Source organism: Streptomyces sp. NPDC048644 (assembly GCF_043199105.1).
GTDB lineage: Bacteria > Actinomycetota > Actinomycetes > Streptomycetales > Streptomycetaceae > Streptomyces.
This window is the reverse complement of record NZ_JBICVO010000028.1, coordinates 1-45,337: the sequence shown is the minus strand read 5'-3', so window position 1 is coordinate 45,337 and position 45,337 is coordinate 1. Positions and strand designations below refer to the sequence as shown.

General features: G+C 69.9%; 36 protein-coding genes, 2 tRNA genes and 1 pseudogene. 24 read left to right on the top strand and 15 right to left on the bottom strand.

Going from position 1 to position 45,337, the window contains the following annotated elements; translation table 11 throughout:
- Positions 1-93: 93 nt before the first annotated feature.
- A pseudogene (locus ACGFNI_RS34795) lies at positions 94-202 on the top strand (GNAT family N-acetyltransferase); the annotation flags it as partial.
- Positions 203-268: 66 nt separating this feature from the next.
- Here ACGFNI_RS34795 and ACGFNI_RS34790 read toward each other — a convergent pair.
- Together ACGFNI_RS34790 and pepN are read right to left on the bottom strand one after the other, a co-directional pair.
- Complete coding sequence (locus ACGFNI_RS34790) at positions 269-1,282, bottom strand: hypothetical protein (protein ID WP_393689587.1); 1,014 nt, start codon at positions 1,280-1,282, stop codon at positions 269-271.
- A gap of 123 nt (positions 1,283-1,405) precedes the next feature.
- Complete coding sequence (gene pepN / locus ACGFNI_RS34785) at positions 1,406-3,985, bottom strand: aminopeptidase N (protein ID WP_393689585.1); 2,580 nt, start codon at positions 3,983-3,985, stop codon at positions 1,406-1,408.
- A gap of 119 nt (positions 3,986-4,104) precedes the next feature.
- Between pepN and ACGFNI_RS34780 the strand changes: the two genes are divergently transcribed.
- Positions 4,105-4,749 carry a DsbA family protein gene (locus ACGFNI_RS34780; RefSeq protein ID WP_393689583.1) on the top strand — a complete coding sequence of 215 codons (645 nt, stop codon included), beginning with the start codon at positions 4,105-4,107 and terminating at the stop codon, positions 4,747-4,749.
- A gap of 122 nt (positions 4,750-4,871) precedes the next feature.
- Here the strand turns inward: ACGFNI_RS34780 and ACGFNI_RS34775 are convergent, their stop codons facing one another.
- The 3 genes from ACGFNI_RS34775 to ACGFNI_RS34765 form a co-directional block, all read right to left on the bottom strand.
- The gene (locus ACGFNI_RS34775; protein ID WP_393689581.1) at positions 4,872-5,513 is read right to left on the bottom strand and encodes a superoxide dismutase; all 642 of its coding nucleotides are present in this window, start codon (positions 5,511-5,513) and stop codon (positions 4,872-4,874) included.
- Between the two features lie 205 nt (positions 5,514-5,718).
- Positions 5,719-7,167, bottom strand: a complete 1,449-nt coding sequence (locus ACGFNI_RS34770) for an amino acid permease (protein WP_393689579.1) — start codon at positions 7,165-7,167, stop codon at positions 5,719-5,721.
- Between the two features lie 286 nt (positions 7,168-7,453).
- A complete protein-coding gene (locus tag ACGFNI_RS34765; RefSeq protein WP_393689578.1) occupies positions 7,454-8,863 on the bottom strand; it encodes an amino acid permease in 1,410 nt (469 codons plus the stop codon).
- 328 nt (positions 8,864-9,191) lie between these two features.
- On the opposite strand from ACGFNI_RS34765, the gene ACGFNI_RS34760 reads away from it, so the two are divergent.
- On the top strand, positions 9,192-9,788 hold the full coding sequence (locus ACGFNI_RS34760; RefSeq protein WP_393689576.1) for a biotin transporter BioY: 597 nt from the start codon (positions 9,192-9,194) through the stop codon (positions 9,786-9,788).
- 124 nt (positions 9,789-9,912) lie between these two features.
- Here ACGFNI_RS34760 and ACGFNI_RS34755 read toward each other — a convergent pair whose 3' ends face one another.
- The gene (locus ACGFNI_RS34755) at positions 9,913-11,391 is read right to left on the bottom strand and encodes an amino acid permease (protein WP_393689575.1); all 1,479 of its coding nucleotides are present in this window, start codon (positions 11,389-11,391) and stop codon (positions 9,913-9,915) included.
- 190 nt (positions 11,392-11,581) lie between these two features.
- Between ACGFNI_RS34755 and ACGFNI_RS34750 the strand changes: the two genes are divergently transcribed.
- Positions 11,582-12,067, top strand: coding sequence for a ribose-5-phosphate isomerase (locus ACGFNI_RS34750; protein WP_393689573.1), 486 nt, complete (start codon positions 11,582-11,584; stop codon positions 12,065-12,067).
- 74 nt (positions 12,068-12,141) lie between these two features.
- The gene (locus ACGFNI_RS34745; protein ID WP_393689571.1) at positions 12,142-12,966 is read left to right on the top strand and encodes an Fpg/Nei family DNA glycosylase; all 825 of its coding nucleotides are present in this window, start codon (positions 12,142-12,144) and stop codon (positions 12,964-12,966) included.
- A gap of 70 nt (positions 12,967-13,036) precedes the next feature.
- Here ACGFNI_RS34745 and ACGFNI_RS34740 read toward each other — a convergent pair whose 3' ends face one another.
- Positions 13,037-14,266 carry a GNAT family N-acetyltransferase gene (locus ACGFNI_RS34740; RefSeq protein WP_393689570.1) on the bottom strand — a complete coding sequence of 410 codons (1,230 nt, stop codon included), beginning with the start codon at positions 14,264-14,266 and terminating at the stop codon, positions 13,037-13,039.
- A 127-nt stretch (positions 14,267-14,393) separates the two neighbouring features.
- On the opposite strand from ACGFNI_RS34740, the gene ACGFNI_RS34735 reads away from it, so the two are divergent.
- A complete protein-coding gene (locus ACGFNI_RS34735) occupies positions 14,394-15,539 on the top strand; it encodes a PP2C family protein-serine/threonine phosphatase (protein ID WP_393689568.1) in 1,146 nt (381 codons plus the stop codon).
- Positions 15,540-15,566: 27 nt separating this feature from the next.
- Here ACGFNI_RS34735 and ACGFNI_RS34730 read toward each other — a convergent pair whose 3' ends face one another.
- From ACGFNI_RS34730 to ACGFNI_RS34720, 3 genes are all read right to left on the bottom strand, one after another.
- Positions 15,567-16,751, bottom strand: a complete 1,185-nt coding sequence (locus ACGFNI_RS34730) for a cation:proton antiporter (protein ID WP_393689566.1) — start codon at positions 16,749-16,751, stop codon at positions 15,567-15,569.
- Between the two features lie 178 nt (positions 16,752-16,929).
- Complete coding sequence (locus ACGFNI_RS34725) at positions 16,930-17,553, bottom strand: AAA family ATPase (RefSeq protein ID WP_393689564.1); 624 nt, start codon at positions 17,551-17,553, stop codon at positions 16,930-16,932.
- Positions 17,554-17,608: 55 nt separating this feature from the next.
- Positions 17,609-18,766, bottom strand: a complete 1,158-nt coding sequence (locus tag ACGFNI_RS34720) for an acyltransferase family protein (RefSeq protein ID WP_393689562.1) — start codon at positions 18,764-18,766, stop codon at positions 17,609-17,611.
- Between the two features lie 699 nt (positions 18,767-19,465).
- Here ACGFNI_RS34720 and ACGFNI_RS34715 point away from each other — a divergent pair.
- Entirely contained in the window at positions 19,466-19,660 is a 195-nt protein-coding gene (locus ACGFNI_RS34715) for a hypothetical protein (RefSeq protein WP_030283919.1), read from the top strand.
- Between the two features lie 70 nt (positions 19,661-19,730).
- Here the strand turns inward: ACGFNI_RS34715 and ACGFNI_RS34710 are convergent, their stop codons facing one another.
- Together ACGFNI_RS34710 and ACGFNI_RS34705 are read right to left on the bottom strand one after the other, a co-directional pair.
- Positions 19,731-20,117, bottom strand: a complete 387-nt coding sequence (locus ACGFNI_RS34710; RefSeq protein ID WP_393689559.1) for an arsenate reductase family protein — start codon at positions 20,115-20,117, stop codon at positions 19,731-19,733.
- A 155-nt stretch (positions 20,118-20,272) separates the two neighbouring features.
- Positions 20,273-20,343 (bottom strand) — tRNA-Gly (locus ACGFNI_RS34705).
- 137 nt (positions 20,344-20,480) lie between these two features.
- Here ACGFNI_RS34705 and ACGFNI_RS34700 point away from each other — a divergent pair.
- From ACGFNI_RS34700 to clpX, 5 genes are all read left to right on the top strand, one after another.
- Positions 20,481-20,557 (top strand) — tRNA-Pro (locus ACGFNI_RS34700).
- 218 nt (positions 20,558-20,775) lie between these two features.
- Complete coding sequence (gene tig / locus ACGFNI_RS34695) at positions 20,776-22,164, top strand: trigger factor (RefSeq protein ID WP_393689557.1); 1,389 nt, start codon at positions 20,776-20,778, stop codon at positions 22,162-22,164.
- A gap of 283 nt (positions 22,165-22,447) precedes the next feature.
- Positions 22,448-23,050, top strand: coding sequence for an ATP-dependent Clp protease proteolytic subunit (locus ACGFNI_RS34690; RefSeq protein ID WP_227045204.1), 603 nt, complete (start codon positions 22,448-22,450; stop codon positions 23,048-23,050).
- 64 nt (positions 23,051-23,114) lie between these two features.
- The gene (locus ACGFNI_RS34685) at positions 23,115-23,792 is read left to right on the top strand and encodes an ATP-dependent Clp protease proteolytic subunit (RefSeq protein ID WP_227045206.1); all 678 of its coding nucleotides are present in this window, start codon (positions 23,115-23,117) and stop codon (positions 23,790-23,792) included.
- 160 nt (positions 23,793-23,952) lie between these two features.
- The gene (gene clpX, locus ACGFNI_RS34680) at positions 23,953-25,236 is read left to right on the top strand and encodes an ATP-dependent Clp protease ATP-binding subunit ClpX (RefSeq protein WP_227044897.1); all 1,284 of its coding nucleotides are present in this window, start codon (positions 23,953-23,955) and stop codon (positions 25,234-25,236) included.
- Positions 25,237-25,312: 76 nt separating this feature from the next.
- Here the strand turns inward: clpX and ACGFNI_RS34675 are convergent, their stop codons facing one another.
- Positions 25,313-26,281 (bottom strand): hypothetical protein, encoded by a 969-nt coding sequence (locus ACGFNI_RS34675; RefSeq protein WP_393689555.1) that lies wholly within the window; start codon positions 26,279-26,281, stop codon positions 25,313-25,315.
- 139 nt (positions 26,282-26,420) lie between these two features.
- Between ACGFNI_RS34675 and ACGFNI_RS34670 the strand changes: the two genes are divergently transcribed.
- Positions 26,421-29,039 carry a valine--tRNA ligase gene (locus ACGFNI_RS34670; protein WP_393689553.1) on the top strand — a complete coding sequence of 873 codons (2,619 nt, stop codon included), beginning with the start codon at positions 26,421-26,423 and terminating at the stop codon, positions 29,037-29,039.
- On the opposite strand, the gene ACGFNI_RS34665 is transcribed toward ACGFNI_RS34670, so the two are convergent.
- Positions 29,005-30,207: a hypothetical protein gene (locus ACGFNI_RS34665; RefSeq protein ID WP_393689590.1), complete on the bottom strand. Its 1,203-nt coding sequence runs from the start codon at positions 30,205-30,207 to the stop codon at positions 29,005-29,007. The genes ACGFNI_RS34670 and ACGFNI_RS34665 overlap by 35 nt on opposite strands.
- A gap of 226 nt (positions 30,208-30,433) precedes the next feature.
- On the opposite strand from ACGFNI_RS34665, the gene ACGFNI_RS34660 reads away from it, so the two are divergent.
- The 9 genes from ACGFNI_RS34660 (at position 30,434) to rodA (ending at position 41,004) form a co-directional block, all read left to right on the top strand.
- Positions 30,434-31,882, top strand: coding sequence for a peptidoglycan D,D-transpeptidase FtsI family protein (locus ACGFNI_RS34660; protein ID WP_393689551.1), 1,449 nt, complete (start codon positions 30,434-30,436; stop codon positions 31,880-31,882).
- A 124-nt stretch (positions 31,883-32,006) separates the two neighbouring features.
- Positions 32,007-33,521: a bifunctional folylpolyglutamate synthase/dihydrofolate synthase gene (locus ACGFNI_RS34655; protein WP_393689549.1), complete on the top strand. Its 1,515-nt coding sequence runs from the start codon at positions 32,007-32,009 to the stop codon at positions 33,519-33,521.
- A 2-nt stretch (positions 33,522-33,523) separates the two neighbouring features.
- The gene (locus tag ACGFNI_RS34650; protein ID WP_393689547.1) at positions 33,524-33,871 is read left to right on the top strand and encodes a DUF4233 domain-containing protein; all 348 of its coding nucleotides are present in this window, start codon (positions 33,524-33,526) and stop codon (positions 33,869-33,871) included.
- A gap of 115 nt (positions 33,872-33,986) precedes the next feature.
- A complete protein-coding gene (gene ndk, locus ACGFNI_RS34645) occupies positions 33,987-34,400 on the top strand; it encodes a nucleoside-diphosphate kinase (RefSeq protein WP_393689545.1) in 414 nt (137 codons plus the stop codon).
- A 293-nt stretch (positions 34,401-34,693) separates the two neighbouring features.
- The gene (locus ACGFNI_RS34640) at positions 34,694-35,713 is read left to right on the top strand and encodes a rod shape-determining protein (protein WP_227045210.1); all 1,020 of its coding nucleotides are present in this window, start codon (positions 34,694-34,696) and stop codon (positions 35,711-35,713) included.
- Between the two features lie 239 nt (positions 35,714-35,952).
- Positions 35,953-36,885, top strand: a complete 933-nt coding sequence (gene mreC, locus ACGFNI_RS34635) for a rod shape-determining protein MreC (RefSeq protein WP_393689543.1) — start codon at positions 35,953-35,955, stop codon at positions 36,883-36,885.
- A gap of 3 nt (positions 36,886-36,888) precedes the next feature.
- Positions 36,889-37,611 carry a rod shape-determining protein MreD gene (gene mreD / locus ACGFNI_RS34630; RefSeq protein ID WP_393689541.1) on the top strand — a complete coding sequence of 241 codons (723 nt, stop codon included), beginning with the start codon at positions 36,889-36,891 and terminating at the stop codon, positions 37,609-37,611.
- A 40-nt stretch (positions 37,612-37,651) separates the two neighbouring features.
- Positions 37,652-39,793: a penicillin-binding protein 2 gene (gene mrdA / locus ACGFNI_RS34625; protein WP_393689539.1), complete on the top strand. Its 2,142-nt coding sequence runs from the start codon at positions 37,652-37,654 to the stop codon at positions 39,791-39,793.
- 20 nt (positions 39,794-39,813) lie between these two features.
- On the top strand, positions 39,814-41,004 hold the full coding sequence (gene rodA, locus ACGFNI_RS34620) for a rod shape-determining protein RodA (RefSeq protein WP_393689588.1): 1,191 nt from the start codon (positions 39,814-39,816) through the stop codon (positions 41,002-41,004).
- Between the two features lie 53 nt (positions 41,005-41,057).
- Here rodA and ACGFNI_RS34615 read toward each other — a convergent pair whose 3' ends face one another.
- Complete coding sequence (locus ACGFNI_RS34615; protein ID WP_393689537.1) at positions 41,058-41,522, bottom strand: ATP-binding protein; 465 nt, start codon at positions 41,520-41,522, stop codon at positions 41,058-41,060.
- Between the two features lie 199 nt (positions 41,523-41,721).
- Here ACGFNI_RS34615 and ACGFNI_RS34610 point away from each other — a divergent pair, with 199 nt between their 5' ends.
- Together ACGFNI_RS34610 and ACGFNI_RS34605 are read left to right on the top strand one after the other, a co-directional pair.
- Positions 41,722-43,269, top strand: coding sequence for a CHAD domain-containing protein (locus ACGFNI_RS34610; protein ID WP_393689536.1), 1,548 nt, complete (start codon positions 41,722-41,724; stop codon positions 43,267-43,269).
- A 119-nt stretch (positions 43,270-43,388) separates the two neighbouring features.
- Positions 43,389-45,320 (top strand): TIGR03960 family B12-binding radical SAM protein, encoded by a 1,932-nt coding sequence (locus ACGFNI_RS34605; RefSeq protein ID WP_393689534.1) that lies wholly within the window; start codon positions 43,389-43,391, stop codon positions 45,318-45,320.
- The last annotated feature ends 17 nt before the right edge of the window (positions 45,321-45,337 follow it).

Below are 45,337 nucleotides of genomic sequence, written 5' to 3'. Positions count from 1 at the left end.
CGGCTGGACGAACTCCCACTCTGTATCGGTCAGTTCATGACGACGTATCACTCGACCATGATCCACCACCCAAGATCAATTGAAGACACTGCCTACGGGTGGTGGGCCGTCGAAGTGTGCCACCGGAGAGTTCATCGGCTTCGCCGGCCTCGACCGGGTGGACGACGGGCTGCCGTTCACCGGAGTGGAAGCCGGCCGGCGGCACCCCGAAGCCCCCGCAGGACCGCTGCGCCGGAACGTGGTCTACCGCATCCAGACCTGACACGGTCTAGCGCGGCAGCACCACCACATACGCACCCGGCTCCCGGTCGGCCGCCGCCATCAGCGCCGTCCGCACCACCACGGCCTGGTCCCGCGGGGTCTCGTGCAGCGTGTGCGGTGCGCAGCGGACGACCGTGATGCCCAGCCGCTCCAGGTGCGCGCGGGTGCGGTCCGGGGCCGGGTCCGGCAGGTCGTCGTCCCGGTGCGGTGCCACGCTCTCGATCTCCAGGGCCACCGAGTGCTCGGGCCAGTACGCGTCCACGCTTCCCAGGTGCGGGCCGCCGGGCATCCGCAGGTCGACGTTCCACACCGGATCCGGCAGACCGTGGTCCGCCACCATCGCGTAGAGCTGCCGCTCGGCCACCGCCCTGCCCTCGGCGAGCAGCACGTCCACCGCGTCCGCCACCTGCGGCTCGGCCGTAAGACCTGCCCGCTCCAGCTCGGCGAGCACCGCGCCCGCCGCACCGTGCCCTTCGCGCACCGCGCAGGTCAGCAGCCGCCGGACCGACGCCGCGTCGGACAGCTGCGCCACGGCGTCCGCCAGCGCCCGTGGGAGCGGCGCCACCGGCAGTCCGGTGATCTCCTCGGGGACCGGCAGTCCGGCGGACCGTACGACCCGGGCGAAGCCGGCCGAGCGCAGCCGCCGGGTGGCGGCCACCAGTACATCGATGCGTTCCAGGGCCGACAGCGGGGGAGCGGCCGTCAGACCGTGCAGGGCGAGCGCCGCGAAACCGGTGACCATCACCTCGGGCGCGGGGCGCTCCCCGCCGCCCTGGCAGGGCACCGATGGCCCGCGCTGCGCCGCGTACAGCAGCACAGCGAGCAGCCGTTCCTCGGAGGTCGGCGGCCCGGGGTGCAGCAGGTGGACGCCGGGCAGGACCTGCTGCCAGGGGCCGCCAGGCCGGCAGTGCTCGTCGGCGTCGGCGGCCGATACGCCCCGCTCACGCAGCTGGCGCGTGGTCAGCACTCGGCACGGGGTGTCGGCGAGGGGGAGCGGGGAGAGCGGGCTGTCGTGGTTCATGTCCCGCACTTTCCCGCCCCCGCCCCGCCCGCTAACCGTTGTTACACACCCGTGGCAGGACCAGGACATCCCTGTACTTGAGTACGGGTGTTCGGTTGCCGAAAGGGACCGGTACGGCCCAGGTCACCGCCGCTCGCCGGCCGCCGCGTCACAGGTCCGTGCGCGCAGCGCCCGCGCCAGGTCGTCCCGCTGTTCCGACACGATCCGGCGCAGCGCGGGCGCGGCACCGGCGTGCCCGGTCAGCCAGCCGTCCGCCGCGTCCAGCGTCTCCTGCGTCACCTGCCAGGACGGGAAGAGGCCGCGCACCACGTCCATCCCGATCTCGATCGAGCGCTCCTGCCACACCCGCTCGATCGCCTCGAAGTACCGCGCCCCGTAAGACGCCAGCAGCTCCCGCTGGCCCGGCTGCGCGAACCCGCTGATCGTCGCCTCCACCAGCGCGTTGGACAGCGCGTCGGATTCCACCACGTCCGCCCAGGCCCGTGCCTTGACGTCGGCCGACGGGCGGGAGGCCAGGCAGCGGACCTGGTGCCGCTTGCCGGACGCGGTGTCGTCGCGCGCCAGCTCGGCGTCGACGACGCCCGTGTCGTCGGCGTCGTGCGCGACCAGCGGCTGGAGGAACGTCCAGCGCAGCTCCTGGTCCACGTCGAGGCCGTCGATCTTCGCGGTGCCGTCCAGCAGGCCCTGGAGCAGCTGGAGGTCGGCGGCGGTCGAGGCGACGGCGGCGAAGTGGCGTGCCCAGGCCAGCTGGTGGCCGCTGCCGGGTTCGGCCTGCCGCAGCTCGCTGAGCGCGCCCTCGGCCAGGGCGCGGGCCGCGGTGTCCCGGTGCTCCGGTGCCGTGTACAGGTCCAGCGCGTGCTGTGCCTGGGTGTGCAGCGACTGGAGGACGCCGATGTCGGTCTCCTGGCCGGCGAACCGCAGCACCAGGTCCAGGTAGTCACGGGCCGGCATCAGCCCGTCCCGGGTCAGGCCCCACAGCGCCGCCCAGCACAGCGCGCGGGCCAGCGGATCGGTGAGTTCGCCGAGCCGGGCGCGCAGCGTGGCCAGCGATCCCTCGTCGAAGCGGGTCTTGCAGTACGTCAGGTCGTCGTCGTTGACGAGGATCAGCTCGGGCCGCTCGGTGCCTGCCAGTTCCGGCACCTTCGTCCGCGGCCCGGTCACGTCCACCTCGGCCCGCGCGTAGCGCACCAGCGTGCCGTCGGCGTCCTGCCGCCGGTAGAGACCCACCGCGACCCGGTGCGGGCGCAGCTCCGGGTGCGAGGCGGGCGCCTCCTGGAGGATGCTCAGCTCGGTGATCCGGTCCTGCGCGTCGTAGGTGGCCTGCGGGGTCAGCGCGTTGACACCCGCGGTCTCCAGCCAGGCGCGCGACCAGGCGGCCATGTCACGCCCGGAGGTCTCCTCCAGCACCGACAGCAGGTCGGACAGCCGGGTGTTGCCGTAGGCGTGCCGCTTGAAGTACCGGCGTGCGCCCTCCAGGAAGGCGTCCCGCCCGGCGTACGCCACGAGCTGCTTGAGCACCGACGCGCCCTTGGCGTAGGTGATGCCGTCGAAGTTGAGCTTGGCGTCCTCCAGGTCACGGATGTCCGCCGTCACCGGGTGCGTCGACGGCAGCTGGTCGGCGCGGTAGGCCCAGGACTTGCGGCGGTTGGCGAAGGTGATCCAGCCGTCGCGGAAGCGGGTCGCCTCCACCATCGAGAGCGAGCCCATGAAGTCCGCGAACGACTCCTTGAGCCACAGGTCGTCCCACCACTGCATGGTGACCAGGTCGCCGAACCACATGTGCGCCATCTCGTGCAGGATGACGTTGGCCCGGTGCTCGTACGCCGCCTCGGTCACCTTCCCCCGGAAGATGAACTCCTCCCGGAACGTCACGCAGCCCGGGTTCTCCATCGCGCCGAGGTTGTACTCCGGCACGAACGCCTGGTCGTACTTCCCGAACGGGTACGGGTAGTCGAAGTGGTCGTGGAAGAAGTCCAGGCCCTGCTTGGTGACGGTGAAGACGTCGTCCGCGTCGAAGTGCCGGGCGAGGCCCTTGCGGCACAGCGCGCCCAGCGGAATCTCCAGCTCGCTGCCGTCGTCGAACGTCCGCCGGTAGGTGTCGGCGACGTAGTGGTAGGGCCCGGCCACCACCGCGGTGATGTACGTCGAGATCGGCTGCGTCGTCGCGAACCGGTGCAGCCCCGCCGTGGGTTCCCCCTCCTCCGCGCCGTTGCTGAGCACCACCCAGCTCTCCGGCGCCGTCACGTCGAAGGTGAACGGGGCTTTCAGGTCCGGCTGTTCGAAGGTGGTGAAGACCCGCCGCGCGTCGGCCGGCTCGTACTGGGTGTAGAGGTAGACCTCGCCGTCCTCCGGGTCGATGAACCGGTGCAGGCCCTCTCCGGTACGGCTGTAGGCGCACTGTGCGTCGACGACCAGGGTGTTGTCGGCGGCCAGCCCGTCCAGCGCGATCCGCGTCCCGTCGAACACCGCCGACGGGTCGAGGACCCGGCCGTTGAGCGTCACGGACGTCACCGAAGGCGCCAGCAGGTCGGCGAAGCTGCTCGCGCCCGGCTCGCTGCACCGGAACCTGATGGTCGTCAGGGACCGGAACGTGTCCTCGGCCCGCACCGCGGACCTGACGTCCAGCGACACGTCGTAGCCGTCGACGCTCAGCATCCGGCCCCGTTCGCGCGCCTCGTCCCGGGACAGATTCTCACCTGGCACGACGTGACTCCTTCGCCCTCGTCTCGAATATCGAACACGGGAATCATGGCACGGCGGCCCTGTGTTGAAGCGTTCGCCGATCTGTTGAAGCCGTTATGCATCTTCACCGAGGAGATCACGTGTCCGAATCCGCGAAGACCCCCGCCGACTTCTGGTTCGACCCGGTGTGCCCCTGGGCCTGGATGACCTCCCGCTGGATGCTGGAGGTGGAGAAGGTCCGCCCGGTCGAGGTCCGTTGGCACGTCATGAGCCTGGCGGTGCTCAACGAGAACCGGATCGACGAGATGCCGGAGAGCTACCGCGAGCGGATCCGCCCCGGCGGCAGCTCCTGGGCCCCGGTCCGGGTGTGCATCGCGGCGGAGCAGCAGTACGGCAGTGAGGTGCTCGGCCCGCTGTACACCGCGCTCGGCACCCGCATGCACAACCAGGGCCTCGGCCAGAGCCGCGAGGCGATCCAGGCGGCCCTTCAGGACGCGGGACTGCCCGCATCCCTCGCCGAGGCCGCGGACACCGACGCGTACGACAAGCAGCTGCGCGCCTCCCACAAGGAGGGCATCGACCTGGTCGGCCAGGAGGTCGGCACCCCGGTCATCGCGGTACCCGGCGCCGACGGCGAGCAGATCGCCTTCTTCGGCCCCGTCGTCACCCCGGCCCCCAAGGGCGAGGAAGCCGCGAAGCTCTGGGACGGCACCCTGATGGTCGCGTCCATCCCCGGCTTCTACGAGATCAAGCGGACCCGGACGGCCGGCCCGGTCTTCGACTGACGCCGCGGTCCCCGCACATGGGCAAGGCCCCACGAGTCACGTCCTCGTGGGGCCTTGCCGTTATTCCGCCTGCCGCATGAAGGTTGAGAAGACGATCACGAGGCAGGACGCGCGGTGCGCTGTTACGGCGCCAGCAGCAGGTTGTTCGCCCGCTCCTTGGCGGACGCGTACCGCTTGGCCACGTCCTGCCAGTTGACGACCTGCCACATGGCCTCGATGAAGTCGACCTTCTGGTTCTTGTACTGGAGGTAGAAGGCGTGCTCCCAGGCGTCGAAGACCAGGATCGGCACGGAGCCCTGCCCGACGTTGCCCTGGTGGTCGTAGATCTGCTCGACGATCAGGCGGCCGGTGACCGGCTCGTAGGCGAGGACGCCCCAGCCGGAGCCCTGCGTGGTGGCCGCGGCCTTCGTCAGCTGCGCCTTGAAGCCGGCGTACGAGCCGAAGCTCTCCGCGATGGCGTCGGCCAGCTCGCCCACGCCGTCCTTCGCGTCCGGCTCGCCGCCGCCGTCACCGCTCATGTTGTGCCAGTAGATGCTGTGGAGGATGTGGCCGGAGAGGTGGAAGGCGAGGTTCTTCTCCAGGCCGTTGATGCCGCCCCACTGCTCCTTGTCGCGCGCCTCGGCGAGCTGCTCAAGGGTGTCGTTCGCGCCCTTGACGTACGCGGCGTGGTGCTTGTCGTGGTGCAGTTCGATGATCTCGGGGCTGATGACCGGGGCCAGCGCCGAGTAGTCGTACGGAAGTTCCGGAAGTGTGTAGGTCGCCATGCCCGAGCCTCTCCAACTGCTTACGCCGTCCTATTGCAATAGATCTTTATTGCAATAGATGTGCAGGAACGGTCGCCACGCTACCAGCAGAAGTGATCACGGATCCGGTAAGGGCAACCTGTCCCGTCCCAAAGACCGAGGCGGGGCGGGACCTCGGATGGAGGTCCCGCCCCGCCTCGTGTGGCAGTGCGTCAAGCCGTCGCGGCTATCCGGCGGCAGGCGGCTCCGACGGCGTCTCCCGCGTCTTCCCCGCCCGCGCCCGCAGCAGCCCGATCACCGCGAGCACCACCGCGAACCCGCCGGTGAACAGCAGCTGGATGCGCTGGTTCTCGTCCCGCAGCATCAGCAGCAGCACCACCAGGACACCGGCCAGCGCCACCCACGTCAGATACGGGAAGGCCCACATCTTGACGACCAGCTTCTCCGGCGCCTCCTGCTCAAGCCGGCGGCGCATCCGCAGCTGGGCGACGGCGATGAAGCCCCAGACCACCAGGACGGCCGCGCCGACCATGTTGAGCAGCCACTGGAAGACGGTGGTGGGCCACCAGAAGCTGAACAGCACGGCGAGGAAGCCGAACGCGGAGCACAGGACCACCGCGCGGCGCGGCACCCCGCCGCCGACCTTGCCCAGGAACTTCGGCCCCTGGCCGCGCACGGTCAGCGAGTACGCCATCCGCGACGAGCCGTAGATGTTGGCGTTCATCGCGGACAGCAGCGCCACCAGGATGACGACGTTCATGATCTGCCCGGCCGCCGGGATCTTCAGGTAGTCGAGGACCGCGACATACGGACCGCTCTTGGCGATCGAGGCGTCGTTCCAGGGGATGACGGTGACGATGACCGCCATCGAGCCGACGTAGAAGAGGGCGATCCGCCACATCGCGGTGCGCACCGCGCTTGCCACGCCGCGGACCGGATCCTTGGACTCGGCCGCCGCGATGGTCACCGTCTCCAGGCCGCCGTACGCGAACACCGAGGCCAGCAGGCCGACCATCAGGCCGTCGACGCCCTTGGGCAGGAAGCCGCCGTCACCGGTCAGGTGCGAGGTGCCCGGCGCTTCGGTGCCCGGCAGGACGCCGAAGATGGCGAGCAGGCCCAGGATCAGGAAGATGCCGATCGCGGCGACCTTGAGCGCCGCGAACCAGAACTCGAACTCGCCGAAGTTGCTGACCGCCGCGAGGTTCGCCCCGCAGAAGACCAGCATGAACAGCAGGACCCACATCCACGGCTCGGTGCCGGGGAACCACTGGGTCATGACGTCGGCGGCGCCGATCGCCTCGGCCGCCACCGCCACACACAGCAGCGCGGTGAACATCCAGCCGGCCGTGAAGCCGGCCCAGGAGCCGATCGAGCGTCCCGCGTGCACGGAGAAGGAGCCGGACGCCGGGTTGGCCGCGGCCATCTCGCCGAGCATCCGCATCACGAGCATCACCAGGCCGCCGGACACCGCGTAGGCGAGCACGATCGAAGGGCCCGCGGCGGCGATGCCTTCGCGGGAGCCGACGAACAGTCCGGCGCCGATCACGCCGCCCAGGGCGATCATCGACAGATGACGCTGCTTGAGGCCGTTGGACAGCGGGGCGCCGCCGTCGCTGTCCGGGACCGCGTCGGCCTGCTCGCGCGCGGGCGAGGCGGACGGGGGTGTCCGATTCATGTCGTACCTGTCCCAGTAGGTGAGAGCGGAGCGGGCGTTGGTGCGTGCTCCCGGGGCTGCGACCGGTACGGATCCGCCGCCGCGCGGCCCCCTGGACCCCCTGCCGCAACGGCAGGTCGTCAAGCCCCCGCCGACACCGCGCACACCGAGGGTCCTCGGCGAAGCGCGCTCAGTTTGAGTGGCGGTGTCCGCTGAGGGCAACAGGCGTGCAGCGAATGTTCGCTATTCAGACGCGATCGTGACCGTGCGTATCCGGCTCATCGTGATATGCCACGACAAGCCGCGCTTACCGGCTCGCTCGCCCCCGCAGCTCCCGCACCCCGGCAACGGCCAGCACCGCAGCGGTGGCCCCCGCCGACCACAGCAGCTGCGGACGGGCCGCGTCATCGGTCAGCATCAGCACCAGCACCGCCGCCATCGCGGCCAGCGCCGCCCAGGTCAGCCAGGGGAAGGCCCACATCCGCAGGGTGAGCGTCTGCGGCGCTTCCCGCTCGATACGCGGACGCAGCCGCAGCTGCGAGACCGCGATCAGCCCCCACACGAACAGCAGCACCGCGCCGACCGCGTTGAGCATGTAGAGGAAGACCGAATCAGGCCACTTCAGATTCAGCAGCACCGAGACGAAGCCGAACGCCACCGAGGCCAGCACGGCCCGGCGTGGCACCCCGCCGCCCGACACCTTCAGCAGCGCACGCGGCGCCTCACCCCGCTCGGCGAGCGAGAACACCATCCGCGACGAGCCGTAGAGATTCGCGTTCAGCGCCGACAGCAGCGCGACGAACACCACGATGTTCATGATCTGGCCGGCACCGGGGATCCCGATGTGATCCAGCACCGCGACGTAGGGACTCTTGCCAGGCTCCATCGACGACCACGGCAGCAGCGTGACGATCACCAGCATCGAGCCGACGTAGAAGAAGAGGATGCGCCACACCGCGCTGCGCACCGCACGGCCCACCGCGCGCGCCGGGTCGTCCGACTCGGCCGCCGCGATGGTGACCACCTCCAGGCCGCCGAACGCGAAGACCACGGCCAGCACGCCGGAGACCACACCGGACCAGCCGTGCGGCAGGAAGCCGCCCTGCCCGGTGAGGTTGGTCAGGCCGATCGGTTCGGTGTCGGGCAGCACGCCGAACACCGCCAGCAGGCTGAGCACGAGGAACAGCACGATCGCGGTGACCTTGAGCGTCGCGAACCAGAACTCGAACTCACCGAAGTTCTTCACCGACGCGAGGTTGGCCGCCGTGAAGACGACCATGAAGATCAGCACCCAGCCCCACTGCGGCACCGCGGGCAGCCAGCCGTTGGCGATCTGCGCCGCGCCGGTCGCCTCCACGGCCAGCACCACGACCAGCAGGAACCAGTACAGCCAGCCGACGCTGAACCCCGCCCAGCGGCCCAGCGCCCGCTCCGCGTGCACCGAGAACGCGCCGGACGCCGGCATCGCCGCCGACATCTCACCGAGCATCCGCATGATCAGCATCGCCAGCGCACCGGCGATCAGATACGACAGCACGATGCCGGGCCCGGCCACCGCGATGCCCGCGCCCGACCCCACGAACAGGCCCGCGCCGATCACCCCGCCCAGGCCGAGCATGGTCAGATGGCGCTGCTTGAGCCCCGCTGACAGCGGTTCTCGCTGGCCGGCCCCGTCGCCGAGAGGGGGCTTCCCGGCGGCGGTCGGTGCGTCGTGCATGGGCTCGTACTCTCGCAAGGTGATTCGGCACAAACCCCGCGGGACGCCGCGGGGTCCTGACAGCTGCACCTCAGTTTCCCCGCAAGCACGCGACTACCACAAAACGTCCGGACAATCGGCGCCCACGTCGTGACGAGCATCACGCGACCTGCGAAGACGCCCCCGGGACGGGCAGGGCCCGGCACTCTGGACGATGTGCGGAAGCTCCAAGCCGGCCGGTGCCGCTTTGTCACCGCCACATGATGATCGCCGGTGGCCTGCTGGACTAACGTCCATCGGGTCCTGTCCTGTCCTGTCCCGGATCCCTCTCACACTTCGCGGAGTCCTGATGAGCACTGCCGCTCTCACTCGTCCCGGTGCGGTCCTCGCCGATCTCCTGCCCGCCGCCACCGCCTCCCGCGCCCGCGTCCGTGACGCCGCGCTGGTGGCGGGCGGCGCGGTGCTCACCGGTGTCGCGGCCCAGATCGCCGTCCCGGTCCCCGGCTCCCCGGTCCCGGTGACCGGGCAGACCTTCGCCGCCCTCCTCGTCGGCGCCTCGCTCGGCGCGCGCCGCGGCTTCGCGTCCATGGCGCTGTACGCGCTGGTGGGCATGGCCGGCATGCCGTGGTTCGCCGAGGCCAAGTCGGGTCCTGGCGGCGCCACCTTCGGCTACGTCCTGGGCATGCTGCTGGCCGCCACCGTCGTGGGCGCGCTGGCCCGCCGCGGCGGCGACCGCGGTGCGCTGCGCACGGCCGGCACGATGGTGGCCGGCCTCGCGCTGGTCTACGGCGTCGGCGTCCCCTACCTCGCGCTCAGCACGGGCATGTCCTTCGGGCAGGCGCTGGCCGCCGGCATGGTCCCGTTCCTCATCGGCGACGCGCTCAAGGCCGCCCTCGCGATGGGCGCACTGCCCGCCGCGTGGAAGCTGGCAGGCCGCCGCGGCTGACCCGCGGACGCCGTCCCGCGCACGCAACGGGCCGGGCCCCGCACTCACCACTGGGTGACTGCGGGGCCCGGCCCGTTACTGCTGTGTCGCGTCGCGGTGCGCCGTGCGCGGCGCACCGCGACGGTCATGCCCGGTCGGCGGCCTTGGCCTCCGTGTCCGCTGCGGGTACGGCCTCCGTGGCAGGCGCGCCGCCCTGGGGTCCGATCGCCGCACCGCCGCCGGCCGTCACCGCGCTCTCCCGCGGCCGGCGCCGGTCCAGGATCAGGCCGACGGCCAGCACGACCACGGCGGCGACGACGGAAAGCACCATCTGCTTGCGGCCGTCGGGGTCGTAGAACATGTAGCCCACGACGAACAGGATCAGCGCGATCGTCGCGTACGTCAGCCACGGGTACAGCCACATCCGCACCGTCAGCCGCTCCGGCATGTCCCGCTCGATGACCTTGCGCATCTTCAGCTGCGAGAAGCAGATGACGAGCCACACGAACAGGGCGACCGCGCCCGACGAGTTCAGCAGGAACTGGAAGATGGTGTCCTTCGAGGTGTAGCTGAAGATCGTCGCGATGAAGCCGAAGGCGACCGAAGCCCAGATCGCGACGGCCGGCACACCGCCCTTGTTCACCTTGGCGAAGGACTTCGGCGCGTCCCCGCGCTCACCCAGCGAGAAAGCCATCCGGGAAGCGGTGTAAAGACCCGAATTCAGACAGGACAGCACCGCGGTCAGCACCACGACGTCCATCACGGTCCCGGCGTACGGAATCTTCAGCGACTCCAGCACCGCGACGTACGGGCTGGCGTCCAGCTTCGGGTCGTTCCACGGCAGCAGCGTCACGATGACCGCGATCGAGCCGAGGTAGAAGATCGCGATCCGCCAGATGACGCTGTTGACGGCCTTGCGGACCGCCTTCACCGGGTTCGGCGACTCGCTGGCCGCCAGGGTGACGATCTCGCTGCCCATGAAGGAGAAGACCACCAGCAGCATGCCGGAGAGGATCGCCCCTGGTCCGTTCGGCAGGAACCCGCCGTGCCCGGTCAGATTCGACAGACCGACCGCCTCGTCGCCCGGCGGCAGTCCGAAGATCGCCAGCGCGCCGACGACTATGAAGACGACGATGGCGACGACCTTGATGCCGGCGAACCAGAACTCGAACTCGCCGAACGAGCCGACCGAGATCAGGTTCGTGCCGGTCAGCACCATCATCACCAGCAGAGCCCAGGCCCACTGCGGGACGGCCGGCACCCAGTTGGTGAGAATGGCGGCGGCTGCGGTCGCCTCGACGGCCAGCACGACCGACCAGAAGAACCAGTACAGCCAGCCGATGGTGAACCCGGCCCAGCGGCCGAGCGCCTTGTCCGCGTATGCGGAGAATGAACCGGAAGTGGGGGAGGCCGCAGCCATCTCACCCAGCATCCGCATGACGAGCACGACCAGCAATCCGGTCAGTGCGTAAGAAAGCAGGATGCCGGGTCCTGCAGCGTGGATACCGGCGCCGGAGCCGACGAACAAGCCTGCGCCGATGACACCGCCGATGGCGATCATCGACAGATGTCGATTCTTGAGTCCTGCCTGAAGCCCGTCCGTGGTAGGCGGGTGCGTGCCCATATGCACCGTCCTTCAGTGGTTCTCGGTTTCGAGTCCCCGCATTAGACCCGCGGGGGCGACTGCTTAGGAAGATCCGAATCCGGATCGTTGTCGTTCCTGTTCAGCTGTATGAAGACTGGCTGAAACTCCCCTGTCATTTGTACGAAGCCCCGGCGCCACACTGTCGCATTCCTCGTGCCACACTCATGCCATGCGCGTGTATCTCGGCTCCGACCATGCAGGTTTTGACCTCAAGAACCACCTCGTCGAGTGGCTCAAGGCCCAGGGCCACGAGCCCGTCGACTGTGGTCCGCACCTCTACGACGCCCAGGACGACTACCCGCCGTTCTGCCTCCGTGCCGCGGAGAAGACGGCCGCCGACCCGGACGGCCTCGGCATCGTGATCGGCGGCTCGGGCAACGGCGAGCAGATCGCCGCCAACAAGGTCAAGGGCGTACGGGCCGCACTGGCCTGGAGCGAGGAGACCGCCAAGCTCGGCCGCGAGCACAACAACGCCAACGTCATTTCCGTCGGCGGCCGGATGCACACCGTCGAGGAGGCGACGAAGTTCATCGAGATCTTCCTCGCCACCCCGTACTCGGGCGAGGAGCGGCACACCCGCCGCATCGACATGCTCTCCGCCTACGAGACCACCGGCGAACTGCCCCCGATCCCGGCCCACCACCCGCAGGGCTGAGTCAACCCCCCACCGCCATCCGCCCGTTCCCCCGCCGGCCGGGGGAGCGGGCGGGCTCACCGGAGGACACCCCGATGCCCGAGGGGCACACGATCCACCGCCTCGCGCTGGACCACCTCGACCGCTTCGAGGACGGCCCCGTGCGGGCCGGCAGCCCGCAGGGGAAGTTCGCCGACGGCGCCGCGCTCGTCGACGGACAGATCCTGGAGACCGCCGAGGCGCACGGCAAGCACCTCTTCCTCGGCTTCGGCCCGGTCGGCTGGATCCACATCCACCTCGGCCTCTTCGGCAAGCTCGGCTTCGGCACCGCCCCCGCGCCGCCGCCCACCGACACCGTCCGGCTGCGCCTGGCCAACCAGACCCACCACGCCGACCTGCGCGGCCCCACCACCTGCGCTCTGATCACCGACGCCGAGAAGCAGGCGATACACGACCGGCTCGGGCCCGACCCGCTGCGCCCCGCCGACGACGGGGAGCGCGCCTGGCGCCGGATCACCCGCAGCCGCACGACGATCGCCGCGCTGCTGCTCGACCAGAAGATCATCGCCGGCGTCGGCAACGTCTACCGCGCCGAGGTCCTCTTCCGGCACGGCATCGACCCCTACCTCCCCGGCCGCGACCTCACCCGTGCCACCTGGGACGCCGTCTGGGCCGACCTGGTGTACCTGATGGGCGAGGGAGTACGGCACAACCGGATCGACACCGTGCGCCCCGAGCACCTGCCCGAGGCGATGGGCCGCCCGCCGCGGGTCGACGACCACGGCGGCGAGGTGTACGTCTACCGCCGCGCCCACCAGCACTGCCACCTCTGCGGCAGCGAGATCAGGACGGCGGGACTCGCCGCCCGCAACCTCTTCTGGTGCCCCACCTGCCAGCCGGCCACCGCCGGACGCGGTTAGGACGCTGCTGACGGATCTCCGCGGCGTCGCGGCGCCCTGGGTCTGTCCCACGGCGCCGGCCCGCACCGCGTCAGAACCCGTGCGGCAGCCACGGTGCGACGTCCGAAGCGAACGCCACCGACGCCGCCCGCAGCGCGCCGGGCCGCAGCTCCCGCACCCGGCCCGCCGCCGCCAGCTCCGACAGCGTGAACCCGCCCAGATACGCCGAGCCCAACTCCCGTGCGGACAGGGCAAGACCGGGCGCTTCCGTGGTCCGCTCGCAGACCGCGCCCCGCTCGTCGCCGGTCAGCCGCCAGCGGCCCTCGTTCCACGGGCAGAACGCGTCGGAGACCTCAAGCACCACGTCCACCGGGCGCTGATACGTCCGCGCCGCCAGCGCAGCACCGACCTCCACCGTCCGGACGTACGCATCGTCCCGGAGCCGGATGCCGCACCGCCGCATGTCCGCGACCAGATGCAGCACCGGATCGTCCACCGGGAGGTTGTGCGCCGCCACCGACGAGGTCAGGTCGATGCCGAACAGGTAGCGCCACAGCGCGGCGTACACCTCGGGGTCAGGGGCGGCGATGTGCTGGAGCCGTACCGTGCCGTGCGCCCCCTCGCTGTTCCAGCGCGGCTCGACGGCGTACCGGGCGTAGCCCCTGACCTCGCCGTCCACCTCGGCAAGCACGCACTGGAGCCTGCCCTTCCCGTTCCGCTCGCGCTCCGGATCGAGGACCGCGAGCTGCTCCCAGCCCGGCTGCCTGGCGAGCATCCCGGGCCTGGCGGCCACCGTTCGCGCATAGACCCGCTCGCAGTCCGCCAGCGCCTTCGCCGGATCGGCCAGCCGCAGCCGCACGCCGTCCGCGCCCGGTACGTCCGGCGGCGCCAGCCGCAGCGTGTCGACGTCCAGGCGCATCTCCAGCGTCGCCGCGCCGTAGCCGAACCGCCCGTAGATCGACCCTTCCGACGCCGTCAGCACGGCCAGCGCCTCGCCGCGCTCCCGTACGTCGTCCAGTTGCCGCCGCATCATCGAGCGCAGCACCCCGCGCCTGCGGTGCGTCGGCTGCACACTGACCATCGTCACCCCGGCCGCCGGCACCGAAGCGCCGCCCGGCACGGTCAGCCCGAACGAGAAGGCGCCGGCCGTCCCGACGATCTCGCCCTCGTCCCAGGCGGCGATCGAGCGCTCCGCCTCGGTCAGCTGCTGCCACAGAACCCGCTCCTCCGGAGCCTCCCCGACGCCCCCGAAGGCCAGCTCCACCTTCCCGAACCAGCCGTCCCATTCCTCCGGTCGCAACATCCGCAACTCTGTCGTCATAAGCCATCCCTAGCAGGACGCTCTCCGGCCGCGCGACCGTATTTCGAACGGCATTTCCCGGCATTCGCCCTTGGTGAGGTCCGACGAATCGACGCGCCGCCGAACGGGTGGATAAGGTCCCAGAGCAATGGCACGCCGCCCGGGAGCAGAACCCCTGACGGCCCGGCTGCACAAGGCGCTGCACCGGGCCCGCATCGGCGTGCGCAAGGCCGGGGTCGACTACTTCCGCGGCGACGGCTCCGACTGGCTCGCGCTGGTCGCGCTGCTGATCTCCGTCCCCGCCATCGCCGCGGCCACTCTCTGGCACCCGCAGTGGGTCGGGCCGACCGCCCTGGTCCTGCCGGTGATCGCCGGCGGACTGCTGCTGCGGCCCGCCAACCTCCTTGCCCTGTACGGCACATCGGCCGCCGCCCTGATCGTCGAGGCCGCCCTCTTCGGACCGTACGACGAGGGGCCCGACCGGATCACCCCCGGCACGGTCCTGGTGGTCGCCGCCGTCGGGCTCTTCGGGCTGCTGATCGCGCAGTTCCGCAGCCGGGTCGGTGTGCCCTGGAGGCGCGGCGGCACCATGCTCTTCGACCTGCGCGAACGGATCCGGGTACAGAGCAAACTGCCCCGGCTTCCGCAGGGCTGGCACCGCGAGATGGCGCTGCGCCCGGCCGGCGGGCAGTCCTTCTCCGGCGACTTCGTCGTGGCCTCCCGCACCCAGGGCGGCAACATCCTGGAAGTCGTACTGACCGACGTCTCCGGCAAAGGCATGGACGCGGCCTCCCGCTCACTGCTGCTCTCCGGCGCGTTCGGCGGCCTGCTCGGCTCGCTGCCGCCGCACGGCTTCCTGCCCGCCGCCAACGGCTACCTGCTGCGCCAGGACTGGGACGAGGGCTTCGCCACCTCCATCCACCTCGTCCTCGACCTGGAGTCGGGCGACTACGAACTGCTCTCCGCGGGACACCTCCCCGCCCTCCAGCTCAGCGCCGGCACCGGCCGCTGGGAGGAGAAGACGGGGACGGGCCCGCTCCTCGGGGTCTACGACGGGGCGCAGTTCGACCCGGTGAAGGGCCGGCTGCGCCCCGGCGACGTGCTGATGATGTTCACCGACGGCCTGGTCGAGTCCGCCGACCGTGACCTCACCGAGGGCATCGACCGGCTGACCGGCGAGGCCGACCGCTATGTCGCGGGCGGCTTCACCGGGGCCGCCTGGCACCTGATCGAGACGGTCGCCAAGGACGTCAACGACGACCGGGCGCTGCTGCTCATCTGCCGCGACGCATAGGGCCGTTGACCGGCCGCGGGGCCACGGTCAGCGCGCCGCGCCGGCCTCCTGGAGCGCCGGGACCGGGGCCTCGGCCCGCCCGCCTGGCAGTACCCGCGCCAGCAGCCCCGAGCGCCCGGCGGCCAGCGGTCCGAGCACGGCGAGGATCAGCACATAGCCCGCGATGAACGGCGCGAGCCGCTCGTCGAGCCCGGCGCTCGCCGCCATCGTCGCCAGAATCAGTGCGAACTCGCCGCGGGCCAGCAGCGCGGTGGCGATGTTGGCCGCCGGACGGGGCCCGAAGGCGTACACCCGCGCGGCCACCAGACCGGCGACGACGTTCATCAGCAAGGTCACCGCGACCGCGATCAGCACAGGCCACACGACCGACGGCAGGTCGCCGGGGTCGATGGACAGGCCGAAGGCGAAGAAGAAGATCGCGCCGAACGCGTCCCGCAGCGGATGCACCAGCTCGCGGATCCGCGGCCCCGACTGCGTACTGCCGAGCATCAGCCCGACCATGAACGCGCCGATGGCGTCGGCGACTCCGAACCACTCCGAGATCCCGGCGACCAGGACGGCCGCGCCCAGGAAGGAGATCACCAGGAGTTCGTTGTCCTTGGTGGCGATGAGCTTGCCGATGACGCGGGTGCCCCACCGGGCCGCCGCGGCCAGCAGCAACAGGAAGCCGAACGCCTTGCCCGCGTCCAGCGCGGCGGCGGCCGGCGAATCGGCGCCGGAGAGCACCGGCTGCAACGCGGCCAGGTAGAGGGCCAGGAAGATGTCCTCGACGACGATGATGCCGAGGATCGGCTTGGTCTCGGGATTGCCGAGACGCTCGGTGTCGACCAGCACTTTGGTGACGATCGCCGACGACGAGATGCCCAGGACACCGGCCAGCACCAGCGCCTCCGAGGTGCCCCAGCCGAGTGCGAAGCCGAAGCCGAGTCCGGCGCCGACGTTCAGCAGCAGGTACGCGCCCCCGGCCAGCGCCATCTTCCGGCCGCCGGTCTTGAGGTCGTCCACGTGGAATTCGAGGCCCAGATAGAAGAGCAGCAGCACCAGGCCGAGCAGGGAGAGCATCTCCAGGTCGTGCGGATCGGCGACCAGCACGATGCCGGGGGTGTTCGGGCCGAGCAGGATCCCGGCCAGGATGAAGAGGGGGATGGTCGGCAGGCCGATACGGCCGCCGATCCGGGCGAGCACGGCGGCGGCCAGAAAGGCCCCGCCCATGGCGATGAGGGTGGGTGCGTGTCCGATGGCTCCTCCAATGGTGTGGCCTGTGACGAGCTGAAGGTCAAGGGGGAGTCAAGAAAGTGTCAGTAATTAGTTTACCAAAGGAAAATCCGGGCACAATCGAGCCAGGGTGCGGAGCGGGGGAGCGAGGCGGGAAGCGGGACGGCCCGCGCCGTCAACCGCCCGGCGGCCGGTCCCCGCACGGGCCGCCGGCCACCTCGCCGGCAGCCGCCTCATCAGCAGCCGCAGCACCGGCAGTTGAAGCGCCCGCCGTCCAGCCGGTGGCCGCCACCACCTCCCGCGCGATGTCCGTGACGGACCGTCCGTCCGTCACGACCCGCACGGTGTCCGCGGACGCCCGCTCATCCAGGAGGCGCGCCTTGCGGGCGCTGTTGTGCAGCTCCCGCTCCAGTTCCGAACCGCGTTCCCGGCCGGTCAGCCGTTCCTCCGCGGTGGCGTCCGACGCGGTGAGCAGGACCCGTACGATCCGCACGTCAGCGCCCATGGCCCGCTCGAACATGCCGGCCGTCTCGGGCAGCACACTCGCGGTGTTCGTATAGATCAGGCGGCGGTACCCGCGCCGGGCGAAGTTCGCCCACACCGCCGTCAGATTGCTCTCGGTGATCTCCGCACGATGTGGATCGCCGTCCGGCGCCGGATGCGCCTGGCCCATGAAGTCGCCCTCGATGACCGCGTGGGCGACCGCCCCGGCGCGCAGGCACGCCGAAACCTCCCAGCCCACCGTCGTCTTGCCGGCACCGGCACGTCCGCCGATGAGCAGAACCTCTGCGTTGTCCATGGCGGAAGCGTGCCAGCGGGCGACCGCCGGGCGCGATCCGATATCGGGGGCTCCGCTACCGGGCGGTCCGCCGCCCGGCCGCCTCCACCGGGTCCTTGCGGAAGGCCCAGGCCATCGTCGGCTCCATCGCGAAGCGGAAGACCTTACGGACCGGTGGGGTGCACAGCGCCGTCACCACGGCACCGGCGATCAGGGTGACCGCGATCTCGCCGAGCGGGGTGTGCACCCAGGGGTGGTCGAACCAGCCCCAGAACCGGGCGCCCTTGGCGAGGAAACCGTGCAGCAGGTAGCCGTACAGCGTGCCGGCGCCCAGCACCGTGAACCACCTGTGCCGCGTGGGCACCCAGGAGTAGAAGCACGCCACCAGCACCAGCGAGCAGCCGAAGAGCGCGAGGGTCATCACGGCACCGGCCCACCAGGTGGTGCCCAGTTCCTGCGCGCTGTCCCGGTGGTAGAACCACGCGGACGTCATCCGGGGCGCGGCCCAGTACGCGATGACCAACGTGGCCGCGAAGACCGGCACCGCGGCGATGCGGACCGCGCGCCGCCGCACCATCCGGAAGTGCTCGGGCCGCAGATACAGACCCAGCACGAAGAACGGCAGGAACTGCAGCACCCGTTGGAGGTCCAGATCGTCGCCGATCTCCGGTGACACGGACGCCAGCACGGCGATGGTCAGCGCCAGCGGGACGGGCCAGCGCACGATCTTCCACAGCGGCGTGGTCAGCCGCCAGATGAACAGAGCCACCAGGAACCACGTCAGGAACCAGGGGTCGAGCAGGCTGATCGGCTGGTCCGGGGTGTCGTCGGCCCAGCGCTTGAAGAAGGTGTACGCCACCTCGAAGAGGATGTACGGGACGGCGACGCCGGTGATCAGCCGCTGGAGGCGGTCCTTGCGCATGTCGAAACTGCGCGAGAAATAGCCGGAGATGATGATGAACGCCGGCATGTGGAAGGCGTAGACGGCCATGTAGAGCGCCTCGGCGGCGCGACTGCCGTCGGTCAGCGGCTCCCATGCGTGCCCCATCGCCACCAGGACGATGGCCAGGTACTTCGCGTTGTCGAAGAAGGCGTCCCGGCCTGCGGTCGGTGCGGGCTTAGGTGCGGCTCCCGGCGCGCCCGTCGGCTGCGCCGTGCGCACCGCCCGGTCCGTGCCCGCCGGCTCCCTGGCCGCAGGGAGTTCACGTCGAGGGTTCGGGGCAGCGTGAAACATTTGAGGCACCATAGCGGTGAACCGTCGAATGCGTAAAACCGTCTTCCGGTTATTCGCTATTTCCCCGGGTATCGCAGGGAAACTCCGCACGGTTGAGTCATGATCGATTCGTATTACTCACGGAAACACTCGCTTCCGGCGCGGGCAACTCGATGCCAGGGGCGCCCTTTTGCGCCACTTCGTCCGGCTTAAACGGGTCATATGCCCTGCGGGTGCCCCGGAAGGAATGTCCACCTCCCGACTGCTGTGTCCGCGCCCCGGAATGCCGCCGTGGCCGTGATCCACGCCACGAAACGGGAATGCGCCGCCGCCCGTACCGGACGGAGTGGCCGGATGGGCAGTGTGAACAGCGCCGCGTAGTACGTCACTTACCAGCCATGCACAGCGAAATGATCAGGCCGTTTTATCCGCGCCGTGGTTGCCGGCGTTCCTTCCGCCCCGGCCGCGCCGTACGGTGCCCGTCCGGCCGTCGCACTGCCCTCTTGCTGGCACCTTGTCGGACCCCGCCGAACCCGCCGCCCGCCCGCTTCGTTCGTCCGCTTCATCCGTCAACGGCATGAAGCGGGCAAAGCGTTGGCCGATGATTCGTCACCCGTATGCAGTGGGAAGTCACTTGGTGGCACGATGGTGCCAGCGGGGGGTGCGCGGTTGCACGCTTCCCGGGCCGGTGAGGCGTTCCGACCGAGGGTGTGATCAGTTGTGGCTCTTTCGCTGTCAGTGGTGCTGCTGTTGGGGATCGTGCTGATCGTGCTGATCCGCGGGAAAACGATCAAGCCGGGTCCGGCGATCGTCGCCATCCTCTTCGGCTTCTTCCTGGCCTCCACCGGCATGGCGCCCTCGATAAACCGGTTCTTCAACTCCCTCGCGGACACCATCAACCACATCACCTTCTAGGGCCCGCACCCCGAAGCCGTCGGCCGGCCTCCGGAGCCGGGCCCGCTCGCGGCCCGGCCCCGGCCGGAAGTCAGCCCTCGGCCGGCCCGTCGCCCGCACCCCTGGCCAGCGCGTCCCGCACGGCATCGTCGCTGCGGCCGACCACCGCCGATCCGTCGTCCGCGGTGATGATCGGCCGCTGGATCAGCCGGGGATGCGCGGCCAGCGCCTCGATCCACCGCTCCCGCCCGGCACCCGAGCGCTCCCACGCCCCGAGCCCCAGCTCCTTCGCCTCGGCCTCCTGCGTCCGCGTGATGTCCCACGGTTCGAGCCCCAGGCGCCCCAGTACGGCGCGGAGTTCCGCCGCGCTCGGCGGCTCCTCCAGGTAGCGGCGCACGGTGTACTGCGCGCCTGCGTCGTCGAGCAGTTCCACAGCGGAACGGCACTTGGAACACGCGGGATTGATCCAGATCTCCATGCCGGTCACCCTAATGAGCCCGGCCGGCCCCGGGCAGTCCCGCGCACGCCGTGAAGTGACGGCCCGCGGCCTCCCGCCCGCGCCCCGGAAAACCCCGGAAACTCCCGGAAAAACGAAGAACCCCAGACCGTCCGGCCTGGGGTTCTCCTCGTGAGAGCGGGCGACGGGAATCGAACCCGCGTAGCCAGTTTGGAAGACTGGGGCTCTACCATTGAGCTACGCCCGCGAGCGCCACAGATCGCTCGGACCTCGGCACGCAGTGCATCGTAGCGGGTCGGGGCGGCCTCCCGCACACCGGATACCGGCGGCCCGATAACTGGCAGCCGGAGCGCCATCGGCCATGTACCCTACGTGTCGCACCGACGGGGTGTGGCGCAGCTTGGTAGCGCGTCCGCTTTGGGAGCGGAAGGTCGTCGGTTCGAATCCGGCCACCCCGACCAGCAGTACCGCGTACGTTCGCAGGGCCGTCTCCTCAGGAGCCGGCCGCCGCCGGACGGCCGCGCAAGATCACGTTATGGCTGCCATCCTGCTTGCGGTTACTATGCAAGCTGCGTGCCCGTGTGTCTCTGTACCGGGCGCGATCGACCGGGGCCCGCATCATCGGGTACCGGAAGATCTCAAGCAGAACCCCAGAAGTCAGCCCCAAGGAGACCGAACCGTGAAGAGCGCCGTGGAGACCCTGAACCCGACCCGGGTTCGGCTCACTGTCGAGGTGCCCTTCGAGGAGCTCAAGGACAGCCTCGACGCGGCGTACAAGAAGATCAACCAGCAGGTCACGGTGAAGGGCTTCCGCAAGGGCAAGATCCCTGCCCGCGTCATCGACCAGCGGTTCGGCCGTGGCGCCGTGCTGGAGGAGGCCGTCAACGACGCGCTCCCGAAGTTCTACACCGAGGCGGTCAACGAGGGTGAGCTGAACGTCCTCGGCCAGCCCGAGGTCGACATCACCGAGCTGAAGGACGGCGAACTGCTGGCCTTCACCGCCGAGGTCGACATCCGCCCCGCCCTGGAGATCCCGGACTACTCCGGTATCGAGGTCGAGGTCGACGCCACCGAGGTGTCGGACGAGGACATCGACAAGTCCGTCGAGCAGCTGCGTGAGCGCTTCGCCTCGACCACCCCGGTCGAGCGCGCGGCCCAGGACGGCGACGTCCTGACGCTGGACCTCGAAGCCAAGGTGGACGGCGAGGTCCTGGAGGACGGCGTCGCCCAGGGCGTCAGCTACACCGTCGGCTCCGGCGAGCTGCTTGACGGCATCGACGAGGCCGTCAAGGGTGTCGAGGCCGGCGGCAGCGCCACCTTCACCTCCGAGCTCAAGGGCGGCTCCGCCCAGGGCAAGGAGGCCGAGGTCACGGTCGCCGTCACCGCCGTCGCGGCCCGCGAACTGCCCGAGTTGGACGACGAGTTCGCGCAGCTGGCCAGCGAGTTCGACACGCTCGAAGAGCTGCGTGCCGACAGCAGCAAGCGCCTCGCGCAGATGAAGAAGTACGACCAGGCCACCCAGGCTCAGGAGAAGGTCCTGGACGAGCTGCTCAAGCTCGTCGAGGTGCCGATCCCCGAGAAGCTGCTCGCGGACGAGATCGAGACCCGCAAGCACAACCTGGTGAACCACCAGCTCGGCCAGATGGGCCTCGACCTCGCCAAGTACCTGGAGATCCAGGGCAAGACCGAGGAAGAGTTCGACGCCGAGACCAAGGAGCAGGCGGAGAAGGGCATCAAGACCCAGTTCATCCTGGATGAGCTGGTCAACAAGGAGAAGCTGAACGTCAGCCAGGAGGAGCTCACCGAGCACCTCATGCGCCGCGCGCAGTCCTCCGGCATGTCCCCCGACCAGTTCGCGCAGGCCGTCGTCGAGGGTGGCCAGGTGCCGATGCTCGTCGGCGAGGTCGCCCGCGGCAAGGCGCTCGCGGTGGTCGTCGAGGCCGCCACGGTCAAGGACACCAACGGCGAGGTCCTGGACCTCGACGACGAGGACGAGACGGCCGAGACCGTCGTCGCCGAGGCCGAGGGCACCGAGGTGGCCGAGGCCGAGCAGAAGAACGAGGGCTGAGCCCAGGCTCGCTCCCGCACTCCCTGACCACGGGCCCGAACGCGCACGTCTGCGTGTTCGGGCCCGTGGTGGTACCGGCCCGTGAGCCTGCGCTCACAGCGAACAGTTCTCAAAGCGGGATGGCGTTGTCCGACCTGCGCGTTAGGGTCCGTAGATACGAGGGCAGGGGAGTTGCTGAACGCGCCGGGGCAACGACACGGCGCAGATCCCCAGGCCCCGGCAGACGACGCTGAGACGGTCTCGTACCGTCCGACAACGAGCAGGTGGACACGTGACGATCCCGATGCCTTCCGCCGCCGCTGAGCCGACCTTCGGTGGCCTCGGCGACCAGGTCTACAACCGGCTGCTCGGCGAGCGGATCATCTTCCTCGGCCAGCCGGTCGACGACGACATCGCCAACAAGATCACCGCGCAGCTGCTTCTCCTGGCCGCGGACCCGGACAAGGACATCTTCCTCTACATCAACTCCCCGGGCGGCTCGATCTCGGCCGGCCTGGCGATCTACGACACCATGCAGTACATCAAGAACGATGTGGTGACGATCGCCATGGGCCTGGCCGCTTCGATGGGCCAGTTCCTGCTGAGCGCCGGCACCCCGGGCAAGCGTTTCGCGCTGCCCAACGCCGAGATCCTCATCCACCAGCCCTCCGCCGGCCTGGCGGGTTCCGCGTCGGACATCAAGATCCACGCCGAGCGGCTGCTGCACACCAAGAAGCGGATGGCGGAGCTGACCGCCTTCCACACCGGTCAGACCGTCGAGCGGATCACCCACGACTCCGACCGCGACCGCTGGTTCTCCGCGGACGAGGCCAAGGAGTACGGCCTCATCGACGACGTCATGACCTCCGCCGCAGGCGTTCCGGGCGGGGGCGGCACCGGGGCCTGAGCCCCGTACCACTCGCCCCAGCCACCCCAGCCCTTTGATCGCCACCAGGACGGTGAACACCCAGATGAACAACTTCCCCGGCAGCGGCCTGAACCAGGGCGCGGAGTCCGAGTTTTCCGGTCCTCGCGCCGAGTCCCGCTACATCGTTCCGCGCTTCGTCGAGCGCACCTCGCAGGGCGTGCGCGAGTACGACCCGTACGCGAAGCTCTTCGAGGAGCGGGTGATCTTCCTCGGCGTGCAGATCGACGACGCTTCGGCCAACGACGTCATGGCGCAGCTGCTGTGCCTGGAGTCGATGGACCCGGACCGTGACATCTCGATCTACATCAACTCGCCCGGCGGCTCCTTCACGGCGCTGACCGCGATCTACGACACGATGCAGTTCGTGAAGCCCGACATCCAGACGGTCTGCATGGGCCAGGCGGCCTCCGCCGCCGCCGTGCTGCTCGCGGCCGGCACCCCCGGCAAGCGGATGGCGCTGCCCAACGCCCGTGTGCTGATCCACCAGCCGTACAGCGAGACCGGCCGCGGCCAGGTCTCCGACCTGGAGATCGCCGCCAACGAAATCCTCCGGATGCGCTCGCAGCTGGAAGACCTGCTGGCCAAGCACTCCTCCACGCCGATCGAGAAGATCCGCGACGATATCGAACGCGACAAGATCCTGACCGCCGAGGAGTCCCTGGCGTACGGTCTGGTCGACCAGATCGTGTCGACGCGCAAGTCGTCGGTTTCGATCGGCTAGCGGTCCTCGCGAAGCGAGCCGGGTCTGTGCCCCCTTGGATCGAGTGAACTTCAGTCGGTCCAAGGGGGGCCCGTACGGGGGGCCCGGCAAGGTACCGTCGATAGGCAAGCACCCGGGTCCGTAGGAGCAATGCGGATCCCAGGCGAAGGGGAAGCACCTCGTGGCACGCATCGGTGACGGCGGCGACCTGCTCAAGTGCTCGTTCTGCGGAAAGAGTCAGAAGCAGGTGAAGAAGCTCATCGCGGGACCTGGTGTGTACATCTGCGACGAGTGCATCGACCTCTGCAACGAAATCATCGAGGAGGAGCTGGCCGAGACCTCCGAGGTGCGCTGGGAGGAACTCCCCAAGCCGCGGGAGATCTATGAGTTCCTCAACGGCTACGTCGTCGGCCAGGACCCGGCCAAGAAGGCACTCTCGGTCGCCGTCTACAACCATTACAAGCGGGTGCAGGCGGGCGAGAACGGCGGTGGCCGCGGCGACGAGGGCATCGAGCTGGCCAAGTCCAACATCCTGCTGCTCGGCCCCACGGGATCCGGCAAGACGCTGCTCGCGCAGACCCTCGCCCGGATGCTGAACGTCCCGTTCGCCTTCGCCGACGCGACGGCGCTGACGGAAGCCGGCTACGTCGGCGAGGACGTCGAGAACATCCTGCTCAAGCTGATCCAGGCCGCGGACTTCGACGTCAAGAAGGCCGAGACGGGGATCATCTACATCGACGAGATCGACAAGGTCGCCCGAAAGAGCGAAAACCCGTCGATCACCCGCGACGTCTCAGGCGAGGGTGTCCAGCAGGCCCTGCTGAAGATCCTGGAGGGCACCACCGCCTCCGTACCGCCGCAGGGCGGGCGCAAGCACCCGCACCAGGAATTCATCCAGATCGACACGACGAACGTGCTGTTCATCGTGGGCGGCGCGTTCGCCGGACTCGACAAGATCATCGAGGCCAGGTCCGGAGCCAAGGGCATCGGTTTCGGTGCCACGATCCGCTCCAAGCGCGAGATCGAGTCCAAGGACCAGCTCCAGGACGTCATGCCGGAAGACCTGGTGAAATTCGGGATGATCCCCGAGTTCATCGGCCGGCTGCCCGTCCTCACCTCGGTCCACAACCTCGACCGCGAGACCCTGCTGCAGATCCTGGTCGAGCCGCGGAACGCGCTCGTCAAGCAGTACAAGCGGCTCTTCGAACTCGACGGTGTGGAGCTGGACTTCGACCGCCCGGCCCTGGAGGCCATCGCCGACCAGGCGATCCTGCGCGGCACCGGTGCCCGTGGCCTGCGCGCGATCATGGAGGAAGTCCTCCAGTCCGTGATGTACGAGGTCCCCTCCCGCAAGGATGTGGCCCGCGTCGTCATCACCGAGGACGTCGTCCACTCCAACGTCAACCCGACCCTCGTCCCGCGCAGCCGCGGCGAGTCGGGCGAGCCGCACGAGAAGAGCGCGTAGCTCCGTACGGCACACAGACGAAGAACCGCCCGGCAGCCGATGTGCTGCCGGGCGGTTCGCATGTGCACACGCGGTGCTACTTCTCCTTGCGGACCTCGGTGCGAACCGCGGCTGCCTTCTGGGACAGCGCCTCGGAGCCGAGCGCCTGCGGCCCGCTGCCCGACGGGTCGGGCATGGCCTGGGACTGCACGATGCCCACGGCGCTGCTGTCGCCCCAGATGCACACGGAGACCGTGGAGGACGCGGTGATGCCGCTGACCGACGCGGTGGCCTTCTGGGTCCGGCACTTCATCACGGCGCCGTCGAAGTCGTCGGGCGAGTACTTCGTGATCGGCGTGACCGTCTCGATCTTGGCGTTCCCGCGGGCCGCGCTCTTCTTCTGGCTCTCGTCGAGCTTGGCGAACGTGGCGTCCACCGCGGTCTCCGGGTCGGACACGTCGCCGTAGACGCCGACGACCGCCATCTTCAGCTTGCTGGCGTTGACGTAGGAGCCCTGCACCGCCTTGCCGTTGCTGATCCCCATCGCCTTCAGCTCCTTGTCGCTGGAGAAGTCCTGGGCATCGGAGGATTCGGAGCCGGGCGCCTTGCTGTACTCGCCGTTGAGGAGCTTGTCCTGGAGCACGATCGTGTAAGGCGGGACGCTGCCGCCGCCCGAGCCGAACGCGAAGTAGGCGCCCACGCCGATCGCCGCGACGACGGCCACCGCGCCGATGATGAGGCCGACCTTCTTGCCGCTGCCGCCGGACTCCGGCGGGCCCTGCGGGATCGCGCCGTACGGAGTCTGCTGGCCGTACGGGGCCTGCGGCTGCTGGCCGTAGGGCGCGCCCTGCTGAGGGGCACCCTGCTGGGGGTAGCCGTAGCCCTGCTGCGGGGCGCCCTGCTGCGGGTAGCCGTAGCCCTGCGGGGGCACCTGGCCGCCTTGCTGCGGGTAGCCGTAGCCGGGCTGCGGGGCCTGCGGCTGCTGCGGCTGGCCGTACGGTCCTGGCTGCGGCGGCTGCTGCGGCTGCTGGCCGTACGGGCCTGGCGGCGGCTGGTTGTAGCTCATGAAGCGGTTCCCCTCGTGACAACTGGCGGCAGTTGATGTTTATACGCTCCGCACATCCTGTACGACGCCACCGACAGCCGCTGCTCCGGGGGCGAAACCGGTTCGAGACCGCGACATCCGCGCCCGTACACTGTGCGTCGTGACCGAGAACACTCAGCAGAGCAACCACAGCGCCCCCGAACTGCCGACTCAGTACACGCCGGCCGACGTAGAGGGGCCGCTGTACGAGCGCTGGGTAGAGCGGGGCTACTTCACCGCCGACGCGAAGAGCGAGAAGCCCCCGTACACGATCGTCATCCCGCCGCCGAACGTCACCGGTGCCCTCCACCTGGGCCACGCGTTCCAGGTGACCCTGATGGACGCCCTGACGCGCCGCAAGCGCATGCAGGGCTTCGAGACGCTGTGGCTGCCCGGCATGGACCACGCCGGCATCGCGACCCAGAACAAGGTCGAGCAGCAGCTCGCCGAGGAGGGCAAGTCCCGCTACGACCTCGGGCGCGAGGCGTTCACCGAGCGGGTGTGGCAGTGGAAGGACGAGTACGGCGGCCGGATCCTCGGCCAGCTGCGCCGCCTCGGCGCCGGCCTCGACTGGTCCCGCGAGCGGTTCACCATGGACGAGGGCCTGTCCCGCGCCGTCCAGACGATCTTCAAGAACCTCTACGACGACGAACTGATCTACCGCGCCGAGCGCATCATCAACTGGTGCCCGCGCTGCCTGACCGCCATCTCGGACATCGAGGTGGACTACCAGGACGACGACGGCGAGCTGGTCTCGCTCCAGTACGGCGAGGGTGACGAGACGGTGGTCGTGGCCACCACCCGCGTCGAGACGATGCTCGGCGACACCGCCGTCGCGGTCCACCCGGAGGACGAGCGGTACGCGCACCTCATCGGCAAGCGCATCAAGCTGCCGCTGACCAACCGCACGATCCCGGTCGTCGCCGACGCGCACGTCGACCCGGAGTTCGGCACCGGCGCCGTGAAGGTCACTCCGGCCCACGACCCGAACGACTTCGCGATCGGCCAGCGGCACGGTCTCGACACACTGACGGTCATGGACGAGCGGGGCGTCATCACCGCCTCAGGCCCCTTCGAGGGCCTGGACCGCTTCGAGGCGCGCTCGGCGATCGTCGCCGCCCTGCGGGAGCAGGGCCGCGTCGTCGCGGAGAAGCGCCCCTACGTCCACTCCGTGGGCCACTGCTCGCGCTGCAAGACGACCGTCGAGCCGCGCCTGTCGCTCCAGTGGTGGGTCAAGGTCGACACCCTGGCCAAGGCCGCCGGTGACGCGGTCCGCGACGAGCGGGTCGCGCTGCACCCGAAGGACATGGAGAAGCGGTACTTCGACTGGGTCGACAACCTCAACGACTGGTGCATCTCGCGGCAGTTGTGGTGGGGCCACCGCATCCCCGTCTGGTACGGCCCCGACGGCGAGGTCGTCTGCGTCGGCCCTGACGAGGAGCCGCCGTCCGGCGAGGGCTGGACGCAGGACGAGGACGTCCTCGACACCTGGTTCTCCTCCGGCCTGTGGCCGTTCTCCACCCTCGGCTGGCCCGAACGCACCCCGGACCTCGCGAAGTTCTACTCGACGGACGTCCTGGTCACCGGGCACGACATCATCTTCTTCTGGGTCGTCCGGATGATGATGTTCGGCCTGTACTCCATGGATGAGATCCCCTTCAAGACCGTGGCCCTCACCGGCCTGGTGCGGGACGAGTTCGGCAAGAAGATGTCGAAGTCGAACCCGAACGCCGTGGACCCGCTGGACTGGATGGACGCGTACGGCTCCGACGCCGTCCGCTTCACCCTGGCCCGCGGCGCCAACCCCGGCGCCGACGTCCCGATCGGCGAGGACTGGGTCCAGGCGTCCCGGAACTTCGCCAACAAGATCTGGAACGCCACCCGGTTCGCGATGATGAACGGCGCGACCACCGAGGGCCCGCTGCCCGAGCCGTCCGAGCTGTCGGCGACGGACCGCTGGATCCTCTCCCGGCTCAACGCCACCGTCGCCGAAGTCAACGCGCTCTACGACGACTACCAGTTCGCCAAGCTCTCCGACACCCTCTACCACTTCGCCTGGGACGAGGTCTTCGACTGGTACGTCGAGCTGTCGAAGACCACGTTCTTCGCGGGCGGCCCGGCCGCCGAGGTCTCCCGGCGGGTGCTGGGCGAGGTCCTGGACGTCACGCTGCGGCTGCTGCACCCGGTCGTGCCGTTCGTCACCGAGACCCTGTGGACGACGCTGACCGGCCGTGATTCGGTCGTCGTCGCCGAGTGGCCGGCCGACTCCGGCTTCCGGGACGCGGCGGCCGAGCAGGAGATCGCCCTGGTCCAGCAGGTCGTCACCGAGGTCCGCAGGTTCCGCTCCGACCAGGGGCTCCAGCCCGGCCAGAAGGTCCCGGCCCGGCTCGACCTGTCCGGCACGGCGCTGGCCGCGCACGAAGCCGCGATGCGCTCGCTGCTGCGCCTCCAGCCGGCCGCCGACGACTTCAGCGCCACCGCGTCGCTGCCGGTCGCGGGGGCCACGGTCGCGCTCGACCTCTCCGGTGCGATCGACGTCGAGGCGGAGCGGAAGCGGCTGACGAAGGACCTGTCAGCGGCCGAGAAGGAGAAGGCGCAGGCCCTCGGCAAGCTCGGCAACGAAGCGTTCCTCGCCAAGGCGCCCGAGAAGGTCGTGGACAAGATCCGCGGCCGGCTGGAGACCGCCGATGCGGACATCGTCCGGATCAGCGCCCAGCTGGCGGCGCTGCCCACGGCGTAGCCCGTCCCGGATCCGCCGGGTCGGCCCCGGCGGAATCGTGCGGCACCGCAGGCCCCTCGTCCGTACGGGCGGGGGGCCTGCGCCGTCCCCGCCGCCCCCGCTCGCGGACCGGCCACAGCAGGACGTACGCGGTCGACACGGCCACGAAGCCCAGCCGGATCAGCCCGCGCGCCGCGTCGTCAGGAACGAGGAAGACGCTGCCGTAGAGGGTGAGCAGCGCCAGCCAGCTCCACCACGGCACCAGCCACCGCTGGCCGATGACGTCCCAGAGCAGGGTGCCGAGCAGTACGGACGCGGTGTAGTACGTGTAGACGCTCGGGTCGAGGACGATCCGGGCGTTGGCGCCGAGCAGGACCACGGCGGCCCAGCGCCCGCGCCAGACCGCGAGGACGCCCAGCGCAAGACCCAGCGCAGCCTGCGCGGGACGGTCCCAGCCGGGGGTCTCCGGGTCGCCGACACCCAGCCAACGCAGCGCGGACGCCGGGTGGTTGGGGATGGTGAAGGTCGCGGCGGCGAAGGACTGCGAGTCGCCGACGAAGAACGGCAGCCAGGCGACGGCCACCAGGCCCGCGCACCACACCCCGGCCCGCAGCCACTGCTGCCGGGGCAGCGCCAGCAGCAGCGGCGCGAAGGCCAGCGCGGTGGGCTTGGAATCCATGGCCAGGGCCAGGCAGGCGCCGGTCATCGCCGCGTTGCCGCGGGTCAGGGACCGTACCGCGAGTGCGGTGAAGAACAGCGCGAGTACGTCGTCGAGATGGCCGAAACGTACGGCCACCTCGATCCACATCGGGATGAACGCGAGTCCGGCGATCAGCACCCGTTGCCGCAGCCGCTGGTGGTTGGTGCCGGTGCCCAGGAAGTGCCACGCGGCGCTGCGGCCGGCCAGCGCCGTGATGACCAGGCCGAGCAGCGACATCAGCGCCGCCGCCAGGAACTGCCCGGTGGCCTCGGGGAACGGGTTGAACAGGCCGGCCACCAGGAAGCTGACCGGGCCCATCTGGAGCTCCGGATGATGTGCGTAGAGATTGAGCCCGCCGGTGCCGTCGCCGGCCGCGCCCTGGTAGATCAGCTCGCCGCCGGCCCGCAGATAGTGCCAGGAAAAGCCGCCGTGCGGCTCCACCACGGCGAACCACACCACCGTCCAGCCGGTGAGCAGCACCAAATGCATCCGCTGACCAATTGCCGGCACCGTCCTCAGCTCCTGCTTTCCGTTCGATCACACCGAAAGGAGGGTTACAGAGCCCGCCGACGAAGAGGAGGGAAAGCGGCCAAAAGTTGCCTCCGGGGCTGAACGGGCATTCTCATCGCGCTCTCATCAATCCGAGGAACCCTGGGGCCGCGTGCCGGAGTTTCCGGAGAAAGCGCACGTACCGAGCGAGGAGCCGCGCCCGATCATGAACAAACCACTGCGCCGGGTCTCGGTCTTCTGCCTCACCCTGATACTCGCGCTGATGGCCTGGGCCACCTGGATCCAGGGCGCCAAGGCGAGCGAATACAAGGAGGACCCGCACAACCCCCGGGTCGCCATCGGGAAGTACGCGGCGCCGATGGGCAACATCCTCGTCGACGGACGCCCGGTCACCGGCTCCGTCGCGACCTCGTCCGACCTCAAGTACAAGCGCACCTACACGGACGGCAAGCTCTACGCGCCGGTCACCGGCTTCTCGTCGCAGATCTTCGGCAGCAACCGGCTGGAGAGCCTCTACGGAGACCTGCTCGACGGCTCCGACAGCCGGCTCCAGAGCCCCTTGGACGCGCTGTCGCACGAGCGGGCCAAGGGCGGCGACGTCGCGACCACCATCGACTCCTCCGTCCAGAAGGCGGGCTACGAAGCGCTCGGCGACAAGACGGGCGCCGCCGTCGCCCTCGACCCGGCCACAGGACACGTCCTCGGGATGGTCAGCACGCCCTCCTACGACCCGGGCAAGTTCGCCGGGTCCGACAGCTCGGACCGCAAGGCGTGGCAGGCGATGAGCGAGGACGAGCGGCAGCCGGACGTGAACCGCGCGCTGCGGCAGCCGCTGCCGCCGGGCTCCACCTTCAAGCTGGTGGTGGCCGCCGCCGCGCTGGAGGACGGCCTGTACTCCTCGGTGGACGAGCCGACCAAGAGCCCCGACCCGTACATACTGCCGCACACCACCACGAAGCTCACCAACGAGAGCGCGTCGGCACCCTGCGAGAACGCGGACATCCGCACCGCCCTCCAGTACTCCTGCAACACCGTCTTCGGGAAGATGGCCGTCGACCTGGGCAAGGACAAGGTCAGGGCGCAGGCCGAGAAGTTCGGCTTCAACGACGCCAAGGTCGACACCCCGGTGCGGGCCGACAAGAGCGTCTACCCCAAGGACATGGACGAGGCGCAGACCGCGCTCTCCGGCATCGGGCAGTTCAACGACCAGGCCACCCCGATGCAGATGGCGATGATCACCGCGGCGATCTCCAACGGCGGCGAGCTGAAGACCCCGCAGATGGTGGACAAGATCACCGACGGCGGCGGCAACACCCTGGAGAAGACGGAGCCCAAGACGTACGGCAAGGCGATGTCGTCCCGCACCGCCGAGCAGCTGCAGTCGGCGATGCAGACGGTCGTCGAGAAGGGCACCGGCAGCAACGCGAAGATCGACGGGCTGACCGTCGGCGGCAAGACCGGCACCGCCCAGCACGGCGTCGACAACAGCGGTACGCCCTACGCGTGGTTCGTCTCGTACGCGCAGGACGCCAAGGGCCGCCAGGTGGCGGTGGCCGTGATGGTCGAGGACGGCCACGCCGCCCGCAACGAGGTCTCAGGCAACGGCCTCGCCGCCCCGATCGCCCGCGCGATGATGAAGGCGGCACTGGCGTAGCGCCGCCTGCTGGGGGCGGGCCCGGCACCCGTTCCCGCGGGCCCGCCCCCAGCGGGCGCGGGGCGGTGCCCGGGTGCCGGTGTGGGCGCGACCGTTGTCAGGGGTGCCTCGTAGACTGGACGGCGTGAGCGAGCGCCCCCAGAACGACGACCCCGACCCGACCGACGCCTTCGACGACATGGTCGAGGCCGAGACCCAGCGCGACCCGGACCTCGCGGTGATCGAGGCCGGCAGCCGGACCCTGCGCGCGCAGGCAGGACCCCCGCAGGGAGACGGCGTCCCGGCCCGTCCTGCCGACCCCGAGGCCGACCGTGCGCTGCGCGCGGTCGAGGACGAACTGGCAGGCCGCTGGGGTGAGACCAAGCTCGACCCGTCGGTGCAGCGCATCGAGGCGCTGCTCGACATCCTCGGCTCCCCGCAGCGCGCCTACCCGGCCATCCACATCACCGGAACGAACGGCAAGACCAGCACCGCCCGGATGATCGAGGCCCTGCTCGGCGCCTTCGACCTGCGCACCGGCCGGTACACCAGCCCGCACGTCCAGTCCGTCACCGAGCGGATCAGCCTGGACGGCAGCCCGATCTCCGCCGAGCGCTTCATCGAGACGTACCGCGACATCGCGCCGTACATCGAGATGGTCGACGCTCAGCAGGAGTTCCGCCTGTCGTTCTTCGAGGTGCTGACGGCGATGGCGTACGCCGCGTTCGCCGATGCGCCGGTGGACATCGCCGTCGTCGAGGTCGGCATGGGCGGCACCTGGGACGCGACGAACGTCATCGACGCCGACGTCGCCGTGGTCACCCCGATCTCGCTGGACCACACCGACCGGCTGGGCGAGACGCCCGAGCAGATCGCCGTCGAGAAGTCCGGGATCATCAAGAAGGACGCGACGGTCGTGCTGGCCCAGCAGCCGGTCGACGCCGCGTCGGTGATGCTCAAGCACGCGGTCGAGGTGGACGCCACGGTCGCCCGTGAGGGCATGGAGTTCGGGGTGCTCAGCCGCGAGGTCGCCGTCGGCGGCCAGATGCTGACCCTGCGGGGGCTCGGCGGCGAGTACCCGGAGATCTTCCTCCCGCTGTACGGCGCCCATCAGGCGCACAACGCCGCGGTGGCGCTCGCCGCGGTCGAGGCGTTCTTCGGCATCGGCTCCGAGCACGCCCGCAGCCTCGACATCGACACCATCCGCTCGGCCTTCGCCGCGGTCGCTTCGCCGGGCCGGATGGAGGTCGTGCGGCGCAGCCCCACCGTCGTGCTGGACGCCGCGCACAACCCCGCGGGCGCGCGGGCGGCGGCGGATGGCGTCACCGAGGCGTTCGGCTTCAGCCGTCTGGTGGGTGTCGTCGGCGCCAGTGACGACAAGGACGTCAAGGGCCTGCTGGAGGCGTTCGAGCCGATCTTCGCCGAGGTCGTGGTGACGCGTAACTCCAGCCAGCGCGCCATGGATCCCGATGAGTTGGCGGCCGTCGCCGTCGAGGTGTTCGGCAGCGAGCGGGTCCAGGTCGAACCGCGGCTGGACGACGCCCTGGAGGCGGCGATCACCCTCGCCGAGGAAGAGGGCGAGTACTCCGGAGCCGGTGTCCTGGTCACCGGCTCCGTGATCACGGTCGGCGAGGCCCGGCTGCTTCTGGGGAGGAACTGACCATGCGCACCCTGTGTGCGAGCACCCTGATCGGCGAGTTCTTCGTGATCGGCTTCGCGGGTCTGGTCGCGATGCAGATGAGCGACCTGTCGACGGCCACGATCTGGACCGTCAGCGGCATCGCCATGCTGCTGAGCCTGCTGCTGTGCGGCCTGCTGACCCGCCCCGGAGGCATCCAGCTCGGCTGGGCGCTCCAGGTCGCCCTGATCGCCAGCGGCTTCGTCGTCCCGACGATGTTCTTCCTGGGCGCGGTGTTCGCCGCCCTGTGGTGGGCATCGGTCCATTTCGGCCGCAAGATCGACGAGGCGAAGGCCCGCTGGGCGGCGATGGCGGAGGCGGAGGCGGCGTAGCGCCGCCGGAGCGCTTCTCAGGGGTGTCGCCCGTACGAGGACCGGGCGACACCCCTGTCGCCGCTCCCTGTAGCCTCGGCTCACCGCAGTCGATTGTTTGCAAGGAGCCGAATCCATGAGCCAGCGCACCCTCGTTCTTCTCAAGCCCGATGCCGTCAGGCGCGGTCTGGTGGGCGAGATCATCGGCCGGATCGAGAAGAAGGCCGGCTGGACCCTCGGTGCCCTGGAGCTGCGCACCCTGGACCGCGAGGTGCTGGAGCAGCACTACGCCGAGCACGAGGGCAAGCCTTTCTACGAGCCGCTGATGACGTTCATGGCCTCCGGCCCGGTCGTCGCCCTCATCGTCGAGGGGGAGCGGGTGATCGAGGGCGTGCGCGCGCTGGCCGGTCCCACCGACCCGATTACCGCACCGAGCGGGTCCATTCGTGGGGACTTCGGCACGATCACCCGGGAGAATCTGATCCATGCCTCGGATTCCGAAGAGTCCGCCGAACGGGAGATCAAGATTTTCTTTCCCGGACTTTCTTGATACATCATCACCTGTATCCCCCTCGTGACCAGGGGCGACCGTTAAAGATCGGTCGCCCCTCGGCATATGCGGGATGTTCGGGGGAACGCATCACCGCGACACGACGTCACCATTGATGGGGCCAGGTGCGTGTACCGCTGACAATGGCGGAAGTACCGCCCACCGTGTTCGAGTGGGCAGCACTACGAACTACGATGGAAGCTTCCGCGCCGCACAGCGCATCACCTCCTGCCGACCTCCAGTAAGCATTCGCTCCAGTTGGGAAGGCCAGACGTATCCTCATGGGGAACAACATGTCGTTCATCGGCCGTGACATGGCTGTCGACCTCGGGACCGCCAACACGCTGGTGTACGTCAGGGGCCGCGGGATCGTCCTCAACGAGCCCTCGGTCGTGGCCATCAACACCAACACCGGCGGCATCCTCGCCGTGGGCGCCGAGGCGAAGAAGATGATCGGGCGGACGCCCGGCAACATCGTCGCCGTACGTCCCCTGAAGGACGGCGTCATCGCCGACTTCGAAATCACCGAGCGGATGCTCCGCTACTTCATCCTGAAGATCCACAAGCGGCGCTATCTGGCCCGCCCGCGGGTGGTCGTCTGCGTCCCCTCCGGCATCACCGGCGTCGAACGCCGCGCCGTCATCGAGGCGTCGACGCAGGCCGGCGCGCGGCAGGTGCACATCATCGAGGAGCCGATGGCCGCCGCGATCGGGTCCGGGCTTCCGGTGCACGAGGCCACCGGCAACATGGTCGTCGACATCGGCGGCGGTACCACCGAGGTCGCCGTCATCTCGCTGGGCGGCATCGTCACGGCCCAGTCGATCCGCGTCGCGGGCGACGAACTCGACAACGCGATCATCCAGCACATCAAGAAGGAGTACAGCCTTCTGCTGGGCGAGCGCACCGCCGAGAGCATCAAGATCACCATCGGTTCTGCGCACGACCTCGAACAGGACGAGCACACCGAGATCCGCGGCCGTGACCTGGTCTCCGGCCTGCCGAAGACCGTCGTGATCTCCGCCGCCGAGGTCCGCAAGGCCATCGAGGAACCGGTCAACTCCATTGTCGACGCGGTCAAGACGACGCTCGACAAGTGCCCGCCGGAGCTGTCGGGCGACGTCATGGACCGCGGCATCGTGCTCACCGGAGGCGGCGCCCTGCTCCGCGGCCTCGACGAGCGGCTGCGCCGCGAGACCGGCATGCCCATCCACATCGCCGAGGACCCGCTCGACTCCGTCGCGCTCGGCTCCGGCAAGTGCGTCGAGGAGTTCGAGGCGCTCCAGCAGGTCCTCGACTCCCAGCCGCGCAGGTAGCCGGACGGCGCCTTCCGCCGCGGACGTCCTGCTATGTCCGCGGCGGGCAGGCACCTTACAGGTGTCCGCCGCTGCGCGCGGCGGATCGCTGATATACAGGCACAACACCTCGAAAAAACCGGTGAGCTGACTCTTCACCACCAGTCACCGCGTACACAGGCACAACGCTCAACTCCCGAACGAGACCGGCGCGGGCCCGCAGCCGGCCGGTCCTACGAGGAAGGACACGGCCGCCGCACGTGAGGGACACACGAGAGAGCCGGCTGCTACTTGTGCTGCTGGTCGCGATCGCGTTCGCGTTGATCACGGTGGACATCCGCGGCGGCGAACAGTCCCCGCTCGACGGTGCCCGCCAGACCGCAGCTTCCGTCTTCGGCCCGGTCGAGAGCGGCGTCGCCGGCGCCGTCAACCCGGTGGGCAACGCCATAGGGGCCGTCCGCGACTCCGGCGAGCGGCACACCAGGATCAGCGCGCTGGAGCAGGAGAACGCCGCCCTGAAGGCGAAGCTCGGCTCGTCCGACCGCAACCGCAACCGCGCCGCCGAGCTCGACAAGATGCTCAAGACCGCCGGCACCGGCCAGTACGGCATCAAGGGCGCCCAGGTCATCGCCATCGGAGCCACCCAGGGCTTCTCCTGGACGGTCACCATCGACGCCGGCAGCCGCGACGGCATCGCCCGCGACATGACCGTGCTCAACGGCGACGGGCTGGTCGGGCGGGTCACCACCGTCGGTACGTCGACCGCCACCATCCTGCTCGCCAACGACCCGGACTTCACCGTCGGCACCCGCATGGAGAAGACCAACGAGATCGGCTTCGCCACCGGCCAGGGCGGGCGCGCGCTGCGCGTCCAGCTCCTCAACGGCAAGGCGCCCGTGAAGAAGGGCGACCGGCTGGTCACCTTCGGCTCCAGCCAGGACAAGCCGTTCGTGCCCGGCGTGCCGGTCGGCCGGATCGTCAAGGTCGAGCCGTCCAACGGCGATCTGACCCGCACCGTCCAGGTCCGCCCCTACGTCACCTTCTCCCAGCTCGACGTCGTCGGCGTGGTCGTCCAGCCGCCGAGGGAGGACCCGCGCGACACCGTCCTGCCGCCCAAGCCGGCGAAGCCCAAGCCGACGCCGACGGTCACCGTCACCGCCACGCCCTCCGCGAGCGTCCCTCCCAGGAGCTGACCGATGCGCATCAACCGGATCCTGCTCGCGACCCCGCTGGTGGTCGTCGCCCTGGTCATCCAGGTCAGCATTCTCGCCAGGCTCCAACTGCCCGGCGCCGTCCCGGACTTGCTCCTCCTGGTGGTCGTCGGTCTGGCCCTGGTCTACGGCCACGTCGGCGGCGCCCTGGTGGGCTTCGCCGCCGGACTCCTCGCCGACCTGGCGCCCCCGTCCGACCACGCCATCGGCCGCTACGCCCTGGTGCTCTGCATCGTCGGCTACGCCGTCGGTCTGACCCGTCCCGAACACGGCAGGCACCGCTCGGCGACCGTCCCGCTGCTGGCGGTGCTCGGGGCCGCGATCGGCTCGACGCTGCTCTACGCGGGTGTCGGCGCCCTCGTCGGCGACACCGCGGCCCGGCACGTCGGCGTCGGCGGCCTGGTCCTCAGCGCCACCGTCTACGACCTGCTGCTCGCGCCGTTCACCGTCCCCGTCGTGATGGCCCTGGCCCGCCGCACGGAAGGCGAACCGCTGACCGGCGACGGGTCGGGCACGTCCGGCACATCGGTCGCCGGGCGGGAAGCCGCGTACGGCTGGCTGACCACCGGCACCGGCTTCAAGGCGAGCCGCAACAGCATGAAGGCGGGCCGGGCGCCGAAGCAGGCCCGGATGGGCGGCCGGGGCGGCGTGCTGGGCAGATCGGCCCGGAACAAGGCCGCGCGCATCAAGGGGGTCAAGCGGCTGTGAGCGACCGACTGCCGCACGGCCTAGGCAAGCAGGAGGGGCGATGAGCAACATTCCTGAGACCGGCCGGACCTCCCGCGTCACGGTCCGTCTCGTCGCGATCCAGATCCTGGTCTTCTCGCTGCTGCTCACCCTGGGCGGCCGGCTCTGGTACCTCCAGATCCGCAACGGCGATGAGTACGCGAACGAGGCGAAGAGCAACCACGTCCAGCAGGTCGTCGACCCCGCCACCCGCGGCGCCATCCTCGACGCCCGCGGGGTGCCGCTCGCCGACAACCAGACCCGCCTGGTCGTCTCGGCCAGCCGTACCGAACTGCTGAAGATGAAGGACGACGGGAAGGCCGTCCTGGGCCGCCTCTCGAAGGTCCTGGGCATGTCCGAGCAGGAGATCCGCAACAAGGTCAGGCTCTGCGACGCCAAGACCCCGCAGCCCTGCTGGAACGGCTCCCCTTACCAGCCCATCCCGATCACGGACGAGGCCACCACCCAGCAGGCACTCCAGATCCGCGAGCGGACCGAGGACTTCCCCGGCATCAGCGCCGAACCCACCGCCGTCCGCCGCTACGCCGCCCCCGGCGACGCCAGGACCGCCCAGGTGCTCGGCTACCTCTCGCCGGTCACCGACGAGGAGATCAAGAAGGCCGAGAACAGCAACTCGCCGCTGCTGCGCTCCGACCAGATCGGCCGCTCGGGCCTGGAGCGGACCTACGACAGCGCGCTGCGCGGCAAGGCCGGTGTCACCCGCTACGAGGTCGACAACCTCGGCCGGGTCATCGGCAAGGCCGACAACGACCCGGCCGTACCGGGCTCCAACGTCGTCACCAGCATCGACGCCCGGGTGCAGGCCGTGACGGAGAAGGAACTCGACCAGGCGATGAAGGACTCCCGCAAGGAGTTCGACAAGATCACCGGCCGTAACTACAAGGCCGACTCCGGAGCCGCGGTCGTCATGGAGGCGAAGACCGGCAGGGTGGTGGCGATGGCCTCCAGCCCGGCCTACGACCCCAACGCCTGGGTCGGCGGGATCAGCGGCAAGGACTACGCCCACCTGACCGGCAAGGACTCCAACTACCCGCTGCTCAACCGCGCGACGCAGGGACAGTCGGCCCCCGGCTCCATCTTCAAGGTCATCTCGACCTCGGCGGCCGTCAACGCCGGCTACCCGTTCAACGGGCACTATCCCTGCACCAGTTCCATGAACATCGGCGGCCAGACCTTCAAGAACTTCGAGTCCGAGAACTTCGGCCCGATCAGCCTCGGCCGGGCGCTCGAGGTCTCCTGCGACACGGTCTTCTACGGCCTCGCCTACCAGCAGTGGCAGAAGGACGGCGGCAACAAGCCCAAGAGCAACGCCGCCGACTGGTTCTACAAGACCGCCCACCAGTTCGGCCTCGGCAAGAAGACCGGCATCGACCTCCCCGACGAGGTCAGCGGCCGGGTGCCGGACCGCAGCTGGAAGAAGAACTACTGGGAGGCCAACAAGGACGGCTGGTGCGCGCAGGGCGAGCACGGCGACGACTACGTCTCCAAGATCGCCAAGGAGAACTGCGAGTCCGGCATGAAGATGCGCGCCGGTGACTCCGTCAACTACTCCATCGGCCAGGGCGACACCCTCGTCACCCCGATCCAGATGGCGACGATCTACGGGGCCATCGCCAACGGCGGCACCCTCCACGACCCGACCATCGGCAAGGCCGTCATCAGCCCCGACGGCAAGAGCGTCCAGAAGATTGCGCCGAAGGCGCACGGCAAGCTCCCCGACACCCCCAAGACGCTCCAGCAGATCGACTCGGCGCTCGCGGGTGTGGCCACCCGCGGCACCGCGGCCTGGCGCTTCCAGGGCTGGCCGCAGGACAAGATCCCGATGCACGCCAAGACCGGTACCGCGGAGGTCTACGGCAAGCAGACGACCTCCTGGTTCGCGACGTACACCAAGGACTACACCGTCGTCATGACCATCTCCCAGGGTGGTACCGGCTCCGGCGCATCGGGCCCGGCGGTGCGCAAGATCTACAACGCGCTCTACGGCGTCGACGACAAGGGCGGGATCGACAAGAAGGCCGCCCTGCTGCCCGTCCCGCAGGCCGGGCTCCCCAAGATCGAGCGCGACGGCACGATCCAGGCCCAGCCCATCAAGCCGGTGGCGCAGACGCTGCCGGACGAGGCGGGGAGGGGAGAGCAGTGACGACAAGTCCCACATCCCGGATGTTCAACATCCGCCGCTACACGCCCGAACTCGGCACCTGGGGGAAGATCACCGCGCGCGACTCGGTGGTCCGCAAGCTGGACTGGATACTGCTGCTGTCGTGCGTGGCGCTGTCACTGATCGGCGCGGTCCTGGTGTTCTCCGCGACCCGCAACCGCACCGAGCTGAACCACGGTGACCAGTACTACTTCTTCCTGCGGCACCTGCTGAACACCGGCATCGGCATCGCCCTCGCGGCCGGCACCATCTGGCTCGGCCACCGCACGCTGCGCGGCGCGATCCCGGTCCTCTACGGCCTGTCGGTGGTGCTGGCGCTGCTCGTCCTGACGCCGCTCGGCTCCACCATCAACGGCTCGCGCTCCTGGCTGGCGATCCCCGGCGGCTTCTCGCTCCAGCCCGCCGAATTCGCCAAGATCACCATCGCGCTCGGGATGGCGATGATCCTGGCGGCCAGGGTCGACGCGGGGGACCGCCCGCACCCCGACCACCGCACCGTCGTCCAGGCGCTCGGTCTCGCGGCCGTCCCCGTCGGCGTCATCATGCTGATGCCCGACCTCGGCTCGGTCATGGTGCTGGGCGCCATCATCCTCGGCGTGCTGCTCTCGTCCGGCGCGTCCAACCGCTGGATCCTCGGCCTCCTGGGCACCGGCGTCGTCGGCTGCCTCGCCATCTGGCAGCTCCAGCTGCTCGACGAGTACCAGATCGCCCGCTTCGCCGCCTTCGCCAACCCGAGCCTCGACCCGGCGGGTGTCGGCTACAACACCAACCAGGCCAGGATCGCCATCGGCGGCGGCGGGCTCACCGGCTCCGGCCTCTTCCACGGCAGCCAGACCACCGGCCAGTTCGTCCCCGAGCAGCAGACCGACTTCATCTTCACGGTCGCCGGTGAGGAACTGGGATTCCTCGGCGCGGGCCTGATCATCGTCCTGCTCGGCGTGGTCCTGTGGCGCGCCTGCCGGATCGCCAGGGAGACAGGCGAGCTGTACGGCACGATCGTCGCCGCCGGCATCATCGCGTGGTTCTCGTTCCAGGCTTTCGAGAACATCGGGATGACCCTCGGGATCATGCCGGTCACCGGCCTGCCGCTGCCGTTCGTGTCCTACGGCGGTACGTCCATGTTCGCCGTCTGGATCGCCATAGGGCTGTTGCAGTCGATCCGCGTGCAACGGCCGGTGTCGGCCTCGCGCTGACGCCGCTCCCGCTCGGGCTCGGGCCCGGATCCGCTACCGGGTCCGGGCCCGTCTCAATGGGTGTGCAGCTCGAACCACAGCCGGGTGGTCGGCGAGGCGTCCCGGGGCGCCGTGGTGCCCCAGGCGTCGGCGAGGCGGCCGAACAGCAGCGGGCCGAGGTCCGTCGGGCGGTCTTCGGCGGCGGACAGCCACACCGGTGAGACGGCCGCGGCCGGACGCGGAACGGTTTTGCCCACCTCGCCGTGCACGCTGATCCGTACGCCGTGGGCGCAGGTCAGCACGCGCAGCAGCAGGCCGTCGGGGCCGGGGAGGAGCAGTGAGCGGGTGACCGCCTCCGACGTGAGCAGCACCGCGGTGTCCAGGAGCGGTGCCGGGCCGGTGCGGCGCAGCGTGGCGCGGACGAAATCGCGGGCGAGTTTCGCCGTGGCGGGGGCGCTCGGTGCGAGCAGCAGATGCGGGCGGGCGCCGGCCGAGACGCGGACGGGTGTCCGGTCGGCGGCTGCGGTGCGTGGATGCACGGGTGTCTCCCTCCCCGGAGGGGTCGAGTGAGCGCCGAAAGACCACCCTGCGTGGGTGATTGGTAACACAGCGTAATTCACCGTGTGCCGTGCGTGCCACTCGCTCTCCTGGACGCGTCATCCCTCGGGGGTGGCCGCCCCTGGCGTACGCCCCGGGCGACCCCTGGCGGGTATCGGTACATCTGGCTAGATTCGATGCATGGCGGACACCGTGCGAGAAATCGAGCGGAAGTACGCGGCCACGGATCGCACCGGGCTTCCCGACCTGACCGCGGTACACGGGGTCGCCGCCGTGGTCGAGAAGGAGCCGGAGAGCCTCGACGCCACCTACTACGACACCGCCGCCCTGTGCCTGACCGCGCACGGCATCACGCTGCGGCGGCGCACCGGCGGCCACGACCCCGGCTGGCACCTGAAGCTGCCGGTGGGGCCGCAGGTACGTGACGAGATCCAGGCGCCGCCCGGCGTCCAGCTGCCCGGCGAGCTGGCCGGGCTCGTCCGCTCGCGGGTGCGCGGCGCCGTACTGGTGCCCGTCGTGCGGCTGCGGACCCGGCGCGTGCGGCGGCAGCTCATCGACGGTGACGGCGCGGTGCTGGCGGAGGTCGCGGTGGACACGGTGCGCGCGGAGCGGCCCGGCGGGGCGGGCGAGGCCGTCGCCTGGACCGAGATCGAGGTGGAGGCGGCGGCCGGCGCAGGCCCCGGTCTGCTGGACGCGGTGGACGCCTGCCTGGCCGACGGCGGAATCCGGCGCAGCGACGCCCCGTCCAAGCTCGCCCGCGCCCTGGCAGGCACCGGCCTCGGGGCGCGTCGGAAGGAGTCGCCCGGAGAGGATCGGCGGAAGGGCGGCCGGCCCGCCGCCCCTTCGACCGCAGGTGACGTCGTGCTGGCCTACGCGCGCGAGCAGGTGCGGGAGATCGTCGCGCTGGATCCCGCGGTGCGGCGTGAACTGCCCGACGCGGTGCACCGGATGCGGGTCGCGACGCGCCGCCTGCGCAGCACGTTCCGCTCCTACCGCGCGGTGCTCGACCGGACGGTGACCGAACCGGTCGGAGTCGAACTGCGGTGGCTGGCAGGGGAGTTGGGCGCCGACCGGGACCGCGAGGTGCTCGCCGCGCGGATCCGGGACGGGCTGGCGGCGCCGGGCGGACCGCCGTGCGCCGGGCCGGTGCGCGACCGGGTCGATGCGTGGTCCCGTGCCCGCCGGAGCGGCGCGCGGCGGCGGGTCGTCGCGGTGCTCGACGGGCAGCGCTACCTGGCGCTCCTGGACACCCTGGACGGGCTGCTCGCCGACCCGCCGCTGCGCAAGGCGGCAGGCAAGGCACCGGGCAAGGTGCTCACGAAGGCCGTCCGCAAGGACTTCGGACGGCTGGCCCGCCGGATGGCCGCCGCGCCCGCCGCGCCGGCCGGGCAGCAGCGGGATCTGGCGCTGCACGCGGCACGCAAGGCCGCCAAGCGGGCGCGGTACGCGGCGGAGGCGGCACGCCCGGCCCTGGGCGGACGCGCCGGGCGCTTCGCCAGCAGGATCGCCACCCTGCAGCAGCTGCTGGGCGACCACCACGACAGCGTGATGGCCCGCGAGGCGCTGCGTGAACTGGCCGCGGCGGCGCAGGAAGCGGGGGAGAGCGGATTCACGTTCGGGGTGCTCCACGGCCGCGAGGAGGCGGTGGCCGCGGACCGCGAGCGGCAGCTGCCCGCCCGGTGGGCGAAGGCCGAGCGGGCCGCCCGCCGCCTGGGCCTGACGGGCTGACGGCGCCGCCCGCGGTGACCCGGAGCGCACCGCCGATCACCCCGGGCACACGTCAGGGACGCCCCCGCGAGCACGTTAGGCTTGAGGGTCACCCCTGCCCGCCGACGAAAGATCCCACGATGCCTGTCGAGTCGGTCTTCCCTCGCCTGGAGGCCCTCCTCCCGCATGTCCAGAAGCCGATTCAATACGTCGGCGGCGAGCTGAACTCCACCGTCAAGGAGTGGGACGACTGCGATGTCCGCTGGTCGCTCATGTACCCGGACGCGTACGAGGTCGGTCTCCCCAACCAGGGCGTCATGATCCTTTACGAGGTCCTCAACGAGCGTGACGGCGTGCTCGCCGAGCGCACGTACAGCGTGTGGCCCGACCTCGAAGCGCTGATGCGCGAGCACGACGTGCCGCAGTTCACCGTCGACGCGCACCGCCCGGTCAGCGCCTTCGACGTGCTCGGCGTCTCCTTCTCCACCGAGCTGGGGTACACCAACCTCCTCACCGCCCTCGACCTGTCCGGCATCCCGATCGAGGCCAAGGACCGTACGGAGGACCACCCGCTGATCCTCGCGGGCGGCCACGCGGCCTTCAACCCGGAGCCGATCGCGGACTTCCTGGACTGCGCGGTCGTCGGTGACGGCGAGCAGGCGGTGCTGGAGATCACCGACATCATCCGCGCCTGGAAGGCCGAGGGTCGCCCCGGCGGCCGTGACGAGCTGCTGTTCCGCCTCGCGAAGACCGGCAGCGTCTACGTCCCCAAGTTCTACGACGTGGAGTACCTCGCCGACGGGCGGATCTCGCGCGTCGTACCGAACCGCTCCGGCGTCCCGTGGCGGGTGTCCAAGCACACCGTCATGGACCTGGACGAGTGGCCCTACCCCAAGCAGCCGCTCGTCCCTCTGGCCGAGACCGTCCACGAACGGATGTCGGTCGAAATCTTCCGTGGCTGCACCCGCGGTTGCCGTTTCTGCCAGGCCGGCATGATCACGCGTCCCGTACGGGAGCGAAGCATCACCGGCATCGGCGAGATGGTGGACAAGGGGCTGAAGGCCACGGGATTCGAGGAGGTCGGCCTGTTGTCGCTGTCCTCCGCGGACCACACCGAGATCGGCGAGGTGGCGAAGGGCCTCGCCGACCGGTACGAAGAGGACAAGATCGGTCTGTCGCTGCCGTCGACCCGCGTCGACGCCTTCAACATCGATCTTGCCAACGAGCTGACGCGCAACGGCCGTCGCTCGGGACTGACCTTCGCCCCCGAGGGCGGCTCGGAGCGCATCCGCAAGGTCATCAACAAGATGGTCTCGGAAGAGGACCTGATCAGGACCGTCTCCACCGCCTACGGCAACGGCTGGCGGCAGGTGAAGCTGTACTTCATGTGCGGCCTGCCCACCGAGACCGACGAAGACGTCCTCCAGATCGGCGACATGGCGGTCAACGTCATCGCCGAGGGCCGCAAGGCGTCCGGGCAGAACGACATCCGCTGCACGGTCTCCATCGGCGGCTTCGTCCCCAAGCCGCACACGCCGTTCCAGTGGGCCCCGCAGCTCTCCGCCGAGGAGACCGACGCCCGGCTGACCAAGCTGCGCGACAAGATCCGTGGCGACAAGAAGTACGGCCGCTCCATCGGCTTCCGCTACCACGACGGCAAGCCCGGCATCGTCGAGGGCCTGCTCTCCCGCGGTGACCGCCGCGTCGGCTCGGTCATCCGCGCCGTCTACGAGGGCGGCGGCCGTTTCGACGGCTGGCGCGAGCACTTCTCCTACGACCGCTGGATGAAGGCGGCCGAGGAGACGCTGCCCGGCTTCGGCGTCGACGTCGCCTGGTACACCACCCGCGAGCGCACGTACGAGGAGGTCCTGCCCTGGGACCACCTCGACTCCGGTCTCGACAAGGACTGGCTCTGGGAGGACTGGCAGGACGCACTCGACGAGACCGAGGTCGAGGACTGCCGCTGGACCCCGTGCTTCGACTGCGGCGTGTGCCCGCAGTTCGACACATGGCCACAACTGAGTGACAGCGGCAAGAAGATGCTGCCGTTGACAGTCAAAAAGGGCTCTTGACCTGCGCAAATAGGGGG

Excerpts from the sequence above, each read along its gene's own strand:
- ACGFNI_RS34790 (WP_393689587.1), bottom strand. The coding sequence starts at position 1,282 with ATGAACCACGACAGCCCGCTCTCCCCGCTCCCCCTCGCCGACACCCCG.
- ACGFNI_RS34775 (WP_393689581.1), bottom strand. The coding sequence starts at position 5,513 with ATGGCGACCTACACACTTCCGGAACTTCCGTACGACTACTCGGCGCTG.
- ACGFNI_RS34770 (WP_393689579.1), bottom strand. The coding sequence starts at position 7,167 with ATGAATCGGACACCCCCGTCCGCCTCGCCCGCGCGCGAGCAGGCCGAC.
- ACGFNI_RS34765 (WP_393689578.1), bottom strand. The coding sequence starts at position 8,863 with ATGCACGACGCACCGACCGCCGCCGGGAAGCCCCCTCTCGGCGACGGG.
- ACGFNI_RS34760 (WP_393689576.1), top strand. The coding sequence starts at position 9,192 with ATGAGCACTGCCGCTCTCACTCGTCCCGGTGCGGTCCTCGCCGATCTC.
- ACGFNI_RS34755 (WP_393689575.1), bottom strand. The coding sequence starts at position 11,391 with ATGGGCACGCACCCGCCTACCACGGACGGGCTTCAGGCAGGACTCAAG.
- ACGFNI_RS34750 (WP_393689573.1), top strand. The coding sequence starts at position 11,582 with ATGCGCGTGTATCTCGGCTCCGACCATGCAGGTTTTGACCTCAAGAAC.
- ACGFNI_RS34745 (WP_393689571.1), top strand. The coding sequence starts at position 12,142 with ATGCCCGAGGGGCACACGATCCACCGCCTCGCGCTGGACCACCTCGAC.
- ACGFNI_RS34740 (WP_393689570.1), bottom strand. The coding sequence starts at position 14,266 with ATGACGACAGAGTTGCGGATGTTGCGACCGGAGGAATGGGACGGCTGG.
- ACGFNI_RS34735 (WP_393689568.1), top strand. The coding sequence starts at position 14,394 with ATGGCACGCCGCCCGGGAGCAGAACCCCTGACGGCCCGGCTGCACAAG.
- ACGFNI_RS34730 (WP_393689566.1), bottom strand. The coding sequence starts at position 16,751 with ATGGGCGGGGCCTTTCTGGCCGCCGCCGTGCTCGCCCGGATCGGCGGC.
- ACGFNI_RS34725 (WP_393689564.1), bottom strand. The coding sequence starts at position 17,553 with ATGGACAACGCAGAGGTTCTGCTCATCGGCGGACGTGCCGGTGCCGGC.
- ACGFNI_RS34720 (WP_393689562.1), bottom strand. The coding sequence starts at position 18,766 with ATGTTTCACGCTGCCCCGAACCCTCGACGTGAACTCCCTGCGGCCAGG.
- ACGFNI_RS34710 (WP_393689559.1), bottom strand. The coding sequence starts at position 20,117 with ATGGAGATCTGGATCAATCCCGCGTGTTCCAAGTGCCGTTCCGCTGTG.
- ACGFNI_RS34690 (WP_227045204.1), top strand. The coding sequence starts at position 22,448 with ATGCCTTCCGCCGCCGCTGAGCCGACCTTCGGTGGCCTCGGCGACCAG.
- ACGFNI_RS34685 (WP_227045206.1), top strand. The coding sequence starts at position 23,115 with ATGAACAACTTCCCCGGCAGCGGCCTGAACCAGGGCGCGGAGTCCGAG.
- ACGFNI_RS34675 (WP_393689555.1), bottom strand. The coding sequence starts at position 26,281 with ATGAGCTACAACCAGCCGCCGCCAGGCCCGTACGGCCAGCAGCCGCAG.
- ACGFNI_RS34665 (WP_393689590.1), bottom strand. The coding sequence starts at position 30,207 with ATGCATTTGGTGCTGCTCACCGGCTGGACGGTGGTGTGGTTCGCCGTG.
- ACGFNI_RS34660 (WP_393689551.1), top strand. The coding sequence starts at position 30,434 with ATGAACAAACCACTGCGCCGGGTCTCGGTCTTCTGCCTCACCCTGATA.
- ACGFNI_RS34650 (WP_393689547.1), top strand. The coding sequence starts at position 33,524 with ATGCGCACCCTGTGTGCGAGCACCCTGATCGGCGAGTTCTTCGTGATC.
- ndk (WP_393689545.1), top strand. The coding sequence starts at position 33,987 with ATGAGCCAGCGCACCCTCGTTCTTCTCAAGCCCGATGCCGTCAGGCGC.
- ACGFNI_RS34640 (WP_227045210.1), top strand. The coding sequence starts at position 34,694 with ATGTCGTTCATCGGCCGTGACATGGCTGTCGACCTCGGGACCGCCAAC.
- mreD (WP_393689541.1), top strand. The coding sequence starts at position 36,889 with ATGCGCATCAACCGGATCCTGCTCGCGACCCCGCTGGTGGTCGTCGCC.
- mrdA (WP_393689539.1), top strand. The coding sequence starts at position 37,652 with ATGAGCAACATTCCTGAGACCGGCCGGACCTCCCGCGTCACGGTCCGT.
- rodA (WP_393689588.1), top strand. The coding sequence starts at position 39,814 with ATGTTCAACATCCGCCGCTACACGCCCGAACTCGGCACCTGGGGGAAG.
- ACGFNI_RS34610 (WP_393689536.1), top strand. The coding sequence starts at position 41,722 with ATGGCGGACACCGTGCGAGAAATCGAGCGGAAGTACGCGGCCACGGAT.
- ACGFNI_RS34605 (WP_393689534.1), top strand. The coding sequence starts at position 43,389 with ATGCCTGTCGAGTCGGTCTTCCCTCGCCTGGAGGCCCTCCTCCCGCAT.